Genomic DNA, 57,671 nt, shown 5'->3' with positions numbered 1-57,671 from the left:
CAAGAAAATCCGTATGTGGGTGATGTTCGCGGAAAAGGCCTTTTGATCGGTATCGAATTGGTGAAGAATAAGAATACAAAGGAACCGCTTGATGTAAGTTTAGTGAATCAAGTGATCGCGAATTGTAAGGAAAAAGGATTATTGATCGGCAAAAACGGCGCAACCGTGGCTGGTTTCAATAATGTCTTAACCCTATCACCACCGCTTAATATTGAAGTAGAAGATTTAGAGTTTGTTGTTAAAACTTTAACGGAAGCATTAAATAAATTAGTTTAAGTGCTTTATAATGAAACACTCGCCATCTTGGATGACGAGTGTTTTTTTTGCTATGAAAAAGAACATCACCAAAATTTTGTCAAACATAAAAGTATGAAGCGAACAAAATGCACATCTATTTTTCTATATCTGTATATAGTAATTTTGATGAAAAATCGAATATTTAGCCAACAATTAAATTATATTGCAAAAAAATGTCACAATTTTTTGAAAGAGATGATTGACAGAAGGGGAACGTAAGGTATAATGAAATTAGCAAATGTTCAGACTAATCTTTACATAATTTCATCACGAATCTACTTATCATATTTCTTTTTTTTAACTCTTCATGTAACCGTTTTCTTTTACTCATTTACAATAATCATATTTTAAAAAATTAGGTGAATAGCAATGGCGGATGAACGAATTTCGCGTTTAGTGGAAGTGGCTAAAATGTATTACCAATTAGACTACAGCCAACAAGAAATCGCTAAAAAGTTAGGCATTTCCCGTCCCACCGTCTCCAGGCTTCTCGTACAGGCAGTTGAAGAAGGAGTTGTTCATATTAAAATCATTAATCCTGAAGAGGATGTTGAACAACTTGCTATAAATGTAAAAGAGAGATTTCAACTAAAGCACTGCATCGTTGCGTCAATTCCTCAGTATGATGACGAATTAATCAAAGAAAAGCTTGGGGAAGTTGCTGCAGGATATCTATATGAGATTGTCAAAAGCGGAGATACCATTGGGATTACCTGGGGAACAACATTATATCAGCTAGTGAAAAAAATCCATCCCAAGAATGTTAAGGATGTTACAATTGTCCAGCTTAATGGCGGGTTAAGTTACTCAGAATCGAACACATATGCATCAGAAATCATAAACGGTCTGGCGGCTGCTTTTAATACTACCCCTCATTTCCTGCCAGTTCCGGCCGTTGTAGACCATACCGTAGTAAAGCAGGCAATTATTGCGGATAGACATGTTAAAAAATTATTAGAGATTGGCCAGAAAGCGAATATTGCTATTTTTACAGTTGGTGAGCCTGGTGAACAATCCACCCTAATGCATGCCGGATACTTTTTGGAAAGTGATATCGAAATCCTCCGGTTGAATCAAACCGTGGGAGATATTTGTTCCAGATTCATTGATATTGCTGGACAAATCAGTCATCCTACCCTGAATGATCGAACGATTGGAATTGAACTTCCGTTTTTAGCTGAGAAAGAATATGGCATTCTCATTGCTGGCGGCAGCAGTAAAATCGATGGGATCTTCGGAGCACTTCGTGGCCGCCATGCCAACGTTCTTATTACGGATCAATTTACAGCTAAGGCTTTGCTCGAAATGGGGGGTGATGAACATTAATGGATAAAGAACAAATTAGAGCCATTGTCGAGGAAGTGGTGAAAAATACTCTGCAAAAACCAAAGCAGGTACCGATCGCCGCCTCTAATCGTCACATACATTTATCAGCGGAGCATGTGGAGAGGCTTTTCGGAAAGGGATATCAATTAACTAAGTTCAAAGATTTATCACAGCCAAACCAATTTGCGGCAAAGGAAACCGTTACGTTAATCGGTCCAAAAGGAAAAATTCCAAATGTCCGAGTATTAGGTCCGGCAAGAGGTCTCATACAGGTGGAAGTATCCTTATTTGATGGCTTTACATTAGGTGTTAAGCCGCCAATTCGTCATTCAGGTGACATTAAAGGGACTGCCCCGATTACGATTCAGGGTCCGAGGGGGCAAATTCATATTCATGAAGGGTTAATTTGTGCCGGTCGCCATATTCATATGCATACGAGTGACGGCGAAGCATTTGGCGTTTCAAATGGAGATTATGTCCATGTCAAAACCGAGGGAGAACGAGGGGTCGTTTTTACCAATGTATTAATCCGCGTCTCACCTAAATATAAGCTTGAAATGCACATAGATATTGATGAAGCAAATGCCGCCAATATCAAAAACGGCCAGCTTGGAGAAATTGTCTGTGTTGAAAGTAAGGGTGGTGGCTGAAGCTTTGGATTTGGAAACGAAAGTAAAGCAGCTGGTGCAGGAGGTTGTTGAAGCCTACTTAAGAGAACAATTGCAATGTGAACCGAGAGAGAAGGCAACCTTCCTATTAGCCTATCCATCAGCCAATCCTTCTGAGGTGATGGAGACAATCGCTCCATTGCTGGATTCATATGATGTAACCCTAATTGTAACAAAAGAGTGGCTGTCAAGTTTCCCTGCATTAGCGGGTGAGCACTATTTGCTCCTTGAAGAAACGACGACAGAAGATATAAGGAATTTGGTCGAGCGTTCATCGATTTTTGTCGTACCTGTTGCTTCTTACAGTCTTTTATCAAAACTTGCGTTAACCATTGATGATGAATTTCCGGTATGGGTAGCGATTCAGTATCAATTGCAGGGGAAACCGATTGTGATAGCCAGCAATCATGTTGAACCAAATGTATACCAGCAAATCCTTACGCCGCATACGGTCCAGAACCGATTGCAGTCATACATAAGACAAATCCGCTCTGATCGCGTGAAATGGGAACCGCTCAGGAAGCTTACAGCCGCAGTTGAAGAACAGCTGAAGGCATATCGGGAAAAACAAGCCCTCATTTTAGGAAAACATATTGAAACCGCTCATCAGGATGGTCTAAAACAATTGGTTATCCCTAAAGAGAGCAGGATTACCCCGGTAGCGAAGGATTTAGCCAAGGAATTAAAAGTAGAATTGATTAAACAGGATTCCTTGAAAGGAGGGGTGCTATGATCATCGGGAAAGTGGTGGGTTCGATTGTTTCTACCACAAAAGCAGAAAAACTAGTCGGCAAAAAGCTCTTAATTGTGACTCCACTAGATATGAAAACGATCAAGGAGGACGGCAAACCCCTTGTCGCTATTGATACAGTTGGTTCAGGGGAAGGCGAAGTCGTATTGGTTGTCAGCGGAAGCTCCGCAAGACAAACGGAAATTACTAATGGTGTTCCCGTTGACGCGGCAATCATTGGCATCGTCGATCAAATCGAAATACAAGGTTCCTTGACTTTTAGAAAAGGAGGTAACTAGTTTTGCAGATTAATGAAACGGATATTAAAAAAATGGTGGAGCAAGTTCTTCAGCAATTAGGTCAAAGCACGACGCATGCAAGCGCTGCACCAGAACCAGATTCCATTGCTTTAGGTGATGGCGTATTCGCGACAGTTGACGAAGCTGCCGCGGCTGCCAGGGAAGCATGGGGGAAACTGCGCAAGCTGCCACTGGCAACTCGAAGATTAATGATTGAAAAGATGAGAGAAATAAGCCGCGCTCATGTTGAGGAATTGGCTCAGCTTGCCGTGGAAGAAACAGCATTAGGCAGGGTGGAAGACAAAGTTGCGAAAATACTATTGGCGATTAATAAAACACCTGGTGTGGAAGATTTAGTTACTACTTCATTTTCCGGCGACAATGGCTTAACAGTCGTTGAATTTGCTCCGATTGGTGTTTTTGGGTCCATCACACCATCGACTAACCCGGCGGCGACGGTCATTAATAACTCTATTTCACTGATTGCTGCAGGAAATACAGTGGTCTATAACCCGCATCCAAGTGCCAAGAGGGTTTCCATTAAAACGCTTAAATTATTAAATCAGGCAATTGTTTCAGCAGGAGGGCCGGAGAACGCACTGACATCCGTTGCTGCTCCGAATCTTGAAACATCGGCTCAAGTGATGAATCACCCTAATGTTAACGCACTTGTGGTTACTGGCGGTGGTCCTGTTGTGAAAGCGGCAATGGCAGTTGGGAAAAAGGTCATCGCAGCCGGTCCGGGTAATCCTCCGGTAGTCGTTGACGAAACGGCTATTATTTCGAAGGCAGCAGCAGACATTGTGAAAGGGGCTAGCTTTGATAACAATGTTCTATGTACGGCCGAGAAGGAAGTCTTTGTTGTAGATAAAGCAGCCAATTCCCTTAAAGCTGAAATGGTCAAGAATGGCGCATTCGAGGTAAAAGGTTTTCAGCTTGAAAAGGTGATGGAAAAAGTATTAACGAAGAAAAATGATAAGTTTTATCCGAACAGAGATTTCATTGGCAAGGATGCCCATGTCATCTTACAGGCAGCTGATATTCAAGCGGATTCAAAAACGAGACTAATTATTGCAGAAACTTCTAAGGATCACCCGCTCGTTATGACCGAAATGCTGATGCCGATCCTGCCAATCGTCAGAGTACCGGATGTTGATACAGCGATTGAATTAGCCGTTATTGCTGAAAAAGGAAATCGTCACACGGCTATTATGCATTCTCAAAATATTACAAACTTAACAAAAATGGCACAGGAAATTCAAGCAACCATTTTTGTGAAAAATGGACCTTCTGTTGCTGGCTTAGGATTTGAAAGTGAAGGCTTCACAACCTTAACCATAGCTGGCCCAACCGGTGAAGGATTAACCTCCGCTAAAACGTTTACCCGTCAACGACGCTGCGTATTAGTGGATGGTTTAAGAATAATATAGTGTGGTGATTATTTTTGGCAGAGTTAGAAGAAGTGAACCAAGAAACCTCGCAAAATGAAACAGTTAAAAAGAAAGAAACATCCAAAAAAACGAAACCAGAGTCCCTAAAAGGAGGAAATAAAATGAGTCAAGAAGCATTAGGAATGATCGAAACAAAAGGTTTAGTTGGTGCAATTGAAGCAGCTGACGCAATGGTGAAAGCTGCTAACGTTACTCTAGTTGGCAGAGAATTAGTAGGCGCAGGTCTTGTAACAGTTATGGTACGCGGTGATGTTGGTGCGGTGAAAGCAGCCACGGAAGCGGGAGCAGAAGCAGCTCAGCGCGTTGGCTCCCTTCTTTCTGTACACGTGATCCCACGTCCTAACAATGAAGTGGATGGAATTTTACCAAAAGCCGAATAAGGTGAATGAGGATGACACAATCTTTTGAGAATTATATAAAAACTCTCGTTAGAGAAACGATTGTACAATCAATGGGTAATCAGGCAAGCATGACAGGTCGTCAAACCTATGTCATTGCCAATTGGAAAATGAATCATTCGTTTGCTGACACGGCTGAATTTTTTCAAAAAATCAACAGTAGTCATGATGTAAATGTGGTTGTTTGTCCTCCTGCACCATTGCTTTATCCAGCGCAGCTATGCCTTAAACAACTGGAAAAACCCATTCAGTTGGGCGGACAAAATGTCCATTGGGTTGAAAAAGGGGCATATACAGGAGAAACATCCATATCGATGCTAAAGGATGTCGGGTGTGAGTATGTGATTGTCGGCCATTCGGAACGAAGACAGTATTTCCTTGAGGAAGACCATTCCGTTAATTTGAAGGTAAAACAGGCAATCAAGAATGGACTGACGCCAATCATTTGTATTGGAGAGACGTTAGAGCAAAAGGAACTGCAGCAAACAGAGCAAGTATTGGCAGAACAGCTGTCCGGTGCATTGAAAGAGATTCATTCAAAGCAATTTATCATCGCTTATGAGCCGGTTTGGGCCATTGGAACAGGCAAGTCGGCGACGGCAGAACAAGCGGGTCAAACACACTCCTATATCAGATCGCTCTTAACCGAACTATTCGGACCAATGGGACAGGACATTTCCATCCTTTATGGCGGTTCCGTAAATGGAAAAAATGCATCTGAATACTGCAGGCTTCCTGATATTGATGGTGTGTTGGTTGGTGGGGCAAGTTTAGAGGCTCACACTTTTGACGAAATAATCGAAGTATTTGCCAAAGGAGAACAAGTAAAATGAAGAAAGTTGCAATTGGCTGTGACCATGGTGGATACGAATTAAAAGAATCACTTAAAAAATATTTAACCGAATTAGGCTATGAGTATCTGGACTTCGGCTGTCATGCAAAGGAATCTGTTGATTATCCGGATATTGCTTTCCTTGTAGGGGAAACAGTAGCTACACATGATGATTATGTAGGAATCATGATTGATGGTGTCGGTGTCGGCAGCGGCATGGTTTTAAATAAAATTCCAGGTGTACGTGGGGCCGTTTGTTGGGATTTATCCTCTTGCATCAACAGCCGCGAGCACAATAATGCCAACGTCCTTTCCATTGGCGGACAATTTATCGGTGAAGGTCTTGCGAAGCAGTTAGTGAAAACATGGTTAGAAACCGACTTTGCCGGTGGCCGTCATGACCGCCGAGTGACAAAGATTATGGAAATTGAGAGTCGTTTTATAAGACGCTAGAAAGCAGGTTTAGAGATGTTTGTAGCCAAAGTGATAGGAAACATGATCTGCACACACAAAGATGACAATTTAAAAGGCTTAAAGCTGCTGATTGTTCAACCTGTTGATGATCAATTGAATGATAAAGGTAAACCACTTGTGGCTATAGATACGATTGGACAATCCGGAGAGGGAGACCTTGTATACTTAGCAAAAAGTAAAGAGTCTTCCATCCCCTTGAACAAAGATTTGGTCCCTTCTGACGCAGGGATTATGGGAATTATCGAATATTATAACGTACATCGAATGGAGGAAAAGTAAATGAATAACGCATTAGGAATGATTGAAACAAAAGGTTTAGTAGGAGCAATTGAAGCGGCAGACGCGATGACAAAGGCAGCAAATGTAACGCTATTAGGAAAAGTAAACGTTGGCGGAGGTTTGGTCACTGTGATGGTTCGCGGTGATGTTGGGGCTGTTAAAGCTGCTACAGAAGCAGGTGCTGCTGCTGCACAGCGCGTTGGTGAATTCATATCCGTGCATGTTATCCCAAGACCACATTCCGATATTGAAAAAATCCTTCCAGCTGCAAAATAATGAAGATAGCGAAAGTCGTTGGAAACGTCGTATCAACGATTAAGACGAACAGCCATCAAAAGAAAAAGCTTATGGTCGTCATTCCTGTAGATGAAAAGGGCAAAGAATGCGGTGATGCCATGATTGCCATTGATCATTATCATGCAGGAGTGGGCGATTATGTGCTGATTATTGAAGAGGGCGGCTCGGCGAGGGAAATATTAGGCGACCCAAAAGGGGCCTTTGATGCCGTCATCGCCGGAATCGTTGACCGATTACAATAATGTGGGGTGAGCACGATGCAAATTGAAGCATTAGTTGAACAAATTACCAATCAAATTTTACAGCAATTGACCAATAAAGAAGAGCTTAAGAATGCGAAACCGCTCCAAAACGGAAATGTTTCCTATAAAGAAGGTTCTTCCTCCAATATCATTACAGGTCCTTCCGTTGCCAGAATGATTGACCATACATTATTAAAACCGGAATCATCAAAGGATCAAATCATTAAGCTTTGTGAAGAAGCAAAGGAACATCATTTTGCAACTGTTTGTGTGAATCCATATTGGGTTCAGACAGCCGCAAAAGAGCTTAAAGGTTCAGGTGTCGGCGTTACAACGGTTGTTGGTTTCCCGTTAGGTGCGACAAGCACGTTTGTCAAAATAGCCGAAACAAGAGATGCTATTGCAAATGGCGCCACGGAAATCGATATGGTGATCAATATTGGGGCCCTTAAATCTGGTGATTTTGAAACGGTGAAAAAGGACATTGAAGGTGTCGTTTTAGCGGCAAAAGGTCATGCGCCTGTCAAAGTCATTATTGAAACAGGTCTTCTAGAGCTGGAAGAAAAGAAAAAAGCTTGTATTCTAGCAAAAATGGCTGGTGCTGATTTTGTCAAAACATCTACAGGTTTTGGACCAGGCTGTGCAACAGCTGAAGATATTAAATTAATGCGTGAAACAGTCGGCCCAGAAATGGGTGTGAAAGCATCTGCCTGTGTAAGAGATTTAGATACGGCAAGAAAATTAATTCAAGCCGGTGCGACTAGAATCGGAGCAAGCTCCAGCATTGCGATCATTACTGGCGGAAAAGGGACAGGGTATTAAGAATATCCTTTAGTTTCTCCTATAGTGTTCTATAGGAGAAACTAAAAAAGTATTGGCCTCTTAGTTTAAAAGTATTGTAAATTTTTAAAATATTGAATATAATTATTCTATTATTATGTAATCGCTTACATAATTAAGGGGTGAAGTTGATGACAAATATTGGACACCAACTAAAGAAGATTAGATTAAACCGAGAAATGGAAATTGAAAAACTTGCTTCACTTTCAGGCATTGAAGCCGAAACAATCAATGCAATTGAAGATGGGGAAATGAACATTCAAGTTTCAGACTTGTATAAGATTTCAGATGTGCTCCGATGCTCCTTCTCCATTGGTGATATGTCAATTTAATGTAAATGGTAAATAAAAATCGCCCAGCGGCGATTTTTTTGTTTTATAGATTAGAAGATTATTTCGTTTTGCGATAAATTTTAATTTTCAAAATCCTATCTTGACAAGTTTCACCTTTATTAGGATAATATCAATTAAAATCTTAAAATCGGAAAAGGTTAGGACAAGTGATGTATGGCGGAAACGACTTTTCCGTCCTTTTTTTATTTAGAGAAGAAGGGTACGAATCGAATGAAGAAACAACTGGTGGTTGTCAAAATCGGAAGCAGTTCTCTTACAAATGAATCAGGGACCATCTCTGAACAGAAAATGGGAGATCATGTCAAAGCATTAGCTTTCTTAAAAGAACAAGGTCATGATGTTATTCTAATTTCATCGGGAGCAGTTGCAGCTGGATTTAGTTCACTCGGATATCGAATTCGTCCAAAAGATGTAGCGCGAAAGCAGGCGGCTGCAGCTGTTGGACAGGGGCTGTTAATGCAGCACTATCATTTACTATTTAATGAGTTTCAGATGATCCCGGCGCAAATCTTAATTACCCGTGAAGATTTTTACAGCCAGGAACGGTTCCACAATCTATATTCAACGATCCATGAGTTACTGCAAAGAGGGGCAATCCCGATTATAAATGAAAATGATTCGGTTGCCATCGAGGAATTAACGTTCGGTGACAATGACATGCTTTCAGCACTGGTAAGTGGTTTTTTACATGCAAATGCATTGATGATCTTAACGGATGTAAACGGCCTATACGATGGAAACCCGAAAGTATCGAGGGATGCGCGGAAATATTTTTTTATCCCGGAAGTGTCGGATGAACTACTGGAAGCTGCCGGTGGTCAAGGGTCGGCTCTCGGAACGGGAGGGATGAAATCAAAGCTGTTGGCAGCAAAAAAAGCTCTTTCCCTCGGTGTCAGTGTTTTTGTTGGCAGTGGAGCGGGCAGGGAAAAACTTGCTGATATTTTGGCAGGAAAGGGGGATGGAACCTATATCGGAGGACCATTCCAGACGCAAATGCAAATGAGAAAACAATGGATTGCCTATCATTCTCCTGTCAGGGGCACAATTGAAATCGATGACGGGGCGGAAAAAGCAATCGTACAACAGGGTAAGAGCCTTCTTCCCGTGGGAGTAACAAAGGTTATGGGGGAGTTTAATGCTTTGGATGTTGTGGTGGTCCGCAATCAAAATGGAAAAATGATTGGCAAAGGGCAAAGCTATTATTCTTCCAAAGTATTACAAAAGGTTAAAGGTTTACAAGGTGAGTATTCGAAAGACTTTTCTATTAATAAACGCGCTGAAGTGATCCATCGTGATCATTGGGTTGCTATTTTAAAGGAGGAACCAAATCTTGAATGAGCTGATTGAGAAGGCTAAAAAACTTAAAGTTGCAGCCAAAGAATTAGGAACGCTGTCAACTGAAGACAAAAATCAAGCATTGGCTGGGATGGCTGACCAGCTAATGAATGAGAAACAGTTGATTTTGCAAGAAAATGCCAAAGATATTGCAGCCGGACGAGAAAAAGGCCTTTCTAATTCATTGTTGGATCGTTTATTGTTGACTAGCGAGAGAGTAGATGGGATTGTCGAGGGAATTCGACAATTGACCACTTTAGAGGATCCCATTGGAGAAACCATCGATTCGTGGGAGCGGCCAAATGGATTAAAAATTCAAATGGTTCGGGTTCCACTTGGTGTCGTCGGAATGGTGTATGAAGCAAGACCAAATGTGACAGTTGATGCGGGAAGCCTGTGTTTAAAGGCAGGGAATGCTGTATTGCTGAGAGGAAGTTCTTCCGCGCTCCATTCCAATAAAGCGCTGGTAGAAGTGATGCGAAAAGGACTTGTTCGTTCAAGGGTCCCGGAGGATGCGGTGCAATTATTGGAGGACACAAGCAGGGAAACGGCTTCCGAAATGTTTAAATTAAATCAGTACTTGGATGTCCTTATTCCTCGCGGGGGTGCGGGATTAATTCAATCGGTCATTCAAAATGCCACGGTTCCTGTGTTAGAAACAGGTGTTGGAAATTGCCATGTCTTTGTTGATCATTCCGCAGTAAAGAACATGGCACTCGAGATTGCCATAAACGCCAAATTACATCGGCCTTCTGTTTGCAATGCCGCTGAAACATTATTGATCCACGAGAAGTGGCCGTTTGTTTCCGATCTCTTAAATGTTTTTCATACAAAAGGAGTCGAATTAAGAGGCGATGAACGTTTATGCAGCAGCTATCCGTTCGTTAACCATGCATCTGAAGAAGATTGGCATACAGAATTTTTAGCACCCATTTTAGCTGTTCGATTAGTCCGGGATGTTCATGAAGCGATCGATCATATTGATCAATATGGGACGAAGCATTCGGAAGCGATCATTAGTGAGAATAAAGAAAACGTCGAATTATTTTTCAAGCAAGTAGATGCCGCTGTTTTGTATCATAATGCATCGACCCGTTTTACTGATGGGGAACAGTTTGGCTACGGAGCTGAAATTGGCATTAGCACGCAAAAGCTGCATGCCCGAGGACCAATGGGTTTAAAGGCCATCACGACTACAAAAGCGCTGGTGCTTGGAACGGGCCAAATTCGGGGTTAAAGGTCATCACCTGTCTTTTTAGAGAGTTTATGAAAAGGACATTCCGTCAGACCGGTATCATCATCATGCAGAAAATATTGCTTCCATTCATAGTTATCATGATGTCCGTAAGTGTTTAAATCGGGATGAATACCAATGGTATCGTAATTCTTGAGACGCTTACGGATATTTGCTTTTATTTTATCCACATTTAATTTGGAAGAGCGAAAGGATTCTAAAACCCATCTAGGTGTAATAGCCAGCATGAAAAAAGGAAAATGGCGGCTCATTCGCTTCTTATGTGCAGGGGTTGCACAATACATAAAATACTGTTCCCCATGAAAGCAAAATTCCCATAATGGGTTATTTGGATCAGCAGGAATATGTGCAGGCCATTCTATTGGATCTCTTTCACATACTTGATTAAGCTGTTCCCAAAATACCTTCTCAAACGCTTCTACATTCATGGTTTCTCGAAAATCAGCCGGAGTTTCATAAAAGACAATAAGGGATGTATAATCACCGCAACTTTTATATATTTTGGAATAATCGCTTAATATTGTCGCAAGTTCATTGGCAGAAGTTATTTCCCTTGGGTCTGAAACAAACCCATACAAAAAGTGATTCTGTTGAAAACCCATCGTGGCTGGAATACAGGGGAAGGGTTTGTCTTTATCTGATAATTTTTCAGCAAATAATTGGACGGCATTCTTTTTCCAGCCGTCAAGAGTATTTAGTGAATGGTTCGTATATAGGTTCATCAATAGCCCTCCTCCTCCATAAACTATTCATTCTCGATGAATGGGTGAGTGACTATTAGAAACCATCCAATAAAATAGGCTTATCGAAAAATAATCTGCTATAATAAAAATACAAACATACATTCTCTATCCGATAAGATGGTGATTTTTTGTTAAATGTGGTTCAGATTTCAGTTCGAACACTTGTGGAACATGTTTTTCGCTCAGGAAGTATTGATCATCAATTCCGTTCGCAAGCTACACTCTTAGATGGGACAAGGGCCCATCAAAAAATTCAAAAAACCTATCAAGATGGCGATCAGAAGGAAGTATATCTTAGGACTGAAATTCCTTTTGAAGACCTTCGTTACACCGTTGACGGCAGATGTGACGGGCTTTTGTTTCGAGAAGGAAGCGTGATTGTGGATGAAATCAAGTCTACCATTAAGCCTGTTGAACGAATAGAAACGGACGGTTATCCTGTTCACTGGGCCCAAGCGAAAATGTACGCCTATATGTATGCAACGGATCATGATTTAAAGGAAATGACTGTCCAATTAACCTATGTTCATCTTGAAACAGAAGCGAAAAGGCATCTGTCTAGAGTTTATTCCTTTTCAGAACTGGAGTCTTTTGTCCACTTGGTCATTAAAAGCTATTCTCCTTTTGCATTGCTTCAGTTCGAGCATCGAAGCAAACGAAATAAAAGTATTAAAGAGTTGCCGTTCCCATTTGAAACGTATCGGAAAGGGCAAAGAATGTTAGCAGGTGCCGTTTATAAAACCATTACAGAGGAAAAAAGTCTGTTTGCAAAAGCCCCTACCGGTATTGGCAAGACAATCTCTACTCTTTTTCCATTAGTAAAAGCAATGGGAGAAGGGCTTGTAAATCGAGCTTTTTATCTAACCGCTAAGACCATTACACGTACCACGGCAGAGGAAGCCTTAAACAAAATGCGTACATGTGGACTTTGTTTAAATTCCGTTACCATAACAGCAAAGGACAAAGTTTGCTTCAAGGATGAAACGAAATGCCAAAAGGATTATTGTGAATTTGCCAATGGTTATTTTGACCGAATCAATGATGCGGTCCTTGACATATTAGCTAACGAAGAAAGTTTGACCCGTGAAGTGATCGAAAGATATGCACGGAAACACACAGTCTGTCCATTTGAATTTTCGATCGATCTTGCCTATGTGGTGGACATGGTCATTTGTGATTATAATTATATTTTTGATCCTCGCGTCTCGTTAAAACGGCTGTTGGAGGAGCAAAAAAAATCAACGGTTATACTGGTGGATGAAGCGCATAATCTAGTCGACCGCGGCCGGGAAATGTTTTCTGCGGCCTTAAACAAAGATCTGTTTCTTCAATTAAAAAAAGTCTTCAAAGGGGTTAATAAGAAGGTACATGAGGCGGCAGGCAAGATTAACGCTTATTTCATTACTTGGAAAAAGGAGCAGGACGGGATCCTTGAAAAATTAGAGGAAGAATTTATAGAAAAGCTTATTGGATTTGTTGAAGAGGCCGAGCAGGTCCTAAGGAAGGGTGAACATACCCAAACCCTTTTGGAAGCTTACTTCCTAGTGCAAAATTTTTTAAAAATCGCAGCGCTAGTTGATGAACAATATGTGATTTACACGGAAAAAAATCGCAACGATCTAACCGTCAAATTGTTTTGCCTTGATCCCTCCAAACTGATTTCCCAAATGAGCAGAGTCTTTCTTTCCAAAGTGTTTTTTTCGGCAACTTTAGCACCACTTCCCTATTACAAAGATATCCTTGGGGGAAAAGAGGAGGATTACACGTTATCAATTCCCTCTCCTTTTTCAAAAGATCAGGTCGATGTCTTTATTAAACCATTATCAACGCGTTATCGTGATCGGGAAAAAACGAAGGATATCATTGTTGATTTGCTCAATTCCCTAATTAAAAGCCGTCCGGGTAATTATCTGATCTTTTTCCCGTCCTATCAGTATTTACTTTCAGTGTACGAACAATTTAGCCAAGCGGATGCAGAAACGAAAACGATTGTCCAGGCGTCCGGTATGGATGAACGAGAAAGAGTGGCCTTCCTGAATTCCTTTCAGCCTGATCATAATGAAACACTTGTAGGTTTCGCCGTCCTAGGCGGGATTTTTTCAGAAGGCGTTGATTTAATAGGAAATCGCTTAAATGGCGTAATTGTTGTTGGTGTCGGTCTGCCGCAGCTTTGTATGGAACGGGATCTGATAAAAGATCATTTTAATGCCCAAAGCAAGAATGGGTATGATTATTCGTATGTATATCCCGGGATGAATAAAGTGCTGCAGGCGGGAGGAAGGTTAATCAGATCGGAAAATGATCATGGAACGATCGTTCTTGTCGATGATCGATTTTTACAAAGAAAGTATCAATCACTTCTGCCAGAGGAGTGGCGGCAATTTACAGTCATATAAATTAGTTTAAAAAAGAGTGTTATCGTCAGTGATAACGCTCTTTTTTCCTATTGTCAAATGTATAGCTGGAATGTATTTGAAGAAACCTATAATTACTTTTTAATTGGAGGATCAGAATGTTTGAAGAGAAGTTAACAAAAAGCATAGATTCCATCCATTCAGATTTTGAAATGAATATGCAAACTTTAGAAAACACTTTTTCTAAAATGCATGATTATAAGACGAGAGTTTTTGAGATAAAGGGACGAAGAATCGGGATTGCGTTTATTGATTCGATTACGAACAAGGACATTGTAAATGGAAGAGTAGTAAGCGAAATTTTCAAGTTGGATCAAAAGGACTCTATACTTGAATTGCCCGTTGGAGATATAAAACCCACGGATGACTTTAAGGGTGTATATCTTGGCTTATTGGATGGTAAAGTGGCAATTTTTGATGAAAATTCTAAATGCGCTTATCTGCTTGATACTAGTTTATTTGAATCACGGGCTATTCGGGAACCTGATTCTGAAAAAATCATTGGTGGTTCACATGACGGCTTTGTTGAGAACTTAAACAAAAATATTAATATGCTCCGGAATCGGATCAGAACGCCAAAATTAAAATGCGAGTTCCTTAGTGTGGGGAAAGGCCAAATAACTACCCATGTTTCCATTCTATATATGGATAATATCGCGAACCCCGAAGTAATTGAAGAGGTAAAGTATCGAATTTCTGTCATACAACTTGAAAATAATCTAACACCAGGAAAATTAGAGGAATTTATTGAAGATAACTCCTTTTCACCCTTTCCACAAATATTGGAAACAGAGAGGCCAGACCGGGTTGTTGCAAATTTGATGGATGGTCGAATTGCTGTGATCGTTGAGGGGAGCGCAACGGTATCGATCATGCCGGTTACATTTTTTTCATTTTTTCAATCTCCTGATGACTATAATACAAGGTTTATATTGGGTTCGTTTCTACGGAGCATTCGTTTAATCGGGTTTTTAATTTGTATTAGTTTGCCATCGATTTATATCGCCATTGTATCCTTTCATTATGAAATTCTTCCTTACGAATTAGTCACAAATATTAAATCAAGTCTTGAATATGTTCCATATCCTCCAGTTATTGAAGGCTTGATCATGCAGCTTACATTGGAATTATTAAGGGAAGCCTCCATCCGTCTTCCTACATCTATGTCACAAACCGTTGCTGTTGTGGGAGGATTGGTAATCGGCACGGCCATTGTGGAAGCAAATCTTGTTTCGAATACTATGATTATTGTAATCGCTATTACGGCCATATCCTCTTTTACAGTGCCGATCCACGAGATGAGTTCATCGATACGATTATTAAGTTTTCCGATGATTTTTGCAGCGTCACTCTTAGGATTAGTAGGTATTGTTGTAGGCTTCATCCTTTTATTTATTCATTTAGTAAAACTAGAATCCTTTGGTTCTCCTTACTTCGCCCCTATAGGACCAATAAAGTGGTCCGAAATGAAAGATAGCCTGATAAGGGTTCCTTATTGGAAGATGAAGAACCGCCCTAGTACTGCTAGACCAATTAATCAAAAGCAATCCACTGGTAAGAAGAGGTGGTCGGAGGATGGAGAATAACAAAGAGAGTATTACTTCTTTTCAGATGTTCTTTTTTGTTGTTTTGAATATGATAGGTGAAGGGATTTTGACATTCCCAAATATGGTTTACAAAGAGGCATTTCAAGCATCCTGGATTTCAATTTTGATAACAGGTGTTCTTGTTGAATTACTTGTTTTGACTTATATTTATCTGAATTATCGATTTCCTAAGCGAACGATTTATGATATTTGTACCGTTGTTTTTGGAAAATGGATTGGGAAATTAATTATTGTGGGATACCTTGTTTATTTTTTCCTCATCTGCATCAATATTAATCAGTCATTCATGATGATTATTTCAAATTGGATTTTAACGGATACTCCTCCATGGGTAATATTATTCTTAATGCTGATGATAGGAATTTACTTAGGAAAAGAAAATCTAAGAATTATCACGTATTTTTTTCAGTTAAGCTTTTGGATTATTCTTTTTCTTATGTTAATGAATCTAGCAGCGATCCCAAATTTTCATTGGAAGTATTTATTTCCTGTAACAGAGGTATCATTTGGCAAAATATTAAAAGGAAGCCAAAGCAGTATTCCTTCATTTTTAGGGTTTGATAGCTTATTAATTATTTTACCTTTTGTTCGTGGCAAGTTGAAAAACAATGTAAAGTCCTCTTTCATTTCAATTGTTTTCATAACAGCCACCTATCTCTATGTGATGCTAACCTGTATTATGTTTTTTAGTTCAAAAGAAATGATGTTGATTCCTCAACCAATCCTTTATCTATTTAAATCGTTAACGATTTTTGGCGTTATTGAACGACTTGATCTAATTGTTGTTTCTTTATGGATAGTCATGATCATGACCAGTTATGTTTCCTATTTATATCTATCAAATATTGGAATTTGCACTCTATTTCGGATAAAAAATCGAACCATTCCAACGGTTGTAATCGCGGTACTTGTTTATCTTCTAGTACTGGCTCTTCCAGAGAGAAGTGAATCATTTTTAGCTCAATCCAATTTGATTCCTTTTTTAAGCTATATCTTTACTGCAGGCATTCCATTGTTAACCATTATTTTGTCCTTTTTATTTCACACAAAGGAAAAGAAGGAAGTGAATCCAATGTGAAAAATGTAAAAGGATTGATCGTCATGATGACGTTAATTTTCCTTACAGGTTGTTGGGATGAACAACTTTTAAAGGATAGTTCACTTGTCCTCAGCATTGGATATGATTTGGAAAAAAATAACGAGGTAAAAACAACATCATCCATTCGTACAAGTAAAATGATTTCTGGTGGACAAAGTGAGTCAGTGAACTACATTGTAGAAGAAGTAGGACATACATTGAGGGAAAATAGATTGGAGGTGGATAAACAAATCCCAGGTGTTTACGCCCCCAACAAATTACGAATCATATTAATTAGCGAAGACATAGCCAAGAAAGATCTATACCCTTATTTTGATGTCTCTTTTCGTGATTCGCGAAGTTCTCTTGCAGCAAAAGTTGCTGTCGTGCATGGCCGGACCTCTTATATTATCAAATTGAAAAGACTAAAGGAGAATTTGATTAGTGAGGCACTCATTGATCTCATTAAAAGCGCTGAAGAACATACCATTGTTCCAGTCGAAAATCAGCAAACCATTCTCACCAGTTTGTTTGACGAAGGGGAGGATTTGACCCTGCCATACATGGAACAAATGGATAAGGATAAAGTGAAAGTCACAGGAATTGCTTTGTTCCATCATAGAAGCTTTACAGGAGAAACGTTAAAAGGAAATAAATCAACTATATTGTTAATGGCAAAGGGGGAAAAAAATAAGGATATTAAGCTAACAGAAAGTCTAAAAAATACGGATCAAAATATGAAGAATTTTGTATCCTTTTCCGTAAAGAAGATTAAAAGGAAAATGAAAATAAATATAATAAATGGAGAACCAGAAGCAGTCTTAAACATGAAGCTTTTTATTGAAATAAATGAGTATCCGAACGGATCATTAGTAGAAAAAAAGGATGTCACAGCACTTGATAAAAAACTAGCACGAAGGATTGAAGAGGAAGGAAATGAGGTATTAACAACTCTTAAAAAAGCAAATTGCGATGCCTTTGGAATTGCCCGGTATTTAATCGCTGACCATAACAAAGAGTGGAAGAGATTAAATTGGGAGCAGGTTTATCCGAAAATGCCTTTTAAAATACATGTTCAGGTTGAAACCGTCAAAAGAGGAATTATTTTTTAATAGCTGCAAAAAAAGATCCATCAATGATGGGTCTTTTTTTGATTAATCGACGACTCCGGTTTGTATGATATCAACCTCAACTTTAGCATGAACTTTTGCTGATGGATAGAAAGCTTTCCATTGTTTTTCGTTAAAATGTCGATCATGCTCCTTAAATTTTGCACCTAAGCCTAATGGGTCGACATTCTTTTTTTGAAATAGATGTATGATTTGTAATGTATTTTGTTCTAATTGCTTTTCAATTTGCTTTTGAAGCTTTTTTTTATCAATTGGGACCCTTTTTTTCTTAGGAGAAGTGAATTCCTGAAGCCGAGTTTTCAACTTTATATTTATTGTAAAATCAGGTTTGCCGTTTCTTGTTTTTACTTGGTATTTTGTTTTTGAATCAAGATTATCAAGAAGAACCTTGTCACCGTTTTCTAAAATGAATTGATGGATACCATGCTTGTATTTGTCAACCAAACATTTAAAAATAAATAAATCCTCAAAAAAAATGGGAAAGACATAATGATCGTCTTTTAATAAAGCCATACCAATTATTTTGATATTATCTCCTTCTTTTTTAAGAAGAGGCAAATACGGATCCTGTCCTTTTTGAAAATATTGAAATAAGAAGGTTTCTAAATTAGAGCGAGGAATAATTCCAATTTTCATATTTTGGTCAAGCATTTCTTGTATAAAAATAGAAATATTTTCTATTTTCGTTTTTTCTATATTAAGTAATTCATTCGCATTTCCATCCACAATCGCCATTTGCACAACACTACCAATGGAAGGATCACGATTTAAGGTGTCAACGATATTTAAAATTCCTTTTTTGGCGAGGAATTTTCCGAAAAGAGCAAGTCGGAGCTGTCCACTTACTAAAGGGAAGCGTGTTTCATTACTTAATTGGGTCCGTATATCTTTGCTAGATTCTCCAATTGCTGATTTGACTTCAGTAAATGATTTATCTTTTTTATAGGTTGGAAATACAAAGGTACCGTTTATCTTATTTTTTTCGGCCAAATCATACCCAATGCCCTGGGCCATATTGATTTCATTAACAATATATGTTGGGAGAAACGAGCAACCGGTTAATAAAAAAACGATAAACACCAAAAGCACTGATCGACTAACCATTTTGTTTACCTCTCTTTACTAAGGTAAAAACCAGTAAGAGTAATGGGATATAACCATAAAATATCCATAAATTCAGTTGCGTGACGTATTTGTCCACAAGATCTCTTAATGTATCGTTTATTAATTGACTAATCAATATAATAAAGAAGCAAATTATTAACAAAATATACTTCTGCTTTGCAGAAAAAATTTTCTTAATCCCCCTGCTTGCACACCATAATAAAAGAGCGAGCAATGCTGAAACAATCAACAAATACATAGAGATGTATACGTATTCAAATCGTTCTAAATAAGATAACTTGATGATTTTCGTTATCGCTAATTCTCCCCAAATGGTTGTTTTTAACTGGTCTTCACTATAATAGGTAAAAGAAACAATAGCGGAAACTGTATATAATAAGGTGGTAAACAAAACGCCAAAATGAGCGAATTTGCGAGACTTGTTAGGATCTCTAATAAAAGGATAGTACATTAATAATGTCTCTGTTCCTGCTAATGTGTACATCGAGCCTTTAACGGAATCCACCATATCTAAAAAGGAATGGTTTAAAACAGGAAGCAAATTTGAAAAATGAGCAATTTTTAAAGGGAAAATATATAAAACGATAAGTAAAATTTGTGGAAGAAACAACGTTGTAAAAGAAACTCCGGCAACAGCGCGAAATCCTCCAGATACACAATAATACACTAATAGTAATATCAAAGTAGAAAGAACCCATGAGGGGATGGTTGGAAACATCCAAACTTGTACGATTTCAATATACCCTAGTATGACGGATACACTAGCCAAAAAGTAATAGAACATGATGATGAAACTGAAAAATTTCCCGATCATATTGCCAAAAATACGTTGATGGATATCTACTATATCTCCATTCGCCATCCCTAAAAGTTTATACATAATCCAAATAAAAGCTTGAACTAAACAACCGGCTATTAACACACCTATCCAGGCATCAAATCCTGCTTTCGCGGCAATGGTTCTTTGGAATCCCAGGATCCCTACTCCCACTTGAGAATTGTAGACAATAAAGAAGACTAAATAAGGTGAAACCTGATGCCTACGATTTACTTGCAATTTAGATACCCCTTTACGATTTATTCATAAAAATCGTTTACTGGTTCTGGGTTTTTTTTAGTACCTGTAGATTTTCTCTTCTTTTGAGGTCTTAGGTTTGTTGGATTTTCTTTTTGCATAGAAAAAGGAAGCCTGACCCATAAATCTTGGAAAGAAGTTTTACGGATGGGGTACTGACTTACATATGGATGCCCAAGTGACGTTAATCTAAGTAAATGTAAACTAGTAAATTGTAATCCAAAAAACACCCCAAACAGCCCAAACCATTGGGCAAGGAAAATGACAGGGAATTTAATAAAGCGGATGGTATTGCTGAATTTATAGACAGGCGATGTATAAGAAGCTAATTGCCCAAGTCCTACTAATATTAGCAGGACATTACTTGTTAACCCCGCTTCCACCACTGCCTGTCCGATTACGATTCCACCGACAACTCCAAGTGATTGCCCGATTTTTAATGGCAACCGGATACCAGCCTCTTTTACCATTTCAATCATTAATTCTAAAAATAAAGCTTCTAAGAAAGGAGGGAAGGGAACAGATGCCCTTGATCCAACAAGTGTTTCAAGTAACTTGGCAGGTATTAATTCATAATGATAGGTCATGATGGCTACATATAATGGAGTAACCATCGTTGAAAGGTAAAAAGCAACCAATCGTAGTATCCGGAAGAAATTTCCAATAATCCAAGAATAACTATAATCCTCCATCGCAATAAAAGATTCCATTAAAGTAACAGGAAGAATGATGAGATTTGGCGATCCATCAACGGCAATGATAATTTTTCCTTCTGATAATCCTGCCGCTACGCGATCAGCTCGTTCTGTTGAAATCGATTGTGGGAACAATGAATTAGAGTTATCCTCAATCATGGATGAGATATAAGAACTATCCAAAATATGATCATATTGAATATCATTGATTCTTTGAATGACGGTGTTTACATTTTCCAAATCGGCAATTCCATCTATATAAATAACTGCTACTCTTGTTTTTGACAATTCTCCAACAATTGTTTCCTTGACAAGTAGTTCAGGAATCGGCAATTTTTTTCGGATGAGATTAATATTGGGGTCTAATTCTTCAATAAATCCTACTTGGGGGCCGATAGCAGAGGTTTCCACTAACGGCATCCCAAAATCCCGAAATTTATTGTTGGCAATATTGATTAATAAACAAGCGTCATCATCGGATTTTAATTGAATGGCAATGCAACCATTCATAATGTTTTGAATGATATTGTCTGAATCCTTTGTATAAATAATCTCTTGAACAGGAATTTTATTTTTTAAATCCTTTAATGTGTACTGCTCCTCTAAATAAGGTAATACGTCTTTATGTAAGATATCAGAAGAAATAAGTGTCCGAAAGTATGAAAGCCAAAATGGATCCGAATCTTTTAATGATGTGTTCTCATGAACAAAGTCATTCGATTTGGATAGTCGATCAATCCAGTTTTGATTCTCTTTTCGTAAATCAGTTGAATTTTCCTTCATTTTATTTTCCCTCAATAAAACTTTTTCTTAGTATTGGATGAATAAGAATTTTTATGCAAATAAGGAAGCTTTGCTTTCCTGGGAAAGCGCAAATTAAGACATTATTTTTGGATGAATTTGCATTTTTTTAGAAATACTTTTTGTATGAGGATTTATTTGGTATTCGAGAGGAGTGTTTGATATGGCCAAAGTGGAAGTGGGCGAAGTATTTTCTATTAGTGATGGTGATGGGGAAGAGCAGGAGATTGAAGTTCTCGGCGTCATAACCATTGAGGGAACCGAGTATGCTGCAGTTGCTTTTGCAGATGAAGTTCGCGAAGAGAGTGACGAAGATATGGATCTCTTTTTCTTAAAGGTTGATGAAGAGGGAGATCTAGAGGCTATTGAAAGTGATGAGGAATTTACAAAAGTTTCAATTGCCTTTGAAAAAATGATGGATGAAGAAGATTAGAGGGGGCGCCCCCCTCTATTTTTTTGACTATTTTAAAATTGGAAAAATTATGTATGGATTATGAAAATGAAGGAATACTACTATCAATCATTACCACAAAGGAGCGAATAAATGTTTATTGAAGAAGGCAGCAAGTTTCAAATATCTGAAGGAATAAAAAGTTATTTTAACTCGGCCGAAACGTTGACCGTTATCAGCAATAATGGAATCACGATACAATTTACCCTGGGTGATAATAAAGGTCATGGTTCAATGCCCGTTGATCATTTAAACTACTTATTAAAAAAGTCAAATATGACACAAATTCCTACGAAAAGATTTGTTCTGAATATGGATAATCAAGAGGAGCAAATCGGTTCATAATAAAAATACTCTCAGGTTTGCATGATTAACTTGGGAGTATTTTTTTTTGTATAAATGATCTTTTAGTTATTCAAATGGAAGTGATGGATATATTTATAATGATGGAAAAGTAAAAAAATTTGCTGGACAATTCTGAATGATGTTAAGATGAAAGCGTTTTATAAGAATGAAAAGGGGGATGCAATTGGAAAAATTAATGGAATCTGAAATCCAGGATAAATTAACGGCTATTCCGAAATGGCATTTATCTGATGAAAAATGGCTTGAAAGGAAGTATCGGTTCCTCGATTATTTAAATGGTCTTGAATTCGTTCAACAAATTGCAAATTTATCAGAGCAGGTCAATCACCACCCTTTTATTTCTATTGATTACAAATTAGTTACCATCAGGCTTACCTCTTGGCATGCTAAAGGTCTGACTGATTTAGATTTTGAATTAGCCAGCAGGTATGATGAACTTTATTCGAAAATAAAAACGTAATGACCTTGGAGGGGAGATCAAATATGGGGGAGAAGATTACTACAGCTAGAAAAATTCCGAGGCACTTATGGAAATATGTAGCAGACCAGCAATATGAGACATACTCACCGATTGATCATGCGGTTTGGCGATATGTGATGAGGCAGAATCACCATTTTCTTAAGAACACGGCTCACCAGGCTTATGTGGGCGGTTTGAAATCGTCGGGAATTTCGGTTGAAAAAATCCCGAATGTAGAGGATTTGAACGAGGCACGATCACCATTTGGCTGGGATGCGGCAAACATTGATGGGGTTATCCCATCGGTCGTATTTTTCGGTTTGCCATTTGGTAAGCTGAAAAACATCGACCACTCACTTGTGGATTGTACGGACGAGGAGCTTAAAGCTATTGGGATTATGGTCGGAACAGACTGCTTGTTGGAATACGAAAGCGGTGTCAAGGTAAAGGGCACGCCAACCCACTTTTTTCGCGAAAATAGTAAACTTTTAGTCATCAAATTTGCAAATTGTACGGTTTCTATAAATAATGAGATATTGTTTGATCCTGGGTGGGGTACGTACGATTTAGCAATTGGTGAGAAAACAACTTCTGTATTTGCCGGGGCTGCGGATTCTGAACAGTTTTACGCTGATTTGGAAGAAGCGGAAAAGAAGCCACCGGTGAAAGCGGAGCTGACCCCATTGGAAATGTTATATGGTCAGGTAAAGAATATCCGTGAAACTGCCATGGATAAAAACAGTAAAAAACAAGAACTCCGTGAGATCGTTAAGAAACTTACAAATGAATATAAACAGGAATGGTTGTTAAGAGTGGAGATTATCGAGCTTTTAACGAAGGAAGATTTATTATCGGAAGAGCAGATCATTCTGAAAGAACAACTGGAGGAAATAAAGCTGTTGCATGAAGAATACCCGGTTTTGATAGAGAGAGGGATCATGTTGGCTGGGTATTAGGAAGTTCAAATTGAAAAAGGTCGAACTCTACAAACGCAAATGTACAGCTTTTTAATATAAAGAACTAAAAAGAGCTGATGGGATTCCATTAGCTCTTTTCTTTCTCATCATAATAATTGGAGATAAAATTCAAGAATTCCTCACTTGGCAGTGAGAGATTTGTCTCATTAAAAATATAGTACAATGACCTTTTTAAATTTAAATCTTTAATCCATAATCTTTTCAGAGTCTTTAAGCTTAATTCCTTTTGAACGGCTACCTTGGAAATAATTGAAATTCCCATTCCTGATTCTACTGCAGATTTTATTGACTCCGTATTTTCAAGCTCCAGTATGACATTTAACCTTGTCGGGTTTAAATGATTTTGCCTTAATGTCTCCTCGATTACCTGCCTCGTCCCTGAACCTTGTTCTCTTAGAATAAAGGGAAGTGTAAATAATTCCTCAACTGAAATGTAAGGGTTTTCGTCTGTTGAATCCCCAATATAATCAGATGAAATAATAATCAATTCATCTTCAAGAAACGATTCTTGAACAAACTCCGGATAAGAAATCATCGATTCGATAAAACCAAGATTTATTTCTTCATCATTTAATTTTTCCACAATTTGTTGAGAGTTATAGATTTTTAAGATGATATTGACATTAGGATATTTTTGTTTAAAGGTGCCGAATAAGTAGGGAAGGATATATTCACCAATGGTTAAGCTTGCGCCAATAATTAAATTTCCATGAATGGATTGCGTTAATTGCTGCAGCTCTTTTTTAGTCTCATTAACTTGCTGAAGGATGGTTTTGGCTGCTTTAAAAAGGAGCTCCCCAGCTGGGGTTAAATATACTTTTTTGGTCGTACGATTAAAAAGCTGAGTGTCCAACGATTCTTCTAATTGGCGAATTTGTAAACTTACGCTAGGCTGGGACATATGCAAGGCCTTGGCTGTTTCCGAAAAATTCTTTTTCGTTGCGGCCATATAAAAGATTCTTAAATGTTCAAAATTCAATTGCTGATCCTCCTTTTCCCACTACCTTTATATTCTACTTCAACAAACAAAAACCTTGTAGAATTTATAAAAGGCTGAAAAAAGTGAGAGTTGACAATAAAATGGATGTGAGTAACATGGCAATAAACGGTCGAAGTGCTTTGGTTCGTAATGCTTGAAAGCTTACATTTAGACCCAGACCGACCATTGCCATTGTCAGAATATAGGTAGTTACGGTTCCAATACTATTTAATATGGAAGGAGAAATTTGAATAAAATGTCCAATAACATAGCTTCCAAATAAGCTCATTAGGATGAAGCCAATTAAGAACCAGGGGAAATCAATCTTCGTTTTATCTGCTTTATTGGCTGATTTTTTATTCATCCAATACATGAGGAGAAAACATAATGGAACCAATAAAAATACACGGCCAAGCTTTGCCAGCAGGGCTATTGCCAAAGCGTCTCCACCAGCAGGAGCCGCAGCTAAGGCAACATGGGCAATTTCATGTAAACTTACTCCTGACCAGATACCATAATTAATGGCGGTCAAATGAAGGAAAGGACGCAGCACCGTGTAAAGAATGGCAAAAACAGTACCAGTCAAGGCAATGATCCCTACACCGATGGCAGTGTCTTCTTCCTTCGTTTTAACAATTGGGGAGACAGCAGCAATCGCAGCGGCTCCGCAAACGCCGGTACCAATCGCTAGTAAAAGCGAAATTGAAAAATCTGCCTTCATCCATTTTGCCACTAACATCGTAAATCCAATGGCAAAAACAATGGTCAGCACATCACGAAGCAATAATGGCATGCCTTGATTAAAAATAACGGCGATATTTAGCTTTAATCCGTACAAAATGATGGCAAATCTTAGTAATTTTTTTGAAGAGAACTCAATTCCTGTTCGAATCTTTTCTGGGTAATCCCAAATTTGTCTCACGACGACAGCAATTATAATCGAACAAGCAAGTGGTCCCACTCGATCAAATCCATTAATTTTAGAAAGCCCTAATCCTAACAAGGCAATAAAAAAGGTAAAAGCAATTCCTCCAACAAATGGTACAAGTGCGAGTGACTTTTCGTTTCGTTTGACGTTTGTAACCGTTTTATATTTATTTCGTACGTATGGCTGCTGCATAATATCCATTCTCCCATTCTATGACTTTTCTAAAAGGTTGCATCAAAATGTTATGTTACCAAGGTACCATAGAAATCGGGGATTTTATTATATAGAAAGTTTATACCTTCTATATAAATATCTAATAAACTTTAATAGCGATTGATACTAATGACTTTTTTCAGCTTTTTGGTTATCTATAATAGTTTCTTATAGGGGATTAAGGGAAAAGTATATATCCAAATATTTCGGATTTATTGGAAACTAATTCAATAAAAAAGTAAGGCTGTCCCGTAACATTGGGAACAGCCTCACCATAATTAAAAAACTCCAATTAAATTGATAACATACAGCATCAGCGGAATCGTGGATAATGAAATGATCGTTGATATAATGGTAGTGAGTGCTCCCATTTCTTCATCCGCTGAATATTTGGCAAAAAGAATGGAGGCGAGTGTTATAGACGGCATCATCGACTGCACCAAAAGTGTTTGAATCATCTTTCCATTCAAATCGAAAAAATGAATGAAGACCGCAACAGATAAGGGTAAAAGGATGAGTTTTACAGTGAGTGGAATCCAAAGCTGGTTCCCTTTTTCCAGCAATTTACCCCGTTTCAGCGTTGAAATGAGCATTCCTATGTAAATCATGGCAAGCGGTGTAGCCAATCCTGATAGCTGCCCTGTAAGGTGAATGATCATAGCAGGCGGCTTAATGTTAAAATAGGCAACGGTCAAACCTGCTACAATGGCTGCAGTCGGAAAATTAATCATGGCTTTTAAGGTGTGAAAGGAAAAACGTCGATTTTTCTGGAGCAGAATCACCCCTACGGTCCAAATGACCACATCCACACCGGCATCAAATATAGCTGCATATAGGGCACCTACTGGTCCAATCAGTGTAGCACATATGGGAATCCCAATGAACCCGGTATTCCCGAGACCTGATAAGATGGCAAGTTCCCGTTTTTTGGTTGAATCTCCTTTAAATAGGAGCGATAATCCCCAGCCAAGAGCGATTCCGATCAGATTAATTAAAATCGATAAACAAAAAACAATTGCAATGGATTGAAAAACCCCTTCGTGGAGATCCACTTTGAAAATACTTGAAAGAATCATACAGGGCATCGCAATATTCACTATCAGACTGATAAACATTTTCCTTGTTTCTTCCAGAAGAGGAAAGGTTCTTGATAAAATAACACCAATCAGGATTAACAAGGTAATATTGATGATGGATTGAAAAACACTGGAAATCTCCAAGTTGCACACCTTCCCATGCTGTGTCAAAATTAAAATTGCTAGAATATTAACATTTATTAGTATAATATAATTTTTTTATTTATGTCTATAACCTGGTAAATAAAAGGAGGAGAAAAGGATGTCAAAAACCATTTTTACAAATGGACGGTTTTATACCATGGATCCAAAAGAGCCGCTGGTAGAAGCCGTTGTTGTGGAGAACGGTCAGATTGCCGATATGGGTTCACATATGGAAATGTTTCAGCAATGGGGTCGACAGGGGACTAAGATGATTGATGTACAGGGAAACATGGTGACTCCCGGTTTGATTGACAGCCATCTGCATTTATCCGGTGTCGCCTTTAACTTTTTAGATTTAGATTTGACAGGGGTTAAGTCCAAAAAGGAGATGCTTGAAAAGATTAGGGAAAAAGCCTATACAATTTCTCCTGGAAACTGGTTGATTGGTATGGGCTGGGATGAGAATCTCTTTGAAGATGGAACAACCCCAACCATAGAAGAACTTGATTTTGTTGCGCCTCATAGCCCAGTCTTTTTAAAAAGAATTTGTTACCATGCTTTTTTGGTGAATAGCAAAGCTCTTGAATTATGTCATTATCACCCGGATCTGGAAATTCCTATGGGGGGCAGTGTGGTCCTTGATCCGTATACGAAAAAACCAACAGGACTCCTGCTCGAATCTGCTTCAAAACTGGTTACAGCAAACATACCTGAAAGAACATATGCTGAGTTGAAAACTGGATTGGCGCAAGCGATGAAATTTGCTGTAAAAAAGGGATTAACCAGTGTACATACGAATGATCCTGCTTATTTAGGCGGTCTCGACCAAACCTATAAAATGTATGATGAATTAATTAATCACGAAGATCATGGTTTGCGCTGCAATCTTCTTATCGATTATCCATATTTAACGGATTTGAAGAGAAGAGGAATGTATGCCGGATATGGAAACGAGAAATTGCAAATTGGTGCCATAAAAATTTTCGCCGATGGCGCTTTTGGAAGAAGAACAGCTCTTCTTTCAGAACCCTACCTTGATGCACCAGGGCAATTTGGAGAGGCAATGCATGATCAGGAAGCCCTCTATCAAATGGTGAAAGCGGTGCGTGAGCAATCGATGCCCATTGCTGTCCATACCATTGGCGATCAAGCGTTGGAAAATGTTTTAGATGTACTTGACCAATTTCCAACTGTTCCATACCGTGATCGAATCATCCATGTTTCTTTAATTAGGGATGATTTAGCCGAGCGATTAGCTGTTCCAAGCCGAATTGCCGATATACAGCCAAGATTTGTGGTAGGAGATTATCCATGGATTAAAGAGAGGATTGGGGATGAGCGCGAGCAGTATTTGTATGCATGGAAAACATTACTTTCTTCAGGAGTTTTGTGTGCCGGGGGATCGGATGCGCCGGTGGAACCTGTTGATCCGTTGTTAGGGATCCACGCTGCTGTGACGCGGAGAGCGCCATGGGAAACACATGAAGGCTGGAATGGGAAGGAAAAGCTATCAATGTTTGAGGCTCTTAAACTGTTTACGATCGGCGGGGCTTATGCAACGAATGAAGAACATAAGAAAGGAACCATTTCCAGAGGGAAACTGGCTGATCTGACGGTCTTTTCAAATAATCTTTTTGAAATGGAAGACCCTGATGAGTTAATGAAGACTGAAATTGGGATGACCATAATTGGTGGGGAAGTACAAGAGGTGTAAAAGGAAAAAGAGCTGATAAATCAGCTCTTTTTCAATGAAAGGTAAAAATTACATCACGGTAAACATCCAGGTAACTCCAAATTTGTCTTTCACAGAACCATGAAGCTTGGAAAAGAATGTAGGCTGAAGGTCCATACGAATCGTCCCGCCATCACTTAGGACGTTCCAAGCATTTTTAGCGCGCTCCTCAGAATCAAGCTCCACACTGACGGACACTTGATCACCTTTTTGTAAGCTGCGATTCGTATCAGAACCCATTATGTAACCTGCTTCTGTTAATTGTAATTGAGCATGCAAGACCAGGTCTTTATCGCTTTCCGCAATCGGGAAACCAGGATTTGGAGGCATGTCCCCATATTTTTGCATCGATATCATTTCTCCATTAAAAGCTTTTTGGTACCATTGAAAAGCCTCTTCACATTCTCTGTTAAACATTAAATAAGGTGTAATCACTGTACTCTCTCCTTTGTAAAAAAATGGGGAGCACTCTATAGTGTCCCCTTTCATTATATCCGAACAATTGTTCTGCATTCAATAAAAATATGTTAAAATTCGCTTACCGAGAGTATTCGAAGCGTATCCGAGAGTAAACCGGGCGTATCCGAGAGAAACCGCGATTTGTGGTTATGCTGCTTCATTAAGTAACTTTTCTTTTTTACGTTCTTTCCGGTAAATCATTTCGTAAACAACTGGCACGACAATGAGTGTGAGGACCGTTGATGTCGTTAACCCGCCAATCACGACAATGGCCAGTGATTGTGAAAGCAGGGCACCCTCAGATAAACCGAATGACATTGGAAGCAGGGCACAGATGGTTGCGATGGCTGTCATTAAGATTGGGCGCAAGCGGGTTGAACCTGCTTCGAGTAATGCATCACGAATCATCAAACCTTTTTTGCGCTGCTGCTGTACGCGATCCACGAGCACGATGGCATTTGTTACGGCAATACCAACGAGCATGAGTGCTCCGATCATTGCAGGCATATCAAGCACTTTTCCGGTAATAAATAAGCCGACTAATCCTCCGATTATCGCAAGCGGCAGGGCGAAAAGGATGGCGAACGGCGCTTTTGCCTCACCAAAGGCGATTACCATGACTAAGTAAACAGCACCAATTGCAACGAGCAATGCGATGCCGAGCTGTGAAAAGCCTTCGTTCATTTGCTGGGTAGCTCCGCCGATTGAAGCTTTAACCGTGCTGGAGAGCTTTGTATCCTTCAAAATCTTCGTTACCTGCTTTGTGATACTGCCGACATCATTTGTATCGGAAGAAAGCGTAATGGTTGCATATTGTTCATCGTTCTTCTCTTGAATGCTAACAGGCCCCTTCACTTCTTTGATAGTTGCTACATCCGACAAGGCAATTGTTTTGCCCGTTGAATTTTTGATGTCTAAAGAAGCAATGTCGCTTATTTTTGTAGGTGCTGTTAGCTTTAATCCAAGATTGACGTCAACCTGGTCTTTTCCTAATTTAAAGTTGGTCACCTTTTGATCCGTTAGCAATTCGCGTACAGATCCCATAATTTGCGCAGTGGTCAATCCTTGCAGGGCGGCTTCTTTTTCCTTGACGGTGATATTAATTTGCGGCTTTTCAGCACTTAAATTATTTTGAACATCTGAAACGCCTTTAATATCTTTAAATTTATTCGTCAATGTATCAGTTGCTTGTTTAACATCTCCAAGGTTACTGCCTGTTACCGTTACTTCGACATTATTATTACTTCCACCATTCGGATTCATTTGAGAAACTTTTATTTTCGCTTTTTCATTGGTTAACGGGTTCACTTCATTCTGCAGGTTATTCACAACGGATTCCACATTCGCTGTGTCTTTTAGCTGAATGAAGATGTTTCCAGCGTTTGTTCCCGAAATTTTCCCCGAAGTATTAAGGGAGCCTTTCGCAGAACCAATCGTGGTTTGATAAAAATCAATGTTATTGTCTTTGGCTAGCAGAGCTTCGACCTGTTTCACTTTTTGATCCGTGGTATTGAGAGTTGTTCCATCTGGATAGGTGACATCAATATTCACGTATTTTTCTTTTGATTGTGGAATAAAACCAGTTCCAATCAACGGAACTAAAGCAATACTTCCGATGAACAGAAGAGTAGACAATAGTGAAACAATAACTTTATGGTTTAGAGCCCAATTCAAGGCACTGCGATACTTCGATTTTCCGTTCGCTTTATTTTGTTCCTCATGCTTCACGTTTTTCTGATTTAATAAAAATAATTTTGCTAAAAGCGGAACGATGGTGACCGCCACGATCAGTGAAGCCAATAGTGAAAAAACAACTGTTAAGGCAAAAGGTAAAAAGATTTTACCAATCATTCCGCTGACTAATCCAAGCGGTAAAAATACGGCCATCGTTGTCAAGGTGCTGGAGGTAATCGCAGAAGCCACTTCCTTGACACCCAACAGGACAATACTGGTATCCCGGTCTTTAGAATTCATAATATGACGGTACGTATTTTCAATAACCACAATACTGTCATCGACTACGCGTCCAACCGCAACCGCTAACCCGCCAAGTGTCATCACATTGAGGGTAATGTTGAATTGTTTTAAAAATAACATGGCAATCAAGATCGAAAGCGGGATCGAGATGACCGAAATAATGGTTGACCGCACGTTTCGTAAGAAAAGCAGGATGACAATACAGGCAAATAGTGCCCCGAGAATTCCTTCCTTCAGCATTCCATTGATTGACTGTTTTACGGCTGTTGATTGATCGAACACAATGGTGACATCCGTGCCATTTGGCAGCTGTGATTTAAGCGTGTTAATTTGCTTTTTGACATCCTGTGCTACATCCACCGTATTGGAGTCCTGCGTTTTGATGATATCCAAGACAACGCTCGCGGCACCGTTTGTACGGGAGAGTGCGGTTGCATTCTGACTGCCAGTTGTAATGTCGGCAATATCTTTTAATTGAACAAGTTTTATTGATTGGTCAGCTGTAGATTGGCTCGTTTGGTTTTGAACAGGCTGTTTTGTCTGTGGACCTAGCGATTTATTAGCCCCTTTGCTCATCGCAGATTGCAGTGATTTTAATTGCTGCTGCATTGCGGACAGGGCTGTTTGACCAATTTGAATTTGTTTGGTAAGCTGAACGATCGTTTTTTGTGCAGCTGCTTTTTCAGCCGGTTTGGCAGCTGGATTTAGCAGCACAAGATTTTGCTGCTGCATGGCAAGCTTCGCATCGGTTAGCTGGCTTTGGGTTTGGCTGATGGCAGAAACGAGCTGAATTTGTGCGCTTAGAGCTTGGTTCATACCCGCCATTCCTTGTCCAAGCTGACCAACGGCTTGACCTAAGTCAGCAACCCCTTTGCCAATTTGGGAAAAAGTATTGGACATGGCTTTTTGTGTATCAGGAAAGACAGGAATATACATGTTTTTAATGTCATTAACAGATGTAATATTTCCGGAAAGCCGTACCGGCTTTGTTTGATCACCCATTGTCAAGGATGTAATGGGATAGGACATATTGTTAGATTGCAATTGCTGTTGAACCTGCTGGAATGTGAGACCGTATTGCTTTAGTTTGTCAGGCAATAACTTAACGTAGACACCGCTGTCCTCCTGGGTGGAGACATTCACTTGGCCGACGCCGGCCACCGTTGTTAAGTTAGGCACAATATTCGCCCTTATTTGTTTTTCCAGTTCTGCATCCGATATATTTTTATTGGATAGAGAAACTTTTAAAATAGGAAAAGAACCAAAGCTAATCCGTGTAACTTGTGGTGTAACCACACCGTCTGGCAGTGTGACCTTTGCGATTGCGTCATCAATTTTACGTTTTGCATCGTCCAAATCGGCCGAAAAATCAAATTGGGCAATAACGGTAGAGATGTTATCGGTCGAGGTTGTACTGACATCCGTCAGTCCCGGAATACCGGTAATTGCCTTTGAAAGTGGTTCGGACACCAGGTCCTTAATATCGCTGGGTGCTGCACCAGGATATGGCGTTATGACCGCAATAATTGGGATATTAATATCAGGCATGGTTTCTTTTTTTAGCCCGACTGCTGAATATGTCCCTCCAAATGCAATGAGAAGCGCAATAATCAGAACTGCGGCCGTATTTTTCAAGGAAAATCGTGATAGCCAAGTCAAGGGAAAACGGACCTCCTACATATATTCAATTTTTGACCGATTGGTCATAACGTTACTATAACCAAATAACCCGTTATTTGCAATTAAAAATACTCTTATATGGTCTGTTGATTTATGGCAATATAATCTATAAAATAAATTTTGACTACATGGTCAAAATGCGAACCGGAAGGAATTAATTGGCTATGAATGAACGGAAAATTAAGATGCTGGAAATAGCCCTTGCTCTTTTTGCAAAAAAAGGCTATCATGCCACTTCGATTCAAGAAATTACTGAGGCATGGGGAATATCCAAGGGAGCCTTTTATAATAATTTCTCCTCTAAAGAGGAATTAATGTTATCAATCATGAAGCACTACACGGTGCTCACTTTTAAACAAATGCAGAATGTGACAAAGGGTGGGAGTGAGAAGGAGGATTTGGTTGAACAAATCCGCATTCAATTTTCGATTATCGAGTCGCACAAGGAATATATCCGGGTCCATATGACAGAACAGCCCATGCAAATGCCGGAGGAAATCAGAAGATTTGCTTATGAAACACGGGAGAAAACCTTTCAATGGTATTTAAAGCGCCTTTTGGAGGTGTTCGGGCCAAAAATTGAGCCATATGCCCTTGATTGCGTTGTTTTGTTACAAGGGATGATTCAAGGGTACATGAGCCTGATCATCATCGATCAAAAACCGCTGTTAATAGAAAAAATTGCCCGCTTTCTGGTGAACAGGCTTGAAAGTATTGTCAATCAATTGGGAGTGGATGCTCCACTATTGACGAAGGATATGATGGAGAATTATTTCTTTGTTTCCGATGAATCGGAGCTAGAAGGTGTGCAGCACCGGATTGTTCAGTTACGGAATGAGTTACATGGTCATTTTCCGGAGGTATTGGATACATTGGAAGCGGAATTTGCCGGCGGTTCACCGCGTGAATATATGGTGGAAGGGTTGCTGCTGTATTTAGAAAAGCGAGGATTAGATGGAGGTAAATCCACTCTGAAAGAACTCCAGGATCACGTAAAGAACTACTTTGGGGGGCAGTTGTAAAGGGCCATATTTATGGTTCTTTTTTATGTTTCAGTAAATTGCTTTTTAGCCATAATAAATAGGAATTCATTTTGATGGGAGGAATCATGACGATGGTCGATGAATTCTTTGATAATCTCAGAAATTTATTTGGGAACACAAAAGATGAAATGGATGTTGATGAATTTAGACGATTGGAATCAAAACACACAAGAATCCGCCATGATGAAGATCTGAGAGAAATCATCCGTGTCCATTAAAGAAAGAATCATAAAAATAGCGAGGAAGCCCAATGGGTTTTCCGCTATTTTTTTGCAATAATATTATTGTGAACATTTAATGAAATTTTTCGCCCTCATTTTGCCAAAAGCATAAGACTATTTATCTATTTAAGAGATTCCAATCGTCAATTTTATATTTTGGTTGTATAATTAGTACTTGTGATTTTCTTTTCAACAAGGAGGAATTATTTTTGATGGAATTAACATTAGCGTGCTTGTTTGGGTTATCAGTTGTACTGCTAATCATTTCCCTTTTAAAGACTTTTCAAGCATCAAAAAAGGAACAAAAGGGCATAGATATGGTGCACATTTCCGTGATGAAAGAAATTAATGACTTGCAGGGGTCCATTCGAAATATTGAGCTTGACATGGAAGTGATGATGAACGAAGCAGGAATCCAGCTTGCACCAAATGAAAAAATACTCATGCGGGAAGTACTAGATTTATATAGACGCAAATATTCATTTGAGAGTATTGCTGAGAAGCAACAGGTGTCTGTTGAAAAAATTAAACAGCTGCTTGCTCCATACCTGACCTCTAAAGGGGAAAGGAGAAAAGTCGCCAATGAAGGTTAATTTATTGACCAGCTTCGCAGCTGGGATTCTTTTGACGACAAGTATTTGCGGTGCGGTTTACTTTACTGATAAAAGTGATGCCGCCGCAGCTCCTGCAAAAGTAACGCAAAACCAAACAAAAGTGACTGTTCAACCAACGGAAGACGAGATGAAAAATAAGCTTGCATCTGCAGGCTATGTCGTACAAACGAAGGCTGATTATGACAAGACAATAAATGCTGCAAATGCTGAAGCGCATAAAACCGCATCCAAGACTAGTACTACTGCTCAAAAAGTCGTGTATCGTGTAGTTGTGAATGTTACAAACGGTATGACGAGTATTGATGTGGGCCGTGCTCTCGAAAGAGCAAAAATTATTCCGAACGCATTTAAGTTCTCAAAAGATATAGAGCACAGGAAGATCGAAAACAATTTGCGCCCGGGCACCTTTGTGGTGGACAGCGGCATGTCATACGACAAAATTATTTCCGTTATTTTTAAAAAGCGATAAGAATTTTCTTATCGTTTTTTTTGCGCTAAAAGTTGATGTTGATAAAAAAGTGTAACATCCTTTTTAGTAACGGGTTCCGTTCCCTATCGCAAACATTAAAAAAATAAGGTAAAATGAAAGCATTTGTGAAATGACACTCATTTTTTATTGGTGTAAAGCCATTTGGGTGGAAATTACATAGAGAAATGCACCCCAAATTGTAGGGGTACAATGGCTGTTGTTCCTCCACAATTTTACCCTCAATTGATAGACAATTTATCTTACAAAAAATTCTTAGAAACATAAGTAATCTTATCCTTAATTGAGTAACCAGTGATATTTAAAATAAGCGAAGATTTTTCGGTTAAATTCAGAATGGAGCTCGTTTCGGTGTAAATAAGGGGAGGATTTCCGGTTATGCAAAGGAAAATCCCCCATTTTCATGTTTTTCGAGTCAATAGGCGGAATCTCTCCGTCTATTTTCGCTATTTTCAATGCTATTTTCAAATTAAGAGAAAATTCTCCGCTTATTAATTAAACTCGCTTTAGGGTTTAATGAAATTATACAATAAAGGAATCACCAACAAAGCTAAATAACGAAAAAGGAGATATAGATAAATGCAATACATAGTTACAGCTTATGATGGAAATGATGAACAAGCAATGGATAGAAGATTAATGGCTAGGGAAGAACATTTAAATTCAGTTGAAAGAAGATTTAAAGAAGGACAGCATTTGTATGGTGCAGCAATACTTGATGATGAAGGAAAAATGATAGGCTCATTGATGGTAGTGGAATAAGCAACAAGAGAAGAGCTGGATAATTGGCTGAAGGTTGAACCCTATGTTGTCGGAAATGTATGGCAGAAAATAGAAGTACAGCCTTGTAAAGTGGCATCTACATTTATGAAACTTTATGATTGAAGAAATAATGAAAGAACCTTTATAACAGGAATGGCTATTTAGTCGACTTCAAAAAAATATTGAAGGAGGAATTTTCCTTGGCAGACATCCAATATGAAATCATTCAAACCATTGCTGTTCTTTCCGAATCAGCAAGAGGGTGGAAAAAGGAATTGAATTTAATCAGCTGGAATGGCCGCGACCCAAAGTATGATATTCGCGATTGGTCGGAGAACCATGAGAAAATGGGGAAGGGTGTCACGTTATCAAAAGAAGAATTGGAAAAATTGAAGGACGCATTTGGTTCACTCTAACCGGAAAAAGAAACTATGGGGACGATTCTAATGGCATAAAAACCCAGCAGATCCGTCCCCATTGCCTTTCTTTAATAGCTTTTTATTAAGGTTTTATCTATCTCACGGACTTGATCATAGGAATGTAATAATCGATCAGGTACCAAGGTTCTACCATATTCCCAAGCATTCGTTTCTATTCTAGTTAGTATCTCTGCTCTTTTATAATCCTCGAGATACTTTAATACCCTTAAATCTTCTTTGTTATTCTTAAACTCTAAATAATAACCGAGCTGACGATATAGAATAAGTTTTACACAATCTTCATCTGTCTCTTTAATCTTAAAGTTAATATTCGCTATGTATCCATTCACTTGTATATAGTTAAACTTAATCGTATTTGTCGATACATTAAAGCTCATTGGTGCAGGTAGATTATTGTTTATTTCATAATTAATATTTAAGTTATGTTCTTGCAATGTATTTTCAATTATTTTCTCAATATCCCTTATATAAAGCATCTTTTCGACACTACCTTTCAAAATCTTCTACTTTTATTTTTAAGAAAGGAAAGTGGAAAGTAAATCCTACTTTTTTCCTTTCGACTTTATTCCTATTGTATTTGATTTGTTGGGGTTTTGTCGAAATATATGGAAACAGACAGGACGAGAGCGCCGTTTGTTTGCATGGAGCCCTGGTACAATATCGCCGATACATATCATACATCAAGGAACCTGAAGGAAAAGCTTGAAGCAGGTGAAACATTCCAGGCAGCAGAAGGGGGGCGGTTTCAATTATTATTCCCCCAAAAATTAATTTTAAAAAAATTTACGAAAAGTAGGTTTATGTATTTTGTTGCGGGAAAGATATCGAAACCGGGACTCATGGTGAGCCCAACCCGCAACCATTGTGCTATTTACCAATGATAAATTGCATATGAAATGGTTGTAAGCCAGGTTTTGTACTTCTGTACTGCAAACGGCAGCAAGCCTTGTACGGGAAGCAGTAGTCATGTAACTATCGACCAATGGCCGATTCATCCGTTAGGTTCATTTCCCGCAGGATGATGCCCCTACCTAAATTTGGGTTGCTCGCTCGTGGGGTTTACCCGTTCCACCTTTTCCGTTTCCAGAAAAGCTCCGTCACTGTGGCACTTTTAGGTTATTCTCAGCATATCCAAAGGACTTAGCATGATTTCACCGCCGTCAGTTGATACTATATACTCAACTGCCCATCCTTGCGAATGGCACGAACACTACAGGCATCTCAGCACTGTGCGAGCCTGGACTTTCCTCAGCTCCTTTAAAGGAACCGCGACTACTCACCATTTCATATTTATCAATTTGTTCAAAAGCGACAACACATAATATATCAAGGTTAACAGGATAAATCTCTAGTAGTTTAATTCCAATGTTTCCAATCATGAATGTTATATGAACGGGTATCATAGAAATTGTACACAACTGAGTATTAGCTTCTAAATATAGGGTTAAAAAGAAAGATGAAAAAAGTAGGACTTTTGAACTACCAAAATTTACAGCTATCTTCCAATTCGGATAGATGATATAGTTCATGTGTAAGTTCTTAACGGAACTTCACGATCAAGTTTTATTACAGAGAAGTACTCAAGAGGCTGAAGAGGCGCCCCTGCTAAGGGTGTAGGTCGGGTAACCGGCGCGAGGGTTCAAATCCCTTCTTCTCTGCCATACTATTATGGGAATGTCTTGGTATCGACAGGGATAGTTTGAGCTTATATGGCGAGTCGTGGGGATCGGCCACGTTAAAACGTCACAGCCTATAACTGGCAAACAAAACAACAACTTCGCTTTCGCTGCTTAATAACAGACGTTAGCGGTTCCTCCCTCCATCGTCCATGTGGTAGGGGAAGGGACTCACTTTAAGTGGACTACGCCGGATTCCCACGTCTCGAGGATGAAGGAAGAGAATAACCAGACTAGCTGCTTCCATGTCAGTCAGTAGACTAAAGAAGTGAGCGAAATTAAATTTACTGACTACACTCGTAGAAGTATAAGTGGCAATATCTTTGCACACGGGTTCAACTCCCGTCATTTCCACTAAAATTTATTTCCGCAGTAGCTATAGGGTAGACCTTTCGGTTCGTAACCGGTCGGTCGTAGGTTCGAGTCCTACCTGCGGAGTTATAGTCCAACGAGGAAACTAGGAAAGGGTCAGGGCAGGAATGCAGCAGCCATAACTAGTGAAATTGTGTGGGCTATTACATAAAAAAACGCTAAACTCTAGAACTGTCCCTCCAATTGTTAGACCAAAACTAAAAATTGGAGCGGCAGTTTTTCTATGGCTAAATTTTAGCTGGAGATTTTTTGGTTACACAGAGATTGTGAAGTCAAATAAACATTTCCAATAAGTTTGATAAAAAGTGATGAACCATGTTATAAGTGTAAAAGAAGCATGGACATCTTGCTTTTTAATTTTGGGATAAGAGGTTGGCTTGGTATCCCATAATGAGAGGATTTGAATTTAAATATGATCGATAATTTTTGGCGTGATTTACCACGACCTTTTTTTATACTGGCACCAATGGAAGATGTGACGGATGTTGTTTTTCGCCATGTAGTAAGCGCGGCAGCCAGACCTGATGTGTTTTTTACAGAGTTTACAAACAGTGAGAGCTATTGTCACCCAGAGGGGAAGCAGAGTGTGCGCGGGCGTTTGACTTTTACAGAGGATGAACAGCCAATGGTAGCCCATATATGGGGGGATAAGCCTGAATACTTTCGGCAAATGAGTAAGGGTATGGCGGAACTTGGGTTTCGTGGTATAGATATCAATATGGGCTGTCCTGTACCTAATGTGGCACAGCATGGGAAGGGAAGCGGCCTAATTCGTCGTCCAGATGTTGCAGCAGATTTAATACAAGCAGCAAAAGCAGGGGGATTGCCCGTAAGTGTAAAGACACGGCTTGGTTTCACTGAGATAGACGAATGGCATGACTGGCTGTCACACATATTGAAACAAGATATTGTCAATCTTTCCATTCATTTGCGTACAAGAGAGGAAATGAGCAAAGTAGATGCTCATTGGGAACTAATCCCGGAGATTAAGAAACTTCGTGACAAGGTGGCACCAGATACTCTCTTGACGATCAATGGGGATATCCCTGACCGTCAAACTGGCTTAAAGCTCGCTGATCAATACGGTATTGATGGGATTATGATTGGCCGTGGTATTTTTAATAATCCATTTGCCTTTGAAAAAGAGCAGAAAGATCATAGTAGTGAGGAATTGCTTGATCTCTTAAGATTACATCTGGATCTCCATGATCAATATTCAAAATTAGAGCTGCGTCCGTTCAAGGCTCTTCATCGCTTTTTTAAGATATATGTCAAAGGATTTCGAGGGGCAAGTGAATTAAGAAATCAATTAATGAACACAGCGTCAACAGATGAAGTGCGTGCATTGCTTGATCGCTTTAGGTCAAAGAATCTTGATGGTATGGGGGTACAGGAGAAGTGTCCCAATTCCAGATAAATGGTAGTAGAAGATTCATTCAAAAAGGCGAGGGATATAGGTTATTACAATTGCTTTTGAAAAAGAAAAAGTGAATGAGTTGGTCGACCGATTCTATGATAAGCTGTTGCAGGATCCCTATTATGTTTCAATGTTTAAGGAAAGAAACGTAGATATAGAGGTGTTAAAGGACCGACAAAGAGTATTTTTTAGCCGCTTAGTTTCCGGAAGAATCAACTCAATATCAAGGGAAACACCTATCCCAGGTTCAAGAAAGACACCCATTTCAAATAGCGCCAGAAAGGGCCGGAATATGGTTTTCCAATTTAGAGTAGACCATCAATGAAATGGACTTGGATGGAAGCTCAAAAGAACAACTTATACAGAAGGTAGAGTTTTTATTAAAAAAGATTTTATAGCATGATTTTATTCCTTTACCTGATTCAAAAAAACCCTTGGCAACTACATGCCAAGGGTTTTTTTGCTGTGGCCTATTGAAGCATAATTAGCTTGAGCATATAACAAAAACCCTCGGGAGCACCATGCCGTTCCATATGCATAAAATGATTTAGGCAAAAATACGGAGGTGTGTAGTTTAAAAAATGATGTATAACTATTATTACTATAGATATAATCCTATGCAATATGTTCCTGTTACGGCATACTCTGCAAGGCATCCTATATATGTAAATGGGGTGGACATAAATAGAGGGGCGTATCCAGCTCTAATTTATCAACCTCAACAAACACCATATCCCATTGCATATGCACCGATTGCTGATTTTGACTGGGCAGGCGTTTCCTCTCCTTGGAAAGAAAACCAAATAGTCAGTTTAACATCCTCTGAGATTTATCCATTTGTGGTTGAAAACCCTATCGTAGTGGAGGCCTTTGCAGCTACGGGGAATGTACGGGTCAATGAACTAAATTGGCAAAATCAATATGGTGACCAGGGAAATACAAAATATACGGATGCCACCGTGCCAGTCCAGTTGACACTAAGTACCAATCCCATAACCAATGCTTCTTCTATATTTAGTGTCGACCAGAATCAACTGTACTCTGTAGAACGCATTGCCAATAAAATTCTTTCGGCCACCGTTTTAACCACGGGTCTTGAGAAATGGGATTTTTCAACGCCCAATCAGGACGCTTTTCTCGATTTGGTTGCAAGCAATGGAGTCGTGTACGCTTCCACGGCGAATACACTTTATGCCCTCCAAGATAACGGAACTTCACCACAAACACTTTGGACAGTGAATGCCCTTGCCAATCGTCTGTTAATCGACCAAACCACCTTGTATTATTACACAAGAGATACGGTGCAGGGAATCGCGGCCGTAGATGTCAAAACAGGTCAGTCGAAATGGAAATATAGCTTGAAAACGAACGAGCAGGTAGAGGGAGTTTTTGCTGCCGGCGGAAACCGTCTGTATGCCAATATCCGGAACCCAGTTCAAATCACCTCGAAAATGTATGCCTTTGATGCAGCTTCGGGGACTGTTCTTTGGACATTTGATGTACCTGCAAACAACCCGATCATCGGAAATCCTATCTATAAGGATGAGTTGCTCTACATCGAAACGGTTACGAATGCAGTAAGAACCATTTGGGCGCTTAATGCGGCAACAGGAGGAACATTATGGAAGTTTAATCCAACAGGAGCCTCTATGATACAGCCGATTTCCGTAACGAATGATTCCTTAATCGTCCTTGATAATACCAATGTCATGGGGATTGATAAAAATACGGGAGCACAAAAATGGAAAACTGTATATGCCGATCAGACCGGTCCTGGTGGTACTCAGACAACTGGATCAAATGGAATGCTCGTGGCATCGGACAAAATTATTGTGGAAAATGCCAACAAGATAAAATTCTTTAATTCAGCCACAGGCCAGCTTATTTTTTCCACATTAGCGCTTTCCACTCCTACTGGCGGTGTTGGCGTTCGTCCCATCGGTGTGATTCAGGATACCATTTTTGTCACAGAGGCAAACCAAATTCTTTACACTTATGCTGCGCCAAAGTCAACCCAGCCTGATACAGTAAAGCCGACGGCAACGATTAATTTGCCGGTAATCAGTCCGCTTGCCGAAGCTGCCAAACTTACGATTCCTGTGACCATCAGTGAAGATTCCGATATGACGGTAACGATTGTCGATGGGAGCGGCCTTGTGGTTCAGACCATTGGTTCAGGAAGATTTTTAAAGGGTACGACCAATTTCTATTGGGACGGAACAAATAGCCGAGGATTTAACGTAACCCGAGGAAATTATCATCCTGTTGTCAGTCTCAAAGACCTTGCGGGGAATAAGAATGTATATGATGCGAGTGATAAGGTCATTCAGGTGACAGCAGGGTTTGGTTTAACTTTAAAAAATTCCAACCTGCGTTTGGCTGCAGATCCCACAAGTTCCATCCAAAGAGTGGTCCCTGCCGGATCTGAAGTGACGATAACAGGTGAAAGCGGGGATTGGTATCAGGTCGAGTATCGGATTGTAAGCTCGGTGATCAAAGGATATATTTCCAAAACGTTGATTAAAGTTCCATCTAATCAAGAGATTCTAAACATTTCAAGTGCCACAACCAGAACGAATGTCAATGTAAGAACCGGTGCTGGAACGCAGAACCCTACAAAAATAGTACTCCCAATGAATACCGCCATCACGATTCTATCTGCTCTCGGAGACTGGTATTTCATCCAGTACAAAAAGGATACCATTTACACTGATCAGGGCTATGTGGCTAAATTTACTGTGACACTTCCAACCGTATCTACTTCCGTTTACACCGTTGTGGCAGGCGATACCCTCTGGAAGATTTCCCAAAAATTTGGCGTCACCATTGACTCGATTGTCAAGGCCAACAACCTTGATATCAATCAACCGCTTTATATTGGGCAAAAGCTGACGATTGTGAAATAATCCGCAATCAAAAAGAGAGAGAAAATCAATACGAACGCTGATATTGGATTAATTTCTGCCCAAACTATGTAGTATGATCTATTAGTAATTGAAACGAAAAATAGCTACCCTAGTGGGTAGCTATTTTTACGTTTTTTAGGACTGTCTAAATAGATCTTGAAAGGGACGTTATATGGTTCTCCAAATTAAAGGAAACAATTAATGAAATTGAACTGGATAGAATTGCATAGGAACGACTTTTACAGAAGGTTGAGTTTTTATCGAAAAAGATTGTATACACTCTTTTTTTGTTTCAACTATTTGTATTTTTTTGTTAAATTTGACAAAACATAATAAAAAAGGAGTTGCGATAGCATGAGAAGAACAAAGCCTGAAATAAATTTCCCTGAGACATTTTTACAAATTGCATTAGGAACAGCCGTAAGTATAATTCAAGGGTTAATCATATATAAATCCATTAAGAATGAATTACAAAAAGGTAATAAGCAAAAGAAATCTGAGGCTGAATAAGTCTCTTTTTATTTGTGAATAAGCTTGAGCAAAAATAGTCTTGTTAACAACTTCCTATCAGTTCAAAGAGAGCGAACCGGAGCTCTCTTTTTTCGTATATAATGCACCGCATTGCGATAAGGAAATCATTTTGGACCGTTCATACCGGTGCATTATAGTTTATGAATTGTTTACTTTGTACCGAATCAGAATCGCCCCCATGTATTTGAAAAAGGAAAATGCCAGTTTAGAGCAATAGCCATATTAACTGATTGTTATTTTTTGTTGTAAAAACTAACATTTCCAAATACTCTGTATTTTTTAAATTCAAGTTTAAGTCCTTTGAAATATGAGTTATAATTAAAAGTATGTTGGCATAATGTTTGCACGGGTTGTCAGAAATTTTCTGCCAAGCCAAAACGCACATAGATGTAGATGATAAGCCAAACTTCGGGTTCTACATGAAGTGGGAGTTAATTATAACCTATTTAGAGGAGACGAAAACATTGTCACTAGAATTATTATCAAAAAACACAGCAGATGTTTTTAACGCTTTTATTAAGCAGCCCCATTGGAATAAAGTTGAACTGCAAGAAGGGATCAAAAAGCTTTTATTAGAAATTAGAGAAAGTGTGGGTTCTCAAGAAGAATATTTAGAGACACTCTTAGGAAATGTTATTTTTCAATATGCACATACGAATACTGCATTATCTTTTTTAACAGAGTGTATTGAAGAGGAACAGTTTTTCCCACAGGAAAGCTTTCAATCGATCATGGCGGATGTTCCTAGACAAATCGAAGAATCTAATTTCATAATTGAAAATATGCCTAGGTTTAAGGAATTGGTCTACAAAGGCTCAACCATTGAAGAGCAAGTTGTCCATGCCGAATGGTTTTTTGTCCATACAAAGCTAGTAAATAATTTATTGGTTGAATTTATAGGGACATTCCTCCATCAGGATAATAGGGATTTTATGGCGAATTACTTGGAATATTCTTCTAAAGTAGTCATTGATGCTATTACGCAATTTTGCGAAACTTATACTAATCTTATTATAGAAGAGCTAAACACGGTTACTAATTAGAAAGCTGATCTTTGGTAAAAGAAAGGTTTTTCCAAATATACGATTAAGTGGGATTTCTGAGAAAGAAAATCCCACTTAATCGATTTGGTTACAAATTTGTGAGACCATGATAAAAGGTAATCATTTTAGAAAAATTATGATATAGTGTTCTCGTAAGCTTCTTATATCTTTCCACATTTACCTCTGTATTTTACCTTCTGCGTTCATCAATGATTAAATTTTTCCATTCTATTTTCACCAATCATTTCTTTAATTCTTATAAGAAAGGAGACGGTATTTTAGCAATAAACTACAATTAATTTTCCGTCATGTAAAAACTTCATTTTAAAACCTCCAATTTTTTTCTACAACTTTTCACTCCATCTACAATTCTTTGTTTTTCAAAAAAATAAACTATTGAGGTGAGCGAATAAATGGCGTCGATCATGCTTTATTCGAAGTGTCCGAAATGTGAAGGGATTGCGGTCTTGGATGATTATTATAAAATGGGTGACCAATATCTTTGGTGCGAGAGATGTGGATATAATTATCAAAAAGAACAGGACTATTATGATTCAAAAAAAAATCAGATATTTTTTAAGGAAACAGAACAAATAGGGTATGGGATATTTAAAATTGTTAATAAAGAAGGAAAAAGCCAATTAGTCCCAATCCATTCTCCTTTAACAGAAGATTTAATTGAGGAATATAAAAAGGAAATGGAACGAGAAGACATCGATAAAGAAAAATGCTATTTGGTTTCATTCATGGATGATAAACTAGAGGTATTATTTGGTGAGGTTCCGGAATTATATTTATTAACATATGAGGAGTACAAAAAGGTACATCCTGATTTTGATCCATATTATTTACAAGGAGTTACGCTATATTTTTAGTATGAAATTAAAGACAAAGTAAACGATGATTGATAATTCAACAAAATCATTCCAGTAAAGCGGTAATTGACAGGATGGAGAAGGTGGAGGTCAATCAGAGTTCGGTAATTGACAGGATGGAGAAGGTGGAAGCCAGTCAAAATGCGGTAGTTGGCAGGATGGAGAAGGTGGAAGCCAGTCAGAATGCTGTGGTTGGCAGGATGGACAAAGTGGAAGCCAGTCAGAATGCTGTGGTTGGCAGGATGGACAAAGTGGAGGCCAGTCAGAATGCTGTGGTTGGCAGGATGGACAAAGTGGAAGCTAGTCAGAATGTATTGGTTGGTAGGATGGACAAGGTGGCAACCAGTCAGAATGCGGTAGTTGGCAGGATGGACAAGATGGAGACCAGCCAGCGTGAATTAGTGAAAAGTCAAAAAGCAGTAGTAGGTAGGATAGATAAAGTGGAAGCCAGGCTAGAAAACGTGGAATTAGGCCAAAATGAAATTAAAGAAATGATTAAACATACTACTACCTTAATGACAGAGAATTTCACATTTATTCGTCAAGATATGAGGACATTTCAAAATGATGTTAATGCGGATATTGACCTATTATTCAATGAGGTCGCGAGTGTTAAGCGAAAAGTGAATAAGTTTGAGCAAAAATAGTCTTAAATAAGAGATATGATCAGGTGGTAATTGTAAATAGCTTGGAAAATTTGCTTTGCCAAGCTATTTTTTCTCAAAATTGAAGTAGGATCATCTCAGTCCCTCTAAACGATGATTATCAGGTCAACTTAACTACTCGGCATGTAGAGATAAACTTAGGAAATGTTGAAATTGTTTAATAACATTGTAAGGTAAAGGTAACTTTATCAAATTGTCTTCTCGATAATTCCTCTTTTTTTATACAAAAATACAGCAGCCCACAATCTCCCCACATAACACCTAAATCTTCTTCGTCAGAGTCTATTTGGAATAATAACACAGCTTCTTTGCGATTGTCATATAACTCTTCGAAAACGTCATTTTGGACATTAAATGGTTCTCCTAACATATAATGTGCCGGTACAATATTCCCATCATCATCTTCCGGCTGCATTAGCTGTTGGCGGAATTCCAAAAAATTCTCTGCTTCATCTTCATTTTCAAATAAAATGTTCTCAGGCTCTTCGGAAATCGTATACATGTTTTTAAAAGTCACTTTGTATGCATCTAATGGGTAATAAACTTCATTTTCGACCGGATAGTCTCTTCTACTCAATGCAGCCAGGTCTCCATCGAAATAAAGCACTTTATAACATCCTTCATCTTCTTCAAAGCCCCATGGTTGTTCATAAGCATCGTAAAATAGATATAGAATACCGCTATCAGGAAGTAGATTGTCTTTATCAAATGGTTTTGCCTGTTTAAGGTTTATTTGACCCATAAACCATAAATAACCTTTTTCGTATCGAGGAAATTCCATTTCTGCAGGCATATCTGGCAGGCCGCCCAATTTTGAAGATCCAATTGGAATATCCTGTTCATTCACTTTTACCTTTTCCAACCTTAAAGAGTTCTTCAAAGAGGAAGTAATCATTGACTTTTTATGATATAACTCATATTCGCGAAGTAATTGGTCAATGTTTTGCATGATTTTTAACCCCCCATAATGTATTTTATTAGAATATTAATTGTCCGAATATCTTAAAGTGATTATATCATTATTCTGAAATCGTTAAATAATTTATAATCTAATAAAATCTTAAATTCAAAGAGAGCGAACCCGAGCTCTTTTTTCGTATGTAATGCCCATCCAATTTGTTATTATAAAGTCGGTGAAAATTTACATATTACATAATAAGGGAGTGAACCAAAATGATACGGTTTGGAATAGTTGGAACCAATTGGATTACGGATCGATTTTTAAAAGGAGCTCTTAAAGTAGATGGATTCTCATTGAATGCTGTTTATTCAAGAAGTGAGGAAAGGGCGGAGGAGTTCGCACTTAAATACAGTGTTTCAAACAAGTTCACCAGTTTAGAGCAGATGGCAAAGAGCAATATAATTGATGCAGTTTATATTGCCACTCCAAATTCGCTTCATGCCGAACAAGCCATTCTCTTTTTAAAAAATGGTAAGCATGTTTTATGTGAAAAGCCTTTTGCTTCTAACACAACAGAAGTAAAAAAAATGATTGAAACAGCTCAAAAACACAACGTATTGCTGATGGAAGCGATGAAATCAACCTTTTGTCCAAACTTTAAAAGCATTCAGGACAATCTATATAAGATTGGAATGATTCGCAGATTTACAGCTGTTAAGAATCAATGTTCATCCAGCTATCGTACGTATTTAAACGGGGCATTGCCAAATGCTTTAAATCCGGAATTATCCAATGGGTCGTTAATGGATATTGGTGTATATGGGATTTATCCGATTCTCTTTCTTTTTGGTCCTCCCAAAAGCATCGCAGCCTCTTGCTACAAATTGAAATCAGGAGTTGATGGTGGCGGTACAATCTTAATGCATTATGATGATAAAGAAGCAATCGTGATGCATTCCAAAACAACAAACTCCAATCTTCCATCCGAAATACTGGGGGAGAAAGGCACCATCTTCATTGATAGCATTTCTTCCCCTACAAAAGTTGAAATCCAATATACAGATGGAAAAATAGAGGATATCACAAGACCGCAGGACAATGATCCGTTTTGTTATGAAGTTGAGGAATTTATCCGGTTAGTAAAGGAAGGTAGAATGGAATCCTCCATTAATACAAACGAACTATCCGTTCAAATAATGGACATCATGACCAAGGCGAGAAAACAAATGGGGATTACTTATCCTGCTGATAAACAGTGAAAATATGATTCGGTTGCTTAACTGTAAAAAGCTTGGCAAATTTTTTTGCCAAGCTGCTTATCTTAAATTGAAGCAAGGTCGAATACGTCAGCCCTAGACAACTGACAGTTCACTACCATTTAAAGTGGTGGATTTTCCACTCCTAAATGAATCCAATCTTCTTTGGGAGGTCCATAAACCCCAAAAGGCTTAATTCCAGCTTGTCGCAATAGTACGGTTACTTGCCCACGATGATGAACAATATGTTTTATAAGCCCCATAAGGATGCTTGCATTTGATTCCTGTCTTCCAAAAGCTGTTTGGATTTGTTTTAAAGAATCATCTGTCCACTGTTGTTCTATTGCTTTAGCAGCTTGAGAGCTTACATTCCTATACGTATCGGCAATTTCTTTTGCGGAACGGGGGACATTATCTGCATTTTCAATTCTTTCAATCTCTAACCCAAAATGCGCTAAATACTCTGGTATATTGGTGGTAAAATGCCAGGCTATCCGGCCCAAAGAACGGCCGCCAGGGTAAACTTGTTGTTTTAAGGCTGCATCAGTCAAGCCATCCAAAACTTGTTGTGTTAACATTGCTTCTCTATTCCATTCTTTTATAAAATCCGAAATCGTTATGTACATACTTTTCCTCCTATAATCAATTTAAAATAAATTATAAAACATTTGTTCTCATATTCAAATAGAATTGTCGGATCTCTAAAAAAGAGAAAAGTGCCAGAAAACGACAAATTTTTCGACTTCTGGCACTTTTTACTTTTGGCTTATATATCAAAATGAATATCAAACTTTCAACATCCGCCTTAATGATGAAGTGGCTCCCCAAATTCCAATGAAAACACCAAAAAGAAGAAGACTAGAACAGAAAATTGGTATGAGAGGGAGAGGGGAAAGCAACTCGATAAAGTCTATATGGATATAGTGACTAAAATAAAGATACACAACATAATAGCCGGCCCCGATGAGCAAGCTGGCAATGAATGCTCCTAACAGTCCGATTATCGAACCTTCGATAAAAAATGGAAACCGCACAAAACCGTTTGAGCCGCCGATCAATTTTCTCAGTTGTATCTCTTTTTTTCTGGCTATAACAGTTATTTTGATTGTGTTCGTTACAGTATGAACAGCAATCAAAGTGAGAGTAAGAATAAAAATCAAACCGATCCAACGAGCCAGGTTTGTGGAGGTAAGTAAAGGGCCGACAACGTTTTTCGCAGAGACGACTTTATACACCGGCGCAAGCTTCCCTAATTTGTCGGCTACACCCGCAACATCCTGTGGCTGTTCAGTTTTAATAACCAATTGATCATTTAAAGGATTTTCTTCTTTTAATGTTTTAAACGCTGCACCTTCATCCCCTAAGGTTTTCATAAAACTTTTAAGGCCTTGGTTTTTAGAAATAAACGTAAGGGAACTTACGTGTTGATAGGATTTGATTGTTTGGGTTAGATTTTTCAGGTCATTGGAATGGCCGTTTTTTAGATAAACATGGATTTCTACATTTTTCTCAACATTTTTTGACATTTGGTTTAAATTTACTAACAGCAACGCCGTAAGCCCAACGAGGAAAATCATCACACCTAAAGAACTAACCGAAGTGATGGTCATCCAGCCGTTCCGTTTAAAATTTTTCATTCCTTCGCTTACGTCCCGATACAAGTACGTATTCTTAATCAACTTATTCGCACCTTCCTTTGATCATTCTGAAGAATGCTTCCATTTTCGATTACAATCACTCGTTTTGTCGTCCGCTCAATCAACTCTTTATGATGAGTGGTCATGATAATCGTTGTACCCCGTTTATGGATTTCTTCAAAAATACTCATGAACTCCCAAGATGTTTCACTATCTAAAGTGCCGGTAGGTTCATCGGCGACAATCATTTTTGGCTGGTTGACAATCGCTCTTGCGATGGCTACCCGTTGTTGTTCTCCACCTGATAATTCATTTGGAAAACAATTCGCTTTTGCGCTAAGCCCAACTAATTCCAGTGCATGCTCGACATTTTTTCGGATGCTTTTCATTGGCACACGAATCGTTTCTTGAGCAAAAGCGACATTTTCATAAACGGTCATTTCCGATATCAATCGAATATCTTGAAAAACCATTCCAATCGTTCTTCTAAAAAGACGAAATTTCTTTCCTTTTAAGCTGGATATATTGATTCCATTTACAAATATTTCTCCGCGTGTCGGTTTTTCTTCTCTTGTAAAGAGTTTATTAAGCGTAGATTTACCTGCTCCACTTTCACCCATAATCAAGACAAATTCTCCTTGGGAGATATGGAGATTTATATTATTTAATGCTTGCACGCCATTTGGATACACTTTTGTTACATCTTGCAACTGAATCAATTTCTTCACTCCTTTCAGTAAAACATCCTGATCTATTCATCTAATTTCTCTAGATGATATTGATCAATAATTCTAATCAATTTGTTGGCATACTCTGGGTCTGTTGCATATCCCGCGTCATCAATTCCATGCGCGTAATCCCTTATACTCGTAACGTTCTTCAAATATTTTTGAAACCTTGGTGTTAATAATAGGTTTGCATGATCGACCATACAGTCATAATAAGTGGAATATTTAGCAAATGGAGCTGTTATATAAATTTCTTGACCATTTACATATTCCGTTGTTTGCATCGCGACCGATCCTGCTGTGCCTGTTCCTTTTATTCCAAATAAATTTTTTGCATCATAAGCTAGGCCGGATAAACCATTATAACTGCCCAAACTTTCTAGGATAATTTGTCCTATCGTTATCGAAGCGGGAACTCCCATATTTTGTTTCAGTTTCAGGGCATCTGGGATAAATGGTGCGATAATCGAGGTTATCATTTGAACATTTCCAGGAGAATTTTCATTATGATTGATTAAAGCAAGAATGGTCTTTGCATTTTTTTGTAACAATTCAAGTGCGTCCGTTTTTCCCTTTTCTTCCTTTTCTAATTTCTGTTTCTTCATTTTCAGGGTATTCGACAATTTTAGTTTTTCCTTTTTGTTTTGCAGTGGAGTGGATTTTATTTGATCCAGCTCTGCTTTTGCTTTCATCATCGATTCTTGTAAGAGTGGGAGCTCTTTTTTTATGCTCTCCATTTTGTTTTGGTCAGCGATGTACGATTCAATAAATTGCTTATCTTGATTGACGATTTTATCATAAGCAAAGATATGATCGATAAACTCTCCGAAACTCTTAATCGAAAAGATGACATTTAAAACAGACATTTGTCCACCTGTTCGATAATAAGAAGCCATCCTGTCTTTAAATTCTTCTTTTCTACTATCAAGCAAAATACTGATTCTTTTATAATCCTGTTTTAAATTGTTTATTTTCAAATTTATTTCATTTAATTTATTTTCTTTTTTTAGAATTTGATCATTTGCTGCTGCCAGTTGTTGATCAATTTCATCAATTTTATTCTTCGCTGCTTCCAAATCATGCTGAACTTGCTGCTTTTGCTTTTTAATTGCCGATAAATCCGTTTTGATTTTCTGCTGTGAGCTTTGTAATTCTGATTGAAATGTTTCGGCCTTTGCGGCAATAGGAGCAGTCATTAAAGTAAGTACACAAGCTGATAGCAAATAGACCTTTTTATCCATCGTTCCGATCCTACCTTTTTAATAATCTATGTATTTAGGGGGTTAAGAATAATAGCAACAAAAGTACCCGTCATTCACTCCGTTTTTGATACTAACAAAACAAGATTGAAATAACGTGTTGTTTTGATAACGTTTTACGAACAATTGTGTTTCAATTTGGGAACAGATTAATGATTTGAATCAGTTGAAATAAGGTACAATGTCAATTTGCAAACAACAAATGACCGATTTTTATTGAACTTTATAACTGATCGATAAAAAGCTGCGGTACCGCACTAGGATCAAGAGTGTCCTCAGTTATCGGTTGGGGGACAGGTTAAGCATCCGAATAGACGGAAAAATTTCGCTTAATCAGTAATTATTATATAAAAAGGCTTAAATAGAAGGAGAGATTCCGCCTATTGACTCAAAAAATTCGAAAATGAGACATTTTGCTTTGCATAATCGGAGAACTTCCCCTTATATACCCCGAAACGAGCTCTATTCTGCATCTAAGCGAAAATTCTCCGCTTATTTTACTTTTGCTAGTCACTCGATTAGGGACAAGACATCTTATTAAAAAGGGGTTACTGACTTTTCAATTTTTAAAATCCTGCATTTAGGTACTTGTACCAAAAATTTGTTATCATGAATTTAGTAAATAATAGGAGATGATGGGTGAATGGAAAAGAAAGTTCAAATTGGCAAAACAGATTTAATGGTCAATCCGATTGGTCTTGGAACCAATGCGGTTGGAGGTCATAATTTATTTAAAAATCTTGATGAAGCGGCCGGAAGAGAGTTGGTTCGAACGGGGCTCGCAAATGGGATAAATTTTTTAGATACGGCTTTTATCTATGGGCCAAGACATTCGGAAGCCATCGTTGGAGAAGTGGTAAAAGAAAGTGGTAACCGTTCAGAAATCGTCATCGCCACGAAAGCCGCCCATAAAATTGTTGGGAATGAAGTGGTAATCGATAATTCACCCACTTTTTTAAAGGAATCAATCGATGAAGCTTTAAAACGTCTGCAAACCGATTACATAGATTTATTTTATATTCATTTTCCTGATCAAGTGACACCAAAGGAAGAAGCGGTTGGAGCCTTAAAGGAGCTAAAGGATGAGGGGAAGATTAGGGCCATTGGCGTTTCCAATTTTTCCATCGAACAGTTAAAAGAAGCCAATAAGGATGGTTATGTCGATGTTTATCAAGGCGAGTATAACCTATTAAGCCGGGATGCGGAGAAGGAATTGTTTCCATATGTATTGGAACACCGGATTTCCTTTGTGCCTTATTTCCCGCTTGCATCTGGATTATTAACCGGTAAATATAATAAAAACACCAATTTGACCGAAAAACGCGGGAAATTCTTTCAAAAGGATGTATTTGAAAAAACCTTGGAGAAAGTTGAGCAGCTGCGAAAAATCGCGAATGACAAAAATGCCGAGGTCGCTCATGTCGTACTTGCTTGGTACTTAACTCGTGAAGCAATCGATGTAATCATTCCCGGAGCAAAGCGAGCGGACCAGGTGCTAAATAATTTAAAAACTCTTGACGTTCGTTTAACATCAGAAGAAATTCAGGAAATCGATCGTATTTTTCAAGCGTGACAAATCATTCAATATAATATAAGAAGGATGAGACTATCATTCGAAAAAAAGTTTGATATTAGGGGAAGGGAAAAATCATGCCATTAGAAATTGTTCGCCATGATCTTACAAAGATGAAAGTAGATGTGATTGTCAATGCTGCGAATCCAGCCCTAAGAATGGGTGGCGGTGTGTGTGGTGCAATCTTTCAGGCTGCGGGCGCCAAGGAACTGCAGGCGGCATGCAACCAAATAGGCGGATGTAAGACAGGAGAGGCCGTTATCACTGATGGGTTTCAGCTGGATGCCAAATATATTATTCATACACCTGGACCAGTCTGGCAAGGAGGAGCGAATCAAGAAGCTGCTTTGCTAAAGGCATCTTATCTTAACTCCTTGGAGCTGGCAAAAAATCATCGATGTGAATCGATTGCCTTTCCATTACTTTCGACAGGCATTTATGGATATCCAAAGGAGGAGGCTCTCGAGATTGCCGTTTCCGCCATCAGTTCCTTTTTACTAAATCATGACATGCTCGTTTATCTGGTTGTTTTTGATAAAAGTTCTTTCAAGCTGAGCAAGAAATTGTTTTCATCCATTCGTGAATATATTAATGAGCATTATGTAGATGAAGTGGAACACACTTTCAGTCGGAATAGGGAAGAACGATATTTATTAGAAAATCAAGCGGAGGTTTTTAGAGAAGCAGCACAAAACTTGGTTGACCTGTTGGATGAGCTTGAAGAATCTTTTTCTAAGCGGCTGTTTCGTTTCATTGATGAAAAAAGCATGACAGATGTGGAGACCTATAAACGGGCCAATATCGACAGGCGGTTATTCTCGAAAATTCGGAATGAAAATGATTATTCTCCTAAAAAGAAAACGGCCGTTGCTTTTGCGATTGCCTTACATTTAAGTATAAAGGAAACAAATGAGCTTCTGGAGGCTGCGGGTTATACCTTGTCACATAGCAGTAAATTTGATGTGATTGTTGAGTTCTTTATTCAACAAGCCAATTACAATATTCACGAAATCAATGAGGCCTTATTTGCTTTTGACCAGCCATTGCTTGGTGCTTAAAATGTCGCTTTTCAAGCGACCTTTTTTTATGTGCGCTTGGCAGCGCATCGCTCTAATGGGTGAAAGTCCCTAACATGCCGTTGTGGCGGAAATGTATAGCTGACAGGTAGTGCGAGTATCGTGAGATTTCGTGCGGAGGACTTGAAGGCAAAACTCGGAACAGGTGGCTGTAACCATGTTGGCTGGTAAGGTGGGATAACCTTGCATAAAATGGGGATGTCCAATACCACTCTGTATCTTATTAGTTATGAGGACTGGATTCGAGTGAAAGGCGATGAACGTGACCCAAGGAGATCTCATCATCTCCACCGTAGGTGGTAACTCTTTTTCAAAGCCGCGAAGGACAAGAAATGGATTATGGAAGGTGAGAAGTCAGAGCAGGGGATAGTAGTGAATAAACTTGTTGGAAACGCCACAAAGACAAGTGACTTATCACAAAGTTGATAAGGCGGGCACTGACTCAAAAGGCAGTGGACTGATGCGAAGCCCGTCTGTCCATCGAAGAAAAGCAATACGAACTTATTTACTCGTCATGTACTAAACAGAAGTCGATGAGGCAGAAAGCCGAAGAATCGAGACCGAAAGAAAGTAGGTTGTTTAGGGCGAAGTACTAATATCAAATATCAGCCATTGGTTTACCTATTCAGTTGATATTGTATTGGGAAAGGAATCGAATGCATGAATGAATCAATAGGAAAACGAAGCTTACGTGTAGTGGAGAATTCTAAAAAGAAACGCAAGTGGTACAGCCTAATGGATAAATTATGGAACTATCAAAACCTGGAACAAGCTTTCTATGACGTGAAGAAAAATCGCGGTTCACACGGAGTGGATAAAGTAACGATTAAAGATTATGAAATTGAATTGGAACACAACTTAAGAGTGCTCCAAGAATCTTTGCGTTTGAAAACATATCGTGCAAAACCAGTTAGAAGAGTTTTTATTCCAAAAGCTGATGGTACAAAACGTCCACTGGGAATTCCAACAGTAGAAGACCGAGTTCTCCAAGCTGCAACTAAAAGAATACTTGAACCAATCTTTGAACAGAAATTCTTAGACTGTAGTTTTGGATTTCGTCCGAACCGTAGTGCACATATGGCGATAGACAAAATCCGAAAGGATTTGATGGATGGGTACACCTTTGTAATTGATGCCGATATAAAGACTTATTTTGATTCAATTCCTCATGATAAGCTTATCGAATTAATCAAAGAAGAAGTTGTGGATAATAGAGTATTGGCGCTAATTTTGCAGTTCTTAAAATCGGGAATCCTTGAAAATGGTATTTTCTATGAGAGTGACAAGGGGAGTCCTCAGGGTGGCGTAATCAGTCCATTGTTAGCGAACATCTATTTGCATCCGCTCGATGAAATGATGATGGAAAGAGGTCACCGTATTACAAGGTACGCGGATGACTTCGTCATCTGTTGCAAATCCCGAAAGGGAGCAGAAAGAGTACTAAGAACGGTAGTGAAGCTCTTAGATGAAAAGTTAGGATTGAAAGTGCACCCAGACAAAACTAAGATTGTAGACAACTACGAAGAACCGTTTATCTTCTTAGGGTATGTTTTCAAAAGAGGATATTTCCATTCTCCATCAGACAAAGCAGTAAAGAAGTTTAAGAAAAGTATCAAAGATGTAACGAAAAGAAATCTAACAGTTAACCTGGAAGAATTCGTCAAGCATCGATTAAATCCCATTATTAGAGGATGGGGAAGATACTTTGGAATTGGCTTTTCAAAAAAACTATTTCAAAAATTGGATACATGGATTCGAAGAAGGCTAAGAATGATTCAGTTAAGAAGCTGGAGAAAAATAAGAAAGCTCCACAGGGAGCTTCGGAAAAGGAATTGGAAGGGTGAACTTCCGCATCTTTCAATGACTAGATGGAGGAATTCTAAGACTGAGCACGTTCATTTTGCGATTCCGAATGAAAGGTTTCGGGAAATTAAACTTGTTTTTCTTTTAGACATATACAACGAACTACATCCCCAAAGGGGATAAAGTGGAGGAGCCGTATGCGATGACCCGCACGTACGGATCTGTGAGAGGCGCATGAAATTTCTCATGCGCCTACTCTATTTGATTCCTGTTATCCTTTGTTTATGAAAGAACGGAGGATGATAAACATGAAAAACATGAAAAACAACTTAACAGAATTAGTGTTCATTTTAGACAAAAGCGGCTCGATGGCCGGGCTTGAGGCCGATACCATTGGCGGATATAATGCCATGTTGTCCAAACAACAAAAGGAAGAAGGAGAAGCGGTTGTGACAACGGTCTTATTCGATCACCAATATGAATTACTGCATGACCGGATCAACGTAATAGGCATTTCTCCTCTTACCGAAAAAGACTATGAAGTAGGAGGGACCACTGCATTATTGGATGCCATCGGTTTTACCATTCAAAAAATCGTGAATGTTCAAAAGAGAACGAGTGAAGATGAACGGGCAGAAAAGGTCTTATTCGTCATTACAACAGATGGGATGGAAAACGCCAGCCGTGAATTCACAGCAAACAAAATTAAAAAGATGATCCAGCAGCAAAAAGAGGAATATGACTGGGAATTTCTGTTCCTTGGCGCAAATATCGATGCGATCTCAACCGCTGCGAAATTTGGCATAGAGGAAGACTTCGCTGTCGATTACTATGCTGACGCTGCCGGAACACAGGTTAATTACGAAGCGGTGAATGAAGCAGTAAGCAGTCTCAGAAACGGGAAAAAGATTGATCGCAGCTGGAAAAAGGGAATTGAAAGAGATTATAATCAGCGCTTGAGAAATGAATGAAAAACTTCTTTACCAGGTTCGTTTCTGAAGTAACATAAATTGCAGTTGAACCCTCAAGCAACTAACAACGTAATTAGCATAAAAATGGCTCAGCCTCTGAGCCATTTTTCAATTTATGAAATTGTAATTCTCAACCGATTTACAGAAGAGTTTGCAGGATATCGACTGGATTTTTCCATTTTAACAAATCATTCAATTGGAAAATTCTATCCTATTATGGGTAGAATGG

General features: G+C 38.7%; 58 protein-coding genes, 2 tRNA genes and 3 other RNA genes (1 of these 63 cut by a window edge). 47 read left to right on the top strand and 16 right to left on the bottom strand.

Annotated features, from left to right (window positions below):
* From ACZ5XR_RS16360 to ACZ5XR_RS16285, 16 genes are all read left to right on the top strand, one after another.
* Positions 1-276, top strand: the final stretch of a protein-coding gene (locus tag ACZ5XR_RS16360) for an aminotransferase (RefSeq protein WP_464497362.1). It extends 1,080 nt beyond the left edge of the window; the window shows 276 of its 1,356 coding nt (coding positions 1,081-1,356); its start codon lies off the left edge, out of view; it ends in the stop codon at positions 274-276.
* A gap of 390 nt (positions 277-666) precedes the next feature.
* The gene (locus ACZ5XR_RS16355; protein WP_464497361.1) at positions 667-1,623 is read left to right on the top strand and encodes a sugar-binding transcriptional regulator; all 957 of its coding nucleotides are present in this window, start codon (positions 667-669) and stop codon (positions 1,621-1,623) included.
* Positions 1,623-2,273 carry a phosphate propanoyltransferase gene (gene pduL / locus ACZ5XR_RS16350; RefSeq protein WP_464497360.1) on the top strand — a complete coding sequence of 217 codons (651 nt, stop codon included), beginning with the start codon at positions 1,623-1,625 and terminating at the stop codon, positions 2,271-2,273. Before ACZ5XR_RS16355 ends, pduL begins: the two co-directional genes overlap by 1 nt.
* Positions 2,248-3,024 (top strand): hypothetical protein, encoded by a 777-nt coding sequence (locus tag ACZ5XR_RS16345; protein WP_464497358.1) that lies wholly within the window; start codon positions 2,248-2,250, stop codon positions 3,022-3,024. Before pduL ends, ACZ5XR_RS16345 begins: the two co-directional genes overlap by 26 nt.
* The gene (locus ACZ5XR_RS16340) at positions 3,021-3,320 is read left to right on the top strand and encodes a EutN/CcmL family microcompartment protein (protein WP_464497357.1); all 300 of its coding nucleotides are present in this window, start codon (positions 3,021-3,023) and stop codon (positions 3,318-3,320) included. The genes ACZ5XR_RS16345 and ACZ5XR_RS16340 overlap by 4 nt, the downstream gene beginning before the upstream one ends.
* 2 nt (positions 3,321-3,322) lie before the next feature.
* Positions 3,323-4,750: an aldehyde dehydrogenase family protein gene (locus tag ACZ5XR_RS16335; RefSeq protein ID WP_464497356.1), complete on the top strand. Its 1,428-nt coding sequence runs from the start codon at positions 3,323-3,325 to the stop codon at positions 4,748-4,750.
* A 122-nt stretch (positions 4,751-4,872) separates the two neighbouring features.
* Complete coding sequence (locus tag ACZ5XR_RS16330) at positions 4,873-5,151, top strand: BMC domain-containing protein (protein ID WP_464502345.1); 279 nt, start codon at positions 4,873-4,875, stop codon at positions 5,149-5,151.
* 11 nt (positions 5,152-5,162) lie between these two features.
* On the top strand, positions 5,163-6,002 hold the full coding sequence (tpiA, locus tag ACZ5XR_RS16325) for a triose-phosphate isomerase (RefSeq protein ID WP_464497355.1): 840 nt from the start codon (positions 5,163-5,165) through the stop codon (positions 6,000-6,002).
* Entirely contained in the window at positions 5,999-6,454 is a 456-nt protein-coding gene (gene rpiB / locus ACZ5XR_RS16320) for a ribose 5-phosphate isomerase B (protein ID WP_464497354.1), read from the top strand. The genes tpiA and rpiB overlap by 4 nt, the downstream gene beginning before the upstream one ends.
* Before the next feature lie 15 nt (positions 6,455-6,469).
* Entirely contained in the window at positions 6,470-6,754 is a 285-nt protein-coding gene (locus ACZ5XR_RS16315; protein ID WP_464497353.1) for a EutN/CcmL family microcompartment protein, read from the top strand.
* Positions 6,755-7,030 (top strand): BMC domain-containing protein, encoded by a 276-nt coding sequence (locus tag ACZ5XR_RS16310; RefSeq protein ID WP_464497351.1) that lies wholly within the window; start codon positions 6,755-6,757, stop codon positions 7,028-7,030.
* Positions 7,030-7,293 (top strand): EutN/CcmL family microcompartment protein, encoded by a 264-nt coding sequence (locus ACZ5XR_RS16305; RefSeq protein WP_464497350.1) that lies wholly within the window; start codon positions 7,030-7,032, stop codon positions 7,291-7,293. Before ACZ5XR_RS16310 ends, ACZ5XR_RS16305 begins: the two co-directional genes overlap by 1 nt.
* Before the next feature lie 174 nt (positions 7,294-7,467).
* A complete protein-coding gene (gene deoC / locus ACZ5XR_RS16300) occupies positions 7,468-8,115 on the top strand; it encodes a deoxyribose-phosphate aldolase (protein WP_464502344.1) in 648 nt (215 codons plus the stop codon).
* Between the two features lie 149 nt (positions 8,116-8,264).
* A complete protein-coding gene (locus ACZ5XR_RS16295) occupies positions 8,265-8,465 on the top strand; it encodes a helix-turn-helix domain-containing protein (RefSeq protein ID WP_464497349.1) in 201 nt (66 codons plus the stop codon).
* Positions 8,466-8,696: 231 nt separating this feature from the next.
* A complete protein-coding gene (proB, locus tag ACZ5XR_RS16290) occupies positions 8,697-9,824 on the top strand; it encodes a glutamate 5-kinase (RefSeq protein ID WP_464497348.1) in 1,128 nt (375 codons plus the stop codon).
* Positions 9,817-11,058, top strand: a complete 1,242-nt coding sequence (locus ACZ5XR_RS16285; RefSeq protein WP_464497347.1) for a glutamate-5-semialdehyde dehydrogenase — start codon at positions 9,817-9,819, stop codon at positions 11,056-11,058. Before proB ends, ACZ5XR_RS16285 begins: the two co-directional genes overlap by 8 nt.
* Here ACZ5XR_RS16285 and ACZ5XR_RS16280 read toward each other — a convergent pair.
* Positions 11,055-11,798 (bottom strand): YqcI/YcgG family protein, encoded by a 744-nt coding sequence (locus ACZ5XR_RS16280; protein WP_464502343.1) that lies wholly within the window; start codon positions 11,796-11,798, stop codon positions 11,055-11,057. The genes ACZ5XR_RS16285 and ACZ5XR_RS16280 overlap by 4 nt on opposite strands.
* 149 nt (positions 11,799-11,947) lie before the next feature.
* On the opposite strand from ACZ5XR_RS16280, the gene ACZ5XR_RS16275 reads away from it, so the two are divergent.
* The 4 genes from ACZ5XR_RS16275 to ACZ5XR_RS16260 all read left to right on the top strand — a co-directional run bounded on the left by ACZ5XR_RS16275 (position 11,948) and on the right by ACZ5XR_RS16260 (position 18,030).
* Complete coding sequence (locus tag ACZ5XR_RS16275) at positions 11,948-14,215, top strand: helicase C-terminal domain-containing protein (protein WP_464497346.1); 2,268 nt, start codon at positions 11,948-11,950, stop codon at positions 14,213-14,215.
* A gap of 116 nt (positions 14,216-14,331) precedes the next feature.
* Entirely contained in the window at positions 14,332-15,819 is a 1,488-nt protein-coding gene (locus ACZ5XR_RS16270) for a spore germination protein (RefSeq protein ID WP_464497345.1), read from the top strand.
* Positions 15,809-16,918 carry a GerAB/ArcD/ProY family transporter gene (locus ACZ5XR_RS16265; protein WP_464497343.1) on the top strand — a complete coding sequence of 370 codons (1,110 nt, stop codon included), beginning with the start codon at positions 15,809-15,811 and terminating at the stop codon, positions 16,916-16,918. Before ACZ5XR_RS16270 ends, ACZ5XR_RS16265 begins: the two co-directional genes overlap by 11 nt.
* Positions 16,915-18,030 (top strand): Ger(x)C family spore germination protein, encoded by a 1,116-nt coding sequence (locus ACZ5XR_RS16260; RefSeq protein WP_464497341.1) that lies wholly within the window; start codon positions 16,915-16,917, stop codon positions 18,028-18,030. The genes ACZ5XR_RS16265 and ACZ5XR_RS16260 overlap by 4 nt, the downstream gene beginning before the upstream one ends.
* A 42-nt stretch (positions 18,031-18,072) precedes the next feature.
* On the opposite strand, the gene ACZ5XR_RS16255 is transcribed toward ACZ5XR_RS16260, so the two are convergent.
* The 3 genes from ACZ5XR_RS16255 to ACZ5XR_RS16245 are packed head-to-tail and all read right to left on the bottom strand — an operon-like array spanning position 18,073 to position 21,726.
* On the bottom strand, positions 18,073-19,152 hold the full coding sequence (locus tag ACZ5XR_RS16255; RefSeq protein ID WP_464497340.1) for a Ger(x)C family spore germination protein: 1,080 nt from the start codon (positions 19,150-19,152) through the stop codon (positions 18,073-18,075).
* Positions 19,145-20,230 (bottom strand): GerAB/ArcD/ProY family transporter, encoded by a 1,086-nt coding sequence (locus ACZ5XR_RS16250; RefSeq protein WP_464497338.1) that lies wholly within the window; start codon positions 20,228-20,230, stop codon positions 19,145-19,147. The genes ACZ5XR_RS16255 and ACZ5XR_RS16250 overlap by 8 nt, the downstream gene beginning before the upstream one ends.
* Positions 20,231-20,250: 20 nt before the next feature.
* Positions 20,251-21,726 carry a spore germination protein gene (locus ACZ5XR_RS16245; RefSeq protein ID WP_464497337.1) on the bottom strand — a complete coding sequence of 492 codons (1,476 nt, stop codon included), beginning with the start codon at positions 21,724-21,726 and terminating at the stop codon, positions 20,251-20,253.
* Between the two features lie 181 nt (positions 21,727-21,907).
* On the opposite strand from ACZ5XR_RS16245, the gene ACZ5XR_RS16240 reads away from it, so the two are divergent.
* The 4 genes from ACZ5XR_RS16240 to ACZ5XR_RS16225 all read left to right on the top strand — a co-directional run bounded on the left by ACZ5XR_RS16240 (position 21,908) and on the right by ACZ5XR_RS16225 (position 23,977).
* Positions 21,908-22,177, top strand: a complete 270-nt coding sequence (locus ACZ5XR_RS16240; protein ID WP_464497336.1) for a DUF1292 domain-containing protein — start codon at positions 21,908-21,910, stop codon at positions 22,175-22,177.
* 111 nt (positions 22,178-22,288) lie between these two features.
* Positions 22,289-22,540, top strand: coding sequence for a hypothetical protein (locus ACZ5XR_RS16235; protein WP_464497335.1), 252 nt, complete (start codon positions 22,289-22,291; stop codon positions 22,538-22,540).
* 196 nt (positions 22,541-22,736) lie between these two features.
* On the top strand, positions 22,737-23,021 hold the full coding sequence (locus ACZ5XR_RS16230) for a 4a-hydroxytetrahydrobiopterin dehydratase (protein WP_464502342.1): 285 nt from the start codon (positions 22,737-22,739) through the stop codon (positions 23,019-23,021).
* 23 nt (positions 23,022-23,044) lie between these two features.
* A complete protein-coding gene (locus ACZ5XR_RS16225) occupies positions 23,045-23,977 on the top strand; it encodes a hypothetical protein (RefSeq protein ID WP_464497334.1) in 933 nt (310 codons plus the stop codon).
* 88 nt (positions 23,978-24,065) lie between these two features.
* Here ACZ5XR_RS16225 and ACZ5XR_RS16220 read toward each other — a convergent pair whose 3' ends face one another.
* The 3 genes from ACZ5XR_RS16220 to ACZ5XR_RS16210 form a co-directional block, all read right to left on the bottom strand.
* Positions 24,066-24,977, bottom strand: a complete 912-nt coding sequence (locus tag ACZ5XR_RS16220; RefSeq protein ID WP_464497333.1) for a selenium metabolism-associated LysR family transcriptional regulator — start codon at positions 24,975-24,977, stop codon at positions 24,066-24,068.
* A 64-nt stretch (positions 24,978-25,041) separates the two neighbouring features.
* On the bottom strand, positions 25,042-26,097 hold the full coding sequence (locus ACZ5XR_RS16215; RefSeq protein WP_464497331.1) for a YeiH family protein: 1,056 nt from the start codon (positions 26,095-26,097) through the stop codon (positions 25,042-25,044).
* Between the two features lie 299 nt (positions 26,098-26,396).
* Complete coding sequence (locus ACZ5XR_RS16210) at positions 26,397-27,338, bottom strand: AEC family transporter (protein WP_464497330.1); 942 nt, start codon at positions 27,336-27,338, stop codon at positions 26,397-26,399.
* A gap of 118 nt (positions 27,339-27,456) precedes the next feature.
* Between ACZ5XR_RS16210 and ACZ5XR_RS16205 the strand changes: the two genes are divergently transcribed.
* Positions 27,457-29,052, top strand: coding sequence for an amidohydrolase (locus ACZ5XR_RS16205; protein WP_464497328.1), 1,596 nt, complete (start codon positions 27,457-27,459; stop codon positions 29,050-29,052).
* Between the two features lie 48 nt (positions 29,053-29,100).
* Here ACZ5XR_RS16205 and ACZ5XR_RS16200 read toward each other — a convergent pair whose 3' ends face one another.
* Positions 29,101-29,505 (bottom strand): VOC family protein, encoded by a 405-nt coding sequence (locus tag ACZ5XR_RS16200; RefSeq protein ID WP_464497327.1) that lies wholly within the window; start codon positions 29,503-29,505, stop codon positions 29,101-29,103.
* A gap of 171 nt (positions 29,506-29,676) precedes the next feature.
* Positions 29,677-33,165: an efflux RND transporter permease subunit gene (locus ACZ5XR_RS16195; RefSeq protein WP_464497325.1), complete on the bottom strand. Its 3,489-nt coding sequence runs from the start codon at positions 33,163-33,165 to the stop codon at positions 29,677-29,679.
* A gap of 185 nt (positions 33,166-33,350) precedes the next feature.
* Between ACZ5XR_RS16195 and ACZ5XR_RS16190 the strand changes: the two genes are divergently transcribed.
* The 6 genes from ACZ5XR_RS16190 to ACZ5XR_RS16165 all read left to right on the top strand — a co-directional run bounded on the left by ACZ5XR_RS16190 (position 33,351) and on the right by ACZ5XR_RS16165 (position 36,729).
* Positions 33,351-34,208, top strand: coding sequence for a TetR/AcrR family transcriptional regulator (locus ACZ5XR_RS16190; protein WP_464497324.1), 858 nt, complete (start codon positions 33,351-33,353; stop codon positions 34,206-34,208).
* 86 nt (positions 34,209-34,294) lie between these two features.
* Positions 34,295-34,447 carry a hypothetical protein gene (locus ACZ5XR_RS16185; protein WP_464497323.1) on the top strand — a complete coding sequence of 51 codons (153 nt, stop codon included), beginning with the start codon at positions 34,295-34,297 and terminating at the stop codon, positions 34,445-34,447.
* A gap of 215 nt (positions 34,448-34,662) precedes the next feature.
* The gene (locus ACZ5XR_RS16180) at positions 34,663-35,043 is read left to right on the top strand and encodes a hypothetical protein (protein ID WP_464502341.1); all 381 of its coding nucleotides are present in this window, start codon (positions 34,663-34,665) and stop codon (positions 35,041-35,043) included.
* Positions 35,033-35,533: an aminodeoxychorismate lyase gene (locus ACZ5XR_RS16175; protein ID WP_464497321.1), complete on the top strand. Its 501-nt coding sequence runs from the start codon at positions 35,033-35,035 to the stop codon at positions 35,531-35,533. Before ACZ5XR_RS16180 ends, ACZ5XR_RS16175 begins: the two co-directional genes overlap by 11 nt.
* Before the next feature lie 597 nt (positions 35,534-36,130).
* On the top strand, positions 36,131-36,313 hold the full coding sequence (locus ACZ5XR_RS16170; RefSeq protein ID WP_464497320.1) for a YciI family protein: 183 nt from the start codon (positions 36,131-36,133) through the stop codon (positions 36,311-36,313).
* A 200-nt stretch (positions 36,314-36,513) separates the two neighbouring features.
* Positions 36,514-36,729 carry a YdbC family protein gene (locus tag ACZ5XR_RS16165; RefSeq protein ID WP_464497318.1) on the top strand — a complete coding sequence of 72 codons (216 nt, stop codon included), beginning with the start codon at positions 36,514-36,516 and terminating at the stop codon, positions 36,727-36,729.
* Between the two features lie 71 nt (positions 36,730-36,800).
* Here ACZ5XR_RS16165 and ACZ5XR_RS16160 read toward each other — a convergent pair whose 3' ends face one another.
* Together ACZ5XR_RS16160 and rnpB are read right to left on the bottom strand one after the other, a co-directional pair.
* Positions 36,801-37,250 carry a hypothetical protein gene (locus tag ACZ5XR_RS16160; RefSeq protein ID WP_464497317.1) on the bottom strand — a complete coding sequence of 150 codons (450 nt, stop codon included), beginning with the start codon at positions 37,248-37,250 and terminating at the stop codon, positions 36,801-36,803.
* Positions 37,251-37,651: 401 nt separating this feature from the next.
* Positions 37,652-38,037: RNase P RNA component class B (gene rnpB / locus ACZ5XR_RS16155), an RNA gene on the bottom strand.
* A 286-nt stretch (positions 38,038-38,323) separates the two neighbouring features.
* Here rnpB and ACZ5XR_RS16150 point away from each other — a divergent pair.
* From ACZ5XR_RS16150 to ACZ5XR_RS16100, 11 genes are all read left to right on the top strand, one after another.
* Positions 38,324-38,414: transfer RNA gene (locus ACZ5XR_RS16150), tRNA-Ser, on the top strand.
* A 9-nt stretch (positions 38,415-38,423) separates the two neighbouring features.
* Positions 38,424-38,786: a transfer-messenger RNA gene (gene ssrA / locus ACZ5XR_RS16145) on the top strand.
* Between the two features lie 9 nt (positions 38,787-38,795).
* Positions 38,796-38,867: transfer RNA gene (locus ACZ5XR_RS16140), tRNA-OTHER, on the top strand.
* Positions 38,867-38,951, top strand: an RNA gene (ffs, locus tag ACZ5XR_RS16135) — signal recognition particle sRNA small type. Before ACZ5XR_RS16140 ends, ffs begins: the two co-directional genes overlap by 1 nt.
* A gap of 262 nt (positions 38,952-39,213) precedes the next feature.
* Positions 39,214-40,218 (top strand): tRNA dihydrouridine synthase, encoded by a 1,005-nt coding sequence (locus ACZ5XR_RS16130; protein ID WP_464497315.1) that lies wholly within the window; start codon positions 39,214-39,216, stop codon positions 40,216-40,218.
* Positions 40,219-40,288: 70 nt separating this feature from the next.
* Positions 40,289-40,543, top strand: coding sequence for a protoglobin domain-containing protein (locus ACZ5XR_RS16125; RefSeq protein WP_464497314.1), 255 nt, complete (start codon positions 40,289-40,291; stop codon positions 40,541-40,543).
* A gap of 256 nt (positions 40,544-40,799) precedes the next feature.
* Positions 40,800-43,124, top strand: coding sequence for an outer membrane protein assembly factor BamB family protein (locus ACZ5XR_RS16120; protein ID WP_464497313.1), 2,325 nt, complete (start codon positions 40,800-40,802; stop codon positions 43,122-43,124).
* A gap of 354 nt (positions 43,125-43,478) precedes the next feature.
* A complete protein-coding gene (locus ACZ5XR_RS16115; protein WP_464497312.1) occupies positions 43,479-43,634 on the top strand; it encodes a hypothetical protein in 156 nt (51 codons plus the stop codon).
* A gap of 485 nt (positions 43,635-44,119) precedes the next feature.
* Positions 44,120-44,698, top strand: a complete 579-nt coding sequence (locus ACZ5XR_RS16110; RefSeq protein ID WP_464497311.1) for a hypothetical protein — start codon at positions 44,120-44,122, stop codon at positions 44,696-44,698.
* A gap of 467 nt (positions 44,699-45,165) precedes the next feature.
* Positions 45,166-45,573: a hypothetical protein gene (locus ACZ5XR_RS16105; RefSeq protein WP_464497310.1), complete on the top strand. Its 408-nt coding sequence runs from the start codon at positions 45,166-45,168 to the stop codon at positions 45,571-45,573.
* 83 nt (positions 45,574-45,656) lie between these two features.
* On the top strand, positions 45,657-46,220 hold the full coding sequence (locus ACZ5XR_RS16100; protein ID WP_464497309.1) for a hypothetical protein: 564 nt from the start codon (positions 45,657-45,659) through the stop codon (positions 46,218-46,220).
* A gap of 175 nt (positions 46,221-46,395) precedes the next feature.
* Here the strand turns inward: ACZ5XR_RS16100 and ACZ5XR_RS16095 are convergent, their stop codons facing one another.
* Positions 46,396-47,187 (bottom strand): YwqG family protein, encoded by a 792-nt coding sequence (locus tag ACZ5XR_RS16095; protein ID WP_464497308.1) that lies wholly within the window; start codon positions 47,185-47,187, stop codon positions 46,396-46,398.
* Between the two features lie 224 nt (positions 47,188-47,411).
* Between ACZ5XR_RS16095 and ACZ5XR_RS16090 the strand changes: the two genes are divergently transcribed.
* Entirely contained in the window at positions 47,412-48,398 is a 987-nt protein-coding gene (locus ACZ5XR_RS16090; protein ID WP_464497307.1) for a Gfo/Idh/MocA family protein, read from the top strand.
* Between the two features lie 119 nt (positions 48,399-48,517).
* Here ACZ5XR_RS16090 and ACZ5XR_RS16085 read toward each other — a convergent pair whose 3' ends face one another.
* From ACZ5XR_RS16085 to ACZ5XR_RS16070, 4 genes are all read right to left on the bottom strand, one after another.
* A complete protein-coding gene (locus tag ACZ5XR_RS16085) occupies positions 48,518-49,021 on the bottom strand; it encodes a DinB family protein (RefSeq protein WP_464497306.1) in 504 nt (167 codons plus the stop codon).
* 159 nt (positions 49,022-49,180) lie between these two features.
* Positions 49,181-50,074 (bottom strand): permease-like cell division protein FtsX, encoded by an 894-nt coding sequence (gene ftsX / locus ACZ5XR_RS16080; RefSeq protein ID WP_464497305.1) that lies wholly within the window; start codon positions 50,072-50,074, stop codon positions 49,181-49,183.
* Positions 50,071-50,751: a cell division ATP-binding protein FtsE gene (gene ftsE / locus ACZ5XR_RS16075; RefSeq protein WP_464497303.1), complete on the bottom strand. Its 681-nt coding sequence runs from the start codon at positions 50,749-50,751 to the stop codon at positions 50,071-50,073. The genes ftsX and ftsE overlap by 4 nt, the downstream gene beginning before the upstream one ends.
* 32 nt (positions 50,752-50,783) lie before the next feature.
* Positions 50,784-52,001, bottom strand: a complete 1,218-nt coding sequence (locus tag ACZ5XR_RS16070) for a glucosaminidase domain-containing protein (RefSeq protein WP_464497302.1) — start codon at positions 51,999-52,001, stop codon at positions 50,784-50,786.
* A gap of 661 nt (positions 52,002-52,662) precedes the next feature.
* Between ACZ5XR_RS16070 and ACZ5XR_RS16065 the strand changes: the two genes are divergently transcribed.
* From ACZ5XR_RS16065 to ACZ5XR_RS16050, 4 genes are all read left to right on the top strand, one after another.
* On the top strand, positions 52,663-53,592 hold the full coding sequence (locus ACZ5XR_RS16065; RefSeq protein WP_464497301.1) for an aldo/keto reductase: 930 nt from the start codon (positions 52,663-52,665) through the stop codon (positions 53,590-53,592).
* A gap of 77 nt (positions 53,593-53,669) precedes the next feature.
* Complete coding sequence (locus ACZ5XR_RS16060; RefSeq protein WP_464497300.1) at positions 53,670-54,650, top strand: macro domain-containing protein; 981 nt, start codon at positions 53,670-53,672, stop codon at positions 54,648-54,650.
* 678 nt (positions 54,651-55,328) lie between these two features.
* On the top strand, positions 55,329-56,654 hold the full coding sequence (gene ltrA / locus ACZ5XR_RS16055) for a group II intron reverse transcriptase/maturase (protein WP_464497298.1): 1,326 nt from the start codon (positions 55,329-55,331) through the stop codon (positions 56,652-56,654).
* A 134-nt stretch (positions 56,655-56,788) separates the two neighbouring features.
* Positions 56,789-57,442: a vWA domain-containing protein gene (locus ACZ5XR_RS16050; RefSeq protein ID WP_464502340.1), complete on the top strand. Its 654-nt coding sequence runs from the start codon at positions 56,789-56,791 to the stop codon at positions 57,440-57,442.
* Positions 57,443-57,671: the final 229 nt, after the last annotated feature.

The organism is Neobacillus sp. Fa239, from assembly GCF_055395235.1.
This window is presented reverse-complemented; position numbering and strand designations above follow the sequence as displayed.

Bases quoted from the DNA above. Each gene is read 5' to 3' on its own strand.
- ACZ5XR_RS16355 (WP_464497361.1), top strand. From the start codon at position 667: ATGGCGGATGAACGAATTTCGCGTTTAGTGGAAGTGGCTAAAATGTAT.
- pduL (WP_464497360.1), top strand. From the start codon at position 1,623: ATGGATAAAGAACAAATTAGAGCCATTGTCGAGGAAGTGGTGAAAAAT.
- ACZ5XR_RS16340 (WP_464497357.1), top strand. From the start codon at position 3,021: ATGATCATCGGGAAAGTGGTGGGTTCGATTGTTTCTACCACAAAAGCA.
- ACZ5XR_RS16330 (WP_464502345.1), top strand. From the start codon at position 4,873: ATGAGTCAAGAAGCATTAGGAATGATCGAAACAAAAGGTTTAGTTGGT.
- tpiA (WP_464497355.1), top strand. From the start codon at position 5,163: ATGACACAATCTTTTGAGAATTATATAAAAACTCTCGTTAGAGAAACG.
- rpiB (WP_464497354.1), top strand. From the start codon at position 5,999: ATGAAGAAAGTTGCAATTGGCTGTGACCATGGTGGATACGAATTAAAA.
- ACZ5XR_RS16315 (WP_464497353.1), top strand. From the start codon at position 6,470: ATGTTTGTAGCCAAAGTGATAGGAAACATGATCTGCACACACAAAGAT.
- ACZ5XR_RS16310 (WP_464497351.1), top strand. From the start codon at position 6,755: ATGAATAACGCATTAGGAATGATTGAAACAAAAGGTTTAGTAGGAGCA.
- ACZ5XR_RS16305 (WP_464497350.1), top strand. From the start codon at position 7,030: ATGAAGATAGCGAAAGTCGTTGGAAACGTCGTATCAACGATTAAGACG.
- deoC (WP_464502344.1), top strand. From the start codon at position 7,468: ATGATTGACCATACATTATTAAAACCGGAATCATCAAAGGATCAAATC.
- ACZ5XR_RS16295 (WP_464497349.1), top strand. From the start codon at position 8,265: ATGACAAATATTGGACACCAACTAAAGAAGATTAGATTAAACCGAGAA.
- proB (WP_464497348.1), top strand. From the start codon at position 8,697: ATGAAGAAACAACTGGTGGTTGTCAAAATCGGAAGCAGTTCTCTTACA.
- ACZ5XR_RS16280 (WP_464502343.1), bottom strand. From the start codon at position 11,798: ATGAACCTATATACGAACCATTCACTAAATACTCTTGACGGCTGGAAA.
- ACZ5XR_RS16270 (WP_464497345.1), top strand. From the start codon at position 14,332: ATGTTTGAAGAGAAGTTAACAAAAAGCATAGATTCCATCCATTCAGAT.
- ACZ5XR_RS16265 (WP_464497343.1), top strand. From the start codon at position 15,809: ATGGAGAATAACAAAGAGAGTATTACTTCTTTTCAGATGTTCTTTTTT.
- ACZ5XR_RS16255 (WP_464497340.1), bottom strand. From the start codon at position 19,152: ATGGTTAGTCGATCAGTGCTTTTGGTGTTTATCGTTTTTTTATTAACC.
- ACZ5XR_RS16245 (WP_464497337.1), bottom strand. From the start codon at position 21,726: ATGAAGGAAAATTCAACTGATTTACGAAAAGAGAATCAAAACTGGATT.
- ACZ5XR_RS16240 (WP_464497336.1), top strand. From the start codon at position 21,908: ATGGCCAAAGTGGAAGTGGGCGAAGTATTTTCTATTAGTGATGGTGAT.
- ACZ5XR_RS16235 (WP_464497335.1), top strand. From the start codon at position 22,289: ATGTTTATTGAAGAAGGCAGCAAGTTTCAAATATCTGAAGGAATAAAA.
- ACZ5XR_RS16230 (WP_464502342.1), top strand. From the start codon at position 22,737: ATGGAATCTGAAATCCAGGATAAATTAACGGCTATTCCGAAATGGCAT.
- ACZ5XR_RS16225 (WP_464497334.1), top strand. From the start codon at position 23,045: ATGGGGGAGAAGATTACTACAGCTAGAAAAATTCCGAGGCACTTATGG.
- ACZ5XR_RS16215 (WP_464497331.1), bottom strand. From the start codon at position 26,097: ATGCAGCAGCCATACGTACGAAATAAATATAAAACGGTTACAAACGTC.
- ACZ5XR_RS16205 (WP_464497328.1), top strand. From the start codon at position 27,457: ATGTCAAAAACCATTTTTACAAATGGACGGTTTTATACCATGGATCCA.
- ACZ5XR_RS16190 (WP_464497324.1), top strand. From the start codon at position 33,351: ATGAATGAACGGAAAATTAAGATGCTGGAAATAGCCCTTGCTCTTTTT.
- ACZ5XR_RS16185 (WP_464497323.1), top strand. From the start codon at position 34,295: ATGACGATGGTCGATGAATTCTTTGATAATCTCAGAAATTTATTTGGG.
- ACZ5XR_RS16180 (WP_464502341.1), top strand. From the start codon at position 34,663: ATGGAATTAACATTAGCGTGCTTGTTTGGGTTATCAGTTGTACTGCTA.
- ACZ5XR_RS16175 (WP_464497321.1), top strand. From the start codon at position 35,033: ATGAAGGTTAATTTATTGACCAGCTTCGCAGCTGGGATTCTTTTGACG.
- ACZ5XR_RS16170 (WP_464497320.1), top strand. From the start codon at position 36,131: ATGCAATACATAGTTACAGCTTATGATGGAAATGATGAACAAGCAATG.
- ACZ5XR_RS16130 (WP_464497315.1), top strand. From the start codon at position 39,214: ATGATCGATAATTTTTGGCGTGATTTACCACGACCTTTTTTTATACTG.
- ACZ5XR_RS16120 (WP_464497313.1), top strand. From the start codon at position 40,800: ATGATGTATAACTATTATTACTATAGATATAATCCTATGCAATATGTT.
- ACZ5XR_RS16115 (WP_464497312.1), top strand. From the start codon at position 43,479: ATGAGAAGAACAAAGCCTGAAATAAATTTCCCTGAGACATTTTTACAA.
- ACZ5XR_RS16095 (WP_464497308.1), bottom strand. From the start codon at position 47,187: ATGCAAAACATTGACCAATTACTTCGCGAATATGAGTTATATCATAAA.
- ACZ5XR_RS16090 (WP_464497307.1), top strand. From the start codon at position 47,412: ATGATACGGTTTGGAATAGTTGGAACCAATTGGATTACGGATCGATTT.
- ACZ5XR_RS16085 (WP_464497306.1), bottom strand. From the start codon at position 49,021: ATGTACATAACGATTTCGGATTTTATAAAAGAATGGAATAGAGAAGCA.
- ACZ5XR_RS16070 (WP_464497302.1), bottom strand. From the start codon at position 52,001: ATGGATAAAAAGGTCTATTTGCTATCAGCTTGTGTACTTACTTTAATG.
- ACZ5XR_RS16065 (WP_464497301.1), top strand. From the start codon at position 52,663: ATGGAAAAGAAAGTTCAAATTGGCAAAACAGATTTAATGGTCAATCCG.
- ACZ5XR_RS16060 (WP_464497300.1), top strand. From the start codon at position 53,670: ATGCCATTAGAAATTGTTCGCCATGATCTTACAAAGATGAAAGTAGAT.
- ltrA (WP_464497298.1), top strand. From the start codon at position 55,329: ATGAATGAATCAATAGGAAAACGAAGCTTACGTGTAGTGGAGAATTCT.
- ACZ5XR_RS16050 (WP_464502340.1), top strand. From the start codon at position 56,789: ATGAAAAACAACTTAACAGAATTAGTGTTCATTTTAGACAAAAGCGGC.